Below are 56632 nucleotides of genomic sequence, written 5' to 3'. Positions count from 1 at the left end.
ATCCGCCACCATGCCCAGCCGGGCCGCGCCCAGGGCGCAGGCATGTTCGGCATTGCGCGGAATGACCAGGTCGCGGCCCAGGACCGTCGCCATGATGCGGGCCCATTCCGGACTGCGGGCACCGCCGCCGATCAGTGGGACAGGGCCGGAAATCGCCTGCTGGCACGCCAGAAGGTCCTGGCCCTGGCGCAGCGAGAACGCCACCCCTTCCAGCACCGCCCGGGCCAGGTCCACCGCATCGCACGATGCGTCGAGGCCGATGAAGGCGCCCCGGGCCAGGGCATCGTCGTGGGGCGTGCGTTCCCCGCGAAGATAGGGCTGGAACAGGATGCGGCTGGGGCCCGGTCCACGCGCCTCCACCCGCCGCAGCAGGGCGGGGAGATCGCTCTCGCGGCACAGCGCCGCCACCCAGGCCAGGCAGCTCGCGCCGTTCAGCATCGCGGCCATCTGGTACCAGCGGCGGGGAACGCAATGGGCGAACGTGTGCAGGCGCACCGCCTCGTCCGGCGCGTACGTGTCCTGAACGGTGACGTAGACCGCGCCCGTCCCCAGCGAGATATAGGACTGCCCCGCATCGACCCGGCCCAGCCCGACCGCCCCCACCGGCGTGTCCCCGCCGCCCGTGGCGACGGCTATGCCGGGGGGCAGGCCCAGATCCCGGGCCGTCGCCGTGCGCAGGCGTCCGGCGCAGTCGGTGCCGTCCCGCAGTTCGGGCAGGATAGCGGGGCCGAGCCCCAGATAGTCGCGGACCGGGGCGAACCAGGTGCGGTTTTGCTGGTCGAACAATTGCGACCCGGCGGCGTCCGACATATCCGTGGCCAGCGCGCCGGTCAGCCACAGGCGGACATAATCCTTGGCCCACAGCACGTGCCGCGTCGCCGCGAATGCCGCCGGATCGTTCTCCCTGATCCACAGCAGCTTCGCCGCGCTGAAGCTGGCCATGGGACGCACGCCCGTGGCCCGGCTGATGTCCGGCACGTCCTGAAGCAGGCGTTGCGCCTGCGCCTGGCCGCGCGTGTCGTTCCACAGCAGGGCGGGACGGACGGGGCGCAGCCCGGCGTCCAGCAGGGCGACCGAATGCATGTGCCCGGACAGGCCGATCGCGCGGACGGTGGCATAGGCCGGCCCCGCCTCGTCGCGCAGCCGGGCCAGCGCCAGGCGCACGCCGGCGATCCATGTATCGGGGTCCTGCTCGCTCAGGCCCGGGGCAGGCTGATCGATCCGCGACGCGACGGTGGCGGCGGCCAGGACCGATTGGCGGTCATCGACCAGGATCGCCTTGGTCGCGGTGGTTCCGATATCCAGTCCCAGATAGGTCATGGGACCGCATTACCATACCGTGAACCCGGCATCGACATTGATGATCGCCCCGGTCATCAGGCTGGCGGCGTCGGACGCCAGGAACTGGACGACCGACGCCACTTCGTCCGGCTGGCCGACGCGATGCATCGGCGTGCCTTCCAGCCAGGCATTGTACAGCCGGGGCTGTTCCATGCCGAAGCGGGTCAGCGTCGTTTCGATATAGGTCGGCGCCACCGCGTTGACGCGAATGCCGCGCGTGGCCCATTCCGCCGCCAGCGAGCGCGTATATTGATGCACCCCGGCCTTCGTGGCGTTATAGGCGGCCTGTTCCTGCGGCTTGTTGACGATCAGCCCCGACATGGACCCGATATTGACGATCGCGCCCCCGCCCTGTTCCAGCATGATACGGCCGAATGCACGGCAGCAGCGGAAGACGCCGTTCAGGTTGATGTCGACCTGCTTCAGCCATTGCGCATCCGTCATCTCCTCGGCCTTGACTTCCGAGATGCAGATGCCCGCATTGCAGACCAGGATGTCGATATGCGCCTCTTCCTTCTTCAGGCGCGCGGCGACGTCATCGACCTGTGCGGTGCTGGTGACGTCCAGCGTCGTGCCCGCCACGTCCAGCCCCAGGGCCGACAGTTCGGCGGCGGCGCTTTCCGCCAGCGGGCCGTCCAGGTCGGCGATGATGACGCGGGCGCCGAATTCCGCCAGCGCCGTGGCGCACGCCAGGCCGATATTCTGGGCGCCGCCGGTCACGATGGCGGTACGGCCGTCCAGGCGAAGTTTTTCCGTATACATAGGGTTCGAATTCCTCGGGGGAAAATGAAGGCAGTTTGACGATCGCGCTGCCGCTCAGTGCCCGACCGGCAGCGGGTGCGCGGATACCTGGTCCAGCGCCAGTCCATCGGCGTCGAACAGATGGCAATGCGCCGGATCGGGGGCGATGCTGACCGGGGTGTCCGGCATGTCCGTATTGTTTCCGCTGGTCTGCACGACCAGTTGCTTTCCGTCCGACAGGCGGACATGCAACAGGGTCGCCGCACCCAGGCGCTCGGCGATTTCCACCAGGCCGTGGGATGCCCCGGCGGCATTCAGCCCGATATGTTCGGGCCGGATTCCCAGCGTGACGGACGACCCGGCCTCCAGCATCCGGCCGGACGTCGGCACGGTGACGGTCAGGGGACCGGTGGTCACCGTCGTCTCCCGGTCGGTGGCCGATACGACGTGCGCGGGCAGGATGTTCATGGGCGGCGATCCGATGAACTGCGCCACGAACAGGTTGCGCGGGCGGTGATACAGTTCCAGGGGCGATCCGATCTGTTCCACGACGCCCTTGCGCAGCACCACGATCCGGTCGGCCATGGTCATCGCCTCGACCTGGTCATGGGTCACGTAGATGGTCGTCGCACCCAGCCGGCGGTGCAGGGTGGCCAGTTCCACGCGCATCTGCCCGCGCAGCGCGGCGTCCAGGTTCGACAGCGGTTCGTCGAACAGGAAGACCTTGGGATTGCGCACGATGGCGCGGCCGATGGCCACGCGCTGCCGCTGCCCGCCGGACAATTGCCCCGGCTTGTGGTCCAGGTAGGGTTCAAGCTGCAGGATGCGCGCGACATCGGCGATGCGGTGCCGCCGCTCGGCCTCCGGCATGCCGGCCAGGCGCAGCGAGAATTCCATGTTCCGGTAGACGTTCATGTGCGGGTACAGCGCGTATGACTGGAACACCATCGCCAGCCCGCGTTCCGCCGGTCCCATGTCGTTGACCCGGACGCCGTCGATCAGCAGGTCACCGGCGCTGATATCCTCCAGCCCCGCGATCATGCGCAGCAGCGTCGACTTGCCGCAGCCGGACGGTCCGACGAAGACGACGAATTCCCGGTCGTGAATGGTGAGTGAGACCCCCTTGATGATCTCCTCGTCCGAATAGGTCTTGCGGATGTTCCGCAGTTCCACTGTTGCCATGACACCCCCCAGATACGTTTCAGGCCCTGAATGATTCGCTTATTTGACCGCGCCGAAGGTCAGTCCGCGGACAAGCTGTTTCTGGCTTAGCCATCCGAAGACCAGGATGGGGGCGACCGCCAGCGTCGAGGCAGCGGACAGCTTGGCGAAGAACAGCCCCTCGGGCGATGAGAAGGAAGCGATGAAGGTCGGCAGCGGCGCGGCGTTGGACGATGTCAGGTTCAGGGACCAGAACGCCTCGTTCCAGCACAGGATCATCGACAGCAGCCCGGTCGAGGCGATGCCGGGCAGAGCCAGCGGCGCCAGGACCTGGGTGATTTCCTGCCAGCGCGTGGCGCCGTCCATGCGCCCCGCCTCCAGGATCGGGACCGGTACCTCGCGAAAGAAGGTGTACAGCATCCAGACCATGATCGGCAGGTTCGTCAGCGTATAGATCACGATCAGCCCGGTGCGGGTGTCCAGCAGGCCGCTGCTGCGGGCCAGCAGGTAGATCGGCACCAGCACGCCCACGGGCGGCAGCATGCGGGTGGACAGCATCCACAGCAGCGTGCCGCGCGTGCGTCGGCCGGGCAGGAAGGCCATGGCGTAGGCCGCCGGGATCGACAGCAGGATCGCGACAATGCTGGAAAAGAGCGAAATCGCGACGCTGTTCAGGGCGAAGTGCCAGTAATTCTCGCGCGCGAAGACCTCGCGATAGCTGGACAGCGTCGGGTGGAAGAACAGGTGCGGCGGCGTGGAAATGGCGTCGGGTTCGGTCTTGAAGCCGGTCAGCAGCATCCACAGGATGGGGAAGAACACCCACAGCGCGACGGCCCAGGCCAGGACGCCGATGCCGATGCGGTTCAGGCGCGCGCGGTTCCTGGTCATGATGTCAGGCCTCCAGGTTGCGGGCGACGGCGCGCAGCAGGAACGCCGCCACGATGTTGGCGATGACGATGGCGACCATGCCGCCCGCCGACGCGCCGCCGACATCGAACTGCAGCAGCGCGCGGGCATAGATCAGGAAGGCCAGGTTGGTGGACGCGACCCCGGGACCGCCCGCCGTGGTGACCGAGATTTCGGCGAAGATCGCCAGCAGGAAGATCGTCTCGATCATGATGACGACCGTGATCGCGCGCGACAGGTGCGGCAGGATGATGTAGCGGAACTGGGCGACGGGCCCGGCGCCGTCCATGCGCGCGGCTTCCTTCTGCTCGGAATCCAGCGACTGGATCGCCGTCAGCAGGATCAGGATCGCGAACGGCAGCCATTCCCACGACACGATCATGATCAGCGTCGCGAGCGGATAGCGCGACAGCCAGTCCACCGGCGTCAGCCCGACCGCCCGCATCATGGCGGAATACACGCCATAGATCGGGTGCAGCATCAGGTTCTTCCACAACAGGGCGGACACGGTGGGCATGATGAAGAACGGCGAAATGACCAGGACGCGGGCAACGCCCTGTCCCAGGAACGGCTGGTCGTACAGGACGGCCAGCAGCGTGCCCAGTCCGACGGTGATGACCAGCACGCCGCCGACCAGCAGGCCGGTATTGAGCAGCGCGGTCAGGAAGTCGGGGTCGGTCAGCAGGTAGCGGTAATTGCTGATGCCGGCGAATCCCTGCAACGTCGGATCGACCAGGTTGTAGTTGCGCAGCGAGTACCACAGCGTCATCGCCAGCGGGACCAGCGACCACACCAGCAGCAGGATCACCGCCGGGGATTGCAGCAGCATTCCTTCATGCCGCCGGGCGCGGGCCGCGCCCCCGGGCGGGACCACGCCGCCAGGGGGGACCACGGGGGGAGTCAGGTCGATCGTTCCGGTCATGCCACCCATGATCCGCTCCTTGCGCGTCGGGATCTAATGCAGCAGGCCTGCCTGCCGCATGGTGCGTGTCACCAACGCCTGGGCCGAGGCCTGGGTTTGCTCGACCGTCGTCTGGCCCGACAGGGCGGCGGCGACGCTCTGGCCGACCTGGGTGCCGATGGCCTGGAACTGCGGGATGGCGACGAACTGCGCGCCGCCATAGGGGCGCGGCTGCTTCGTCGGCCCGTTCGGATCGGCATGGTCGATGGCGTTATGGACGAACGCCGCGAACGGCGCTGCCTTCTGGTATTCCGGGGTGTTGTAGGTCGACAGGCGCGTGCCGGCGGGCACTGCGACCCAACCGCGGTTCTTCGCCACCAGTTGCACATAGGCCTTCGACGTCGCCCAGGTGATGAAGGTCTGGGCGTCGGCCACATGGGTGGACGATGCGGGAATGGCCAGGTTCCAGCTCCACAGCCAGGTCGGTCCCTTGCCGTATGGCCCCAGCGGCACGGAAGCGAAGCCTACCGTATTGGCCACGTGTGATTGCGCCGGATCGAACAGCAGGCCGCCGGCCACCGTGGAATCGATCCAGATGCCGCAATGGCCGCTGGCGAACAGCGCCAGGTTTTCATTGAATCCGTTCGATGTCGCCCCGGGCGGGCCATCGGCCTTCAGGGCCGACACGTACCAGGTCAGCGCCGCCTTCCATTCCGGACTGTTCAGCATGGGGTGCCAGGTCATGTCGAACCACTGGCCGCCGAACGTGTTCACCAGCGACGTGACATAGGCCATGTTCTCGCCCCAGCCCGGCTTGCCGCGCAGGCACAGGCCATAGGTCTGGCTGTCCTTGTCCGTGATCTTGTCGGCGAAGGTGCGGATCTGGTCATAGGTCGGGGCGTCGGGCATCGTCAGCCCGGCCTTGGCGAACAGGTCCTTGCGGTAATAGGTCATGACGCTTTCGGCATAGAACGGCAGGGCATACAGCTTGTCGTTCACCGTCAGGCCGGCACGTACCGCCGGCAGGATGTCGTCCGCATCATAGGCGGCATCGGGGTGCAGTTCTGCCAGCCATCCCTGCTTGGCCCAGATCGGCACCTCGTAATTGCCGATCGTCAGGATGTCGAACTGGCCGGAATGGGTCGCGATGTCGGTCGTCGCCCGCTGGCGCAGGACGTTTTCCTCCAGCGTCACCCAGTTCAGGTGGATGTCGGGATGCGCCGTCTCGAATTCGCCCGATAACTGTTTCATGACGACCATGTCGGCATTGTTGACCGTGGCGATCGTCAGCGTGCCGGCCGCATGGGCCGGCGACGCCGCGCCCATGCCGAGGCAGGATGCGGTGCCCAGGACCAGCATGCCGAGAATCTGCATCGAGGCACCGGACCAGCGCCGCGAAGTCGTGGAATGCGCCATATTGCAACCCTTTGTTCTTATTCCGCCCTTGTTTCGGGATGCCGCTTATGTCGCGGCGTTCAGGCAGGCGGTTTGAATTCAAGTGACTTTCGGACAGGGAAGGGGTCGATCAGGCCCCGCGTGTCATGATCCCCCGGTACCGCTTCTGGTCGTCATACATCGCACGGCAGACCTGCAGCTTGGCGTCATGGAACCCGCGCGTTTCCGGATCGGGCCGGATTTCGGCGCCGGTGCGGCTCATGGCCGCCATTCCGTCATGGATCGACGCATGCACGCCGCCCGCCACGGCGCCCAGGATGGCGCTGCCCAGCAGGACGGCGTCCGGTTCCTCCGGCAGCAGGATGCGGCAGCCGGTCGCATTGGCATGTTCGCGGACGAAAACCGGGTTCTTCGTCCCGCCGCCGGTCGCCAGGATCGTGTCGATGGCATAGCCCTGCCGGTTCAACGTGTCTATGATGTCGCGGGTCCCATAGGCCAGGCCCTGGATCGTCGCCAGATACAAACACGCCAGGTCGTCGTCGGTTGCCGACAGGCCCAGCCCGCCGATCATGCCGTGCGATGCCGGGTCCGCGTGCGGCGAGCGGTTGCCGTTGAAGTCGGGCATGACATGCAGGTCGCGCGTGATGCTGCCGGCGGGCATCCCGGATTCCAGCCCGGCCAGGATGTCGTTCAGCACCTGGTAGATCGTCCGCTCCTCCTGCTGCGCCTGCCGGCGCAGCGCGGGGGTGGCCGGATGACTGGCGATGATGAAGTCGATCAGGCTGCCGGTGGCGGATTGCCCGGCCTCGTTCAGCCACATGCCCGGCAGCATCGCGTCGAAATACGGTCCCCAGATGCCCGGCACGAAGCGCGGCGTGGGCGAGACGACCATGTGGCAGCTCGACGTGCCGCCGATCAGCGCCACGCGCCGGTCGAACGACGGATCGCCGCCCCCGGCCGCGCCGATCACCCCGATGCCGCCGGCATGGGCATCGATGGCCGACACCGCGACGGGTGTGCCGACGGGCAGGCCCAGCTCCTCCGCCGCCCGCGCGTCCAGTCCCGCGCCGACGCGGCCGCCCAGCGGGCGGATATCGGTGCCGATCCGGCGATAGCCCTCATCGACCAGCCGGCCCAGGCCGATGGCGCGGAAGTAACTGTCGTCCCACCGGTCCTCATGCGCCAGGTAGGTCCATTTGCACACCGTCGAACAGCGCGACCGGGATTCTGCGCCCGTGGCCCGCCAGGTCAGGAAATCCGGCAGGTCGAAGAAAAGGCCGGCCTGGTCGAAGACGTCCGGCAGCCGTTCCTTCAGCCACAGCAGCTTCGGCGTTTCCATTTCGGGCGAGATCGTCCCGCCGACATAGCGCAGGACGTCATAGGCCCCGTCATTGATCCGGGCGGCCTGATCCACGGCACGATGATCCATCCACAGGATCACGTCCTGCCCGGGCGCGCCGTCGCGATCGACCGAAAGCGGCGCGCCGTTCCTGTCCAGCACCACCAGCGAACAGGTGGCATCGAACCCCACCCCGCGAACATCCAGCAGGCCGCCGGCCCGCTCCGTCGCGAGCGCCATCGCATCGGACACGCTGGCGCAGACGGCATGCCAGATATCGGTGGAGGATTGCTGGGCGACATGCGGGCGCGGGTGCCACGTGCGGGTCGCCCGGCTGGCCGCGCCAAGCTTGCGGCCGTCGGTGGTGAACACCCCCGCCCGGGCGCTGCCCGTTCCCACATCAATTCCTAAAACGACGTCCATTGTCGGAGCGCTTCTTGTTATTTCGGCCAAGCCTATCCGTAGTCAGGGCCGCTCGCAACGGGGCCGGCCGTCACGGTAGAGTGATTTTCGGGGGCGTCGCTTCGGATCATGCGCTTTGCCTATGGACCTGGAAATTCTGGTATTCCCGCCGCACGATCGTCATCAGTTCCGGCACCGAGGTCGCGCGTGCGTCGTTTTCATACGTCACCTGGCCGTGCTGCATCAGCATGATGCGGTCCGCGATATCCAGCGTCTGGGCGTAATTATGCATGATCATGATGATCGACATGTCGCCTTCCGCCTTCAGCCGCAGGATCAGGTCGATGATCAGGGCCGCCTCGCGCGCGCCCATCGCCGCCAGGGGTTCGTCCAGCAGCAGGATGCGCGCCTTGCCCTGCACCGCGCGGGCGATCGCGATCGCCTGGCGCTGCCCGCCGGACAGCGAGCCGACCTCGGCCTCGACCGAGGGAACGGAGACGCCGATTTCCTCCAGGCACCGGACGGCCTCGCGCCGCATGGCGCGATTATTGAGAATATGCAGTCCGGGATAGAGTATTTCGCGATTCAGGAAGATGTTGTGGTAGATCGACAGCGAATTCGCCAGCGCCAGGTCCTGATAGACGCATTCGATACCCAGCGCGCGCGCATGATCGACCGAACGCAGCGTGGTCTCGACCCCGTCGACGAACAGTTTGCCCGATGTCTGGGGCTGGTAGCCGGTCAGGATCTTCATCAGCGTCGATTTGCCGGCGCCGTTGTCGCCCAGGATGCCCAGGATCTCGCCGCATCGCAGGCGCAGCGACACCCCGTTCAGCGCCGTGACGGGGCCGAACCTCTTGACGATGTTTTCGGCGCGCAGCATCTCGGCGCCGGCGGTCGGTGTGTCGGTCATGATACCGCGATCCCGCGCCGATACCGGCCTATGAGGATATTGCAGAGCATGGCCACCAGGATGGCCCCGCCCAGGATCAGGTCGAAGGTAAAGGCGTTGATCCCGATCAGGGTGAACCCGTCATTGAGGATGCCCAGCACCATGGCCCCGATCATCGCCCCCGCGATGGTGCCCGACCCGCCGGCCAGCGGCGTGCCCCCGATGACCGCCGCCGCCACGGCCAGGAACATGATATGCGTGCCCCCGGCCGTGGGATCGATCGACGAAATCCGGAAGGCTTCCAGAATCCCGGTCAGGCCGGCCAGCGCGCCGCACAGGACGAAGTTGACGATCTTCAGCGACCGGATGCGAATGCCGGCCTCGCTGGCCCCGATGGGGTTCGCCCCGGCCGCCACCGTATGCAGCCCCCAGCGCGTGTTGCGCAGCATGAAATGCATGACCAGCACGACCAGCACCGCCCAGAGGAATTCCGCATAGCCACCCCGTCCCATCAGGAAGGAGAGCGTGCGGCTGGCCTCGTTATCGACCGGCGTGCCGTTGGAAATCGTCAGCGTCAGCCCGTTCAGCAGGAACAGCGTGCCCAGCGTGGTGACGAAGGAGGGCACGCCCAGCATCACGGTCACGAAGCCGTTGACCGCGCCGATCGTGGCCGCGCCCAGCAGCGCGCCCCCGATGGCCAGCGGATAGGGCAGGCCGGCCCGGGCCAGGAAATACATCACGAAGGGGGCCAGGGCGTAGACCATGCCGGCCGAAAGATCGATCTCGCCCCCGATCATCAGCATCACCTCGCCGCAGGCAATGATGGCGACCGGGGCGATGAACTGCGACAGGTTCTGCAGGCTGGCGTTGGAAAACAGGAAGTTGGCGTTGGCGATCTGGAAATAGACCGCCAGGACGACAGCCACGACAATGACGCTCAGTTCACGCCATCTCAGCATGCCGGTGATGGTTCTCGTCATGAGACCGCATCCTTGCTGTATTCTATCCTAGGACTGGATCGGGCCGGAGCGCGGGATGAACTGCGCCTCGCTCGAACTGCCCTCGTAGCGGCTCTTGGTCGCCAGGTATGGCGCCACATCCCCTTTGGTCACGAATTTCAGGCCGGTATTGATTTCCGCCGGTCCCACCAGGCCCCCGGACATCAGGTAGGTGTACATTTCCATGACCGTGTAGTAGCCCTGCAGATAGGGTTGCTGGTCGATGGTGAAATCCAGGTGCCCGTCATTGATCAGGCGCAGCGTGCGCGGCAGCAGGTCGAAGCCGCCGCCCCGCACGCCCTTGGCGGCCAGGCCGTACTGCGCCATCGTGTCGGCGACGGACTGCGTGGTGCCGCCATCGACGGCGAACATTCCCTTCACGTCCGAATGGCCCAGGTAATAGGCCTTCACCTTGGACAGTTCCTCGTTCACCGTGGCGCCCGTCGCGACGATGTCGATCTGGTACGACCGGCCGCTCTTGCGCAGCATGTCCTGCGCGCCGTCGATACGCGGCTGGATGTTCAACTGCCCGGGTGTCGCGATCATCAGCGCCACGCGCCCGCCGGGCACCAGGTCGAGAATCCGCTGGCCCATCATTTGCCCGGCCTTGAACAGATCCTGCCCGATATAGGCCAGGCGCTTGTTGCCCGACCCCGCCGGCGCGTCCGCGTTATAGGCGAAGACCGGGATTCCGGCGGCCAGCGCGCGTTCGACCGGATCGTTGAAGGCATGCGGATCGACCAGGCAGACGGCGATCGCGCTGGCCTTGGCGGCGATGGCGGCATTGATCGCGGTGATCATCTCGGCCGCGATGCTGTTTTCCGACCCCGTCCACTGGGTATCCGCCCCGACCAGGGCCGCCGCGTCGCGCAGTCCATACTGTGTCGCCGTGAAAAACGGATTGGTCGTGACATGGTTGACGAAAACCAGACGGAATCGGGGATGGCTGACGGTTTTAGCGGCGGCGCGCCGGATGCCGCCCAGCGCCGCCATCGAGGCGCCAAGGGCGGCGGTCTGCATGATTCCGCGCCGGCCGACGCCGGATTACGCCGCCGTGAAAGGCCTGTTCCACATCGTGTCCTCCAGGGTCGCCTTTTGCCGGCGATCTTGCTTTTCGGTATCCGGGGTCGACGAATCGTCCGGAAAGGATGCCCGGCCGGCTTCCCGCCTGATGCCGGACGATCGCCCTCCGCTAACGCCGGCCGGGGCGAAGAAACCAGGCGTTTCGATGGCGCCGGCCAATCAATAAAATGCGAGAGGCGCCGGGGACCGCAACTTGCCATCCGACGAACAGTTTCCGGTCCCGGACTCCCGACTCTCGGGCCTGCTCTTTGCGCCGCTTTTCCATCCGTCGAAATCACCTCGGTCGCGGCCGTCGGGCATACACGCGAAAATGAAACGCGGCCGATGACCGGTCATGTTCTAATAGCGTTCAGGTATGGCGAATACCTCAAAAAAGAAGAGCCGCCCCCCGGCTCAAAAAAATGGTGTGATAATGAACCCAGAAACGTCTCAGCCCAACGCGGCTGACCGCGCCGCGCCCGCGGAAGGTCATCATTCTGCCAGGCCTGTCCTGGAAATGTTCGGAATTTCCAAAAGTTTTCCAGGCGTCAAGGCGCTGCAGGGCGTGCAGCTCTCGGCCTATGCCGGTGAGGTCCTGGCCCTGATGGGCGAAAACGGCGCGGGGAAGTCCACGCTGATGAAGATCCTGTCCGGCGCCTATGTCGCCGATGCGGGGGGCGAGATCCGGATCGACGGGCAGCCGGTCAGGATCGGCACGCCGGCGGCGGCGCGCGCGGCCGGCATCGCCATCATCTATCAGGAACTGGCGCTGGCGCCGAACCTGACGGTGGCGGAAAACATCCATCTGGGTTCGGAACTCGGCCGGGCGGGCCTGATCGACCGCGCCGCGATGAACGAGGCCTGCCGGCCGCTGCTGGAACGGCTGGGCACCCCCTTCCGGCCCGAAACCCTGGTCGCCACCCTGTCGGTCGCCGAACAGCAGCTTGTCGAGATCGCGCGTGCGCTGCATCGCCACGCCCGCATCCTGGTGCTGGACGAACCCACGACCGCGCTGTCGGCCCGCGAGACCGACCGGCTGTTCGCGCTGATCCGCCAGTTGCGCGCCGAGGGCATCGCGCTGATCTATATCAGCCACCGCATGGCGGAAATCGACGAACTGGCCGATCGCGTGGCGGTGCTGCGGGACGGTACCTATGTCGGTACGCTGGAGCGGCAGGAGATCAGCTCGGCGTCCATCGTGCGGATGATGGTCGGCCGCGACCTGTCCGGCTTCTACGTCAAGCAGCGTGGGGTCCGGCATGAACCGGGTGCGCCGGTGCTGGAAGTCGACGGCCTGACGGACGGCAGCCGCGTGCACCCCAGCAGCTTCACCCTCCATCACGGCGAGGTGCTGGGCATCGCGGGGCTGGTGGGGGCCGGGCGCACCGAACTCGCGCGGCTGATCTTCGGTGCCGACCCGCATCTCAGCGGGCGGATCAGGCTGGATGGGCGGACGATCGAAATCCGCTCGCCGCGCGAGGCGCTGGATGCGGGCATCGCCTACCTGACCGAGGACCGCAAGGCGCTGGGCCTGTTCCTGGACATGTCCTGCGGCGGCAACCTCAATATCGGCGTCATCGGGCGCGACGCCCATGGCGGCGTGCTGGATGGAAAACGCGGGCGGTCGCGGGCGGCGAACGCGTTTTCGATGCTCAAGGTTCGCGCCGCCAGCACGCTGGTGTCGGTCGGCGGCCTGTCGGGGGGCAACCAGCAGAAGGTCCTGCTGGGCCGGCTGCTGGAAACGGGCCCCAAGGTGCTGATCCTGGACGAGCCGACGCGCGGCGTCGATATCGGCGCGAAATCGGAAATCTACCGCATCATCGGCGAACTCGCGGCCAAGGGGCTGGGCATCATCGTGATTTCCAGCGAGATGCCCGAAATCGTGGGCATCTGCGACCGCGTGCTGGTGATGCGCGAAGGCGTCATCACGGGCGAGGTCGGCGGCCCCGAAAGCCCCGACATCAGCCAGGAAGCCATCATGGCCTATGCCGCCGGCATAGCGGCCTGAGGAACCCCAGACATGCCCAACACACTCGTCCCCCCTGTCGGCCCCGCCGACATCTCGGCCGTCCGCGCGTCCGAACGGCTTCGCAGCGCCATGCAGGCGGCCGGCATGCTGCCGGTCCTGGTCCTGCTGGCCATCTGTTTCCACGTCTTTGGCGGCCACCGCTTCCTCAGCGGCCAGAACCTGTCGATCGTCGCCCAGCAGGCCGCGATCAATATCGTGCTGTCGGCCGGGATGACCTTCGTCATCCTGACGGGCGGCATCGACCTGTCCGTGGGCTCGACCCTGGCATTCTCGGCCATGGGCGGGCTGATGGTCTCGCTGGTGCCGGGCCTGGGCTGGCTGGCGATCCCGACCTGCCTTGCCGCCGGGTTGCTGGTCGGCCTGTTCAACGGGTCGCTGATCGCGGGGCTGAAGATTCCGCCCTTCATCGTCACCCTCGGCACCCTGACCGCCGTGCGCGGGCTGGCGCGGCTGATGGGGGCGGACCGCACCATCTTCAACCCGTCTCTGTCCTATGCCTGGATCGGCAATGACGGCATTCCCGTCACCTCCACGCTGGTCATTCCCTGGCTTGCCGTCATCGCACTGGTCGTCGTCGTCACCTGCTGGTTCGTGCTGCGGCGCACCGTGCTGGGCGTGCATATCTATGCGGTGGGCGGCAACCCCGCCGCCGCGCGCCTGGCGGGTATCAACGTGCCGGCCGTGCTGATGTTCGTCTATGCGCTGTCCGGCCTGCTGGCGGGGCTGGGCGGCGTCATGTCCTCGGCCCGCCTCTATGCCGCCAACGGGCTGCAACTGGGCCAGTCCTACGAACTGGACGCCATCGCGGCGGTAATCCTGGGCGGGACGTCCTTCGTCGGCGGCATCGGCTCGGTCTGGGGCACGCTGGTCGGCGGCCTGATGATCGCGGTGCTGTCCAACGGACTGATCCTGATCGGGGTGTCCGACATCTGGCAGTTCATCATCAAGGGCCTGGTCATCATCGTCGCCGTGGCGCTCGACCGCTTCCGCCAGCCCGCCGCGCGCACCTGATCGCGGCGTCCTCCCACTTTTCCTTCCCCCCCTCATCGGACCTGTCAACATGACGTTCAAATCCGTCCTTCTCGCCGGCCTGGCTGTACTCTCGCTGGCCGCGCCCTCTCTGGCTGTGACTGCGGCCCAGGCCAAGCCGATCACCGGCATCGGCGTTTCGCTGGGCACATTGGGCAACCCCTATTTCGTGGCGCTGGTCAAGGGCGTCACCGCCGAGGCGGCGAAGGTCGCGCCGAACGCGCGCATCACATCGGTTTCGGCCGACTACGATTTGAACAAGCAGTTCTCGCAGATCGATAATTTCATCGCATCGGGGGACAATCTCCTGCTGATCAACGCGGTCGATCCGCAGGCCATCCTGCCGGCCATCAAGCGCGCGCAGAAAGCGGGCGCCGTGGTGGTGGTGGTGGACGTGGGCGCGGCCGGCGCCGACGCGGTCGTCCAGACCGACAACGTGGCGGCGGGGCGCCTGTCCTGCGAATACCTGGCGCAGAAGATCGGCGGCAAGGGCAACGTCGCGATCCAGAACGGCCCGCAGGTGTCCTCGGTCCTCGACCGCGTCAAAGGCTGCAAGGAAGCACTGGCCAAGAGCCCCGGCATTACGATCGTGACCGACGACCAGAACGGCCAGGGCTCGCGCGATGCCGGATTCGCCGTCATGCAGGGCTATGTCGTGCGCTTTCCCGACCTGGCCGGCGTGTTCACCATCAACGACCCGCAGGCCATCGGCAGCGACCTCGCGGCCCGGCAGGCGCATCGGTCGGGCATCGTCATCACCTCGGTGGACGGCGCGCCGGATATCGTGACGGCGCTGAAGGACAAGACGTCGTCGGTCCTTGCATCGTCCAGCCAGGACCCGTACCAGATGGGCATCGATGCCGTCATTGCTGGGCAGGACCTGCTGGACGACAAGCTGAAACGCGGCACGGTCCAGTTGATCATGCCCAAGCTGATCACCCGCGATAACGTGGACAGCTATCAGGGCTGGACCAACCACTGATCCGATTGCTGGATTTCCGGGGGATGCGTTCCCCCGGAAATTGACGTCAGGTCGCCCAGTTTTCCTGAAAATCGCCATACAGCGTCAGGCCGCCATCGACGAAGAGGGTCTGCCCGGTGATGTAGGACGCCTGGCCGGACGCCAGGAACAGGATCGCATCCGCGATCTCGCCGGCCTGGCCTGGCCGGCGCATCGGGATATGGCGTGATACCGCATCATATTTGCCCGGATCGTTGATCCAGCTTCGGTTCATCGGTGTCTCGATCGCGCCGGGGGCCACCGCGTTCACGCGAATGCCCCGGCTGGCATATTCCAGGGCCCAGGTCCGCACCATGTTGCCGATGGCGCCCTTGCTGGCGGAATAGCCAAGGTAGCCGGGCTTGGGAATGATCTCGTGGACCGAACTGGTCACCACGATGGTCCCGCGTGTGCCGCTGCGCACCCAATGCCCCAGGGCCGCCCGGGCACACAGCATGACGCCGGTGACGTTGACCGCCATGACGGTCGCGAAATCGTCCAGGGTGACGGACTCCGACGGGCTCGGGATCTGGATGCCGGCATTGCAGACCATGACGTCCAGGCCGCCCATCTCCGCAATCGCGGTCTCGATCATCCGCGTCGCCGTGTCCTCGTGCGAGACGTCCCCCGGCCGTTCCAGATGCGGACCCGCCGCCACGGTGGGCAGGCCGGCCAGGGTTCGTCCCAACGGCTCGGCATGCAGGTCGTTCAGGGCCACCCGGGCGCCCTGGGTAGCGAATTTCATTGCCGTCGCGGCGCCGATGCCCTGGCCGGCCCCAGTGACGAACACGCGGCAGCCGGTGAAACCTTGCTGATCGGGGGGTGGCATGGCGTTTCCTTTTTCGGGATTTTCGACAGTCTATTTCAATATAACCCGATCCGGTCGGGATGAACGCACAAGTGATGCCAATCGGGGCGATGTGCGGGCCCGCCACGGGGCAGGGGAGGCGGATGTGGCAGGGCGGCAATGGAAACCTGCCGTGCGAATTATGCTGTATCCGGAATGATCGGGCGGCGCCTACACTGCCGGTCAGTCGCACAGGACCGGACGGAAAGGAAAACGACGGAATGCTGCCACCGACGACAAGCCTGCTTGCCTTTGCCCTCGTGGCGTTCGGGATGGCGCTGACGCCGGGTCCCAACATGATCTATCTGATTTCCCGATCGCTCTGCCAGGGACCGCGCGCCGGCCTGGTCTCGCTTGGCGGGGTGGCCGCCGGGTTCGTGTTTTACATGCTGTGCGCGGCGTTCGGGGTTACGGCGCTCGTCATGGCGGTGCCGTATGCGTACGATGGCCTGCGGATGGGCGGGGCGGCCTACCTGGTCTATCTGGCCTGGCAGGCCATCCGTCCGGGCGGCCGTTCGCCCTTTCAGGTGCGGAACCTGCCGCCCGATTCCCCCCGGCGTCTGCTGGCGATGGGCTTCGTGACGAACCTGCTCAACCCGAAGATCGCCGTGATGTACCTGTCGCTGCTTCCCCAGTTCGTCAATCCGGCGCAGGGGCACGTGCTGTCGCAGTCCCTCACGCTCGGCACGACGCAGATCGTCATCAGCGTCATGGTCAACACGGTCATCGCCCTGATGGCCGGTTCGATCGCGCTGTTCATGACGACCCGGCCGCGCTGGGCCCTGGTCCAGCGCTGGGTCATGGCCAGCGTGCTGGGCGGCCTGGCGGTCAGGATGGCGACCGAGGCGCGGCGCTGACAGGATGGTTCAGGACGGCCCTGTCGCAAAAGCGCGACAGGTGCCACGCCGGCGGGTCACGACCGGGTGATCGCGATGACGAGGGCTCTGGCGCACGGGATCGGGGCGTGGCGATCTCCAACATGGCCGGGTGTGCGGCAAGTAAGAACGTATAATAACCCGCGCCGGGACCAATATGCCTGATTCGGGAGAGGACATCATGTCCATTGAAGGAAAAGTCGCACTTGTCACGGGCGCGGCACAGGGGATCGGACGCGGCATCGCGCTGCGTCTGGCGAAGGACGGCGCCGACATCGCGCTGGTGGACATCAAGCGCGAGGCGCTGGCGGCCGTGGCCGCCGAGATCGAGGCGCTGGGCCGCAAGGTGACGACCTTCGTCGCCGATGTCGGGGACCGCGCACAGGTCCGCGCCGCCATCGACCACACCGAAAAGGCGCTGGGCGGCTTCGACATCATGATCAACAATGCCGGCATCGCGCAGGTCAAGCCGATCGCCTCGGTGGCGCCGGAGGATGTCGAGCGCATTTTCCGCATCAATGTCCAGGGCGTGCTCTGGGGTATCCAGGCCGCCGCCGACAGCTTCATGGCGCGCGAACAGAAGGGCAAGATCATCAATGCCTGCTCGATCGCGGGTCATGACGGCTTTGCGTTCCTCGGCGTCTATTCCGCCACGAAATTCGCGGTGCGGGCGCTGACCCAGGCCGCGGCGAAGGAATATGCCAGCAAGGGCATCACCGTGAACGCCTATTGCCCCGGTGTCGTGGGGACGGACATGTGGGTCGAGATCGACCATCTCTTCGCCCAGATCACCGGAGCGCCGGAAGGCGCGACATTCCGCAAATATGTCGAAGGCATCGCCCTGGGCCGCGCGGAAACCCCGGAAGATGTCGCTTCCCTGGTGTCCTACCTCTCCAGCCCGGATTCGGACTACATGACGGGCCAGTCCATCCTGATCGACGGCGGGTTGGTGTATCGCTGATCGTCCCGGATCCCGCACCGGACACTTGTGACGGGACGCCCGATCCGCGTCGGGATCGCGTCCCGTCCGCATGGGCTGTCCTCACGCAGACCGTAACGGGTCAGGATAGTCGTCCGTCCTGAAAATCGGGAGAGGAGGACCACCGAAATTCCAGAATATAAAATTAAACTATATTTTATTCCTGCCATCACAAGGTCATTACGACTATAAAAGGTCATTGACCTTTCCAGGGTGATATGACTGAATCGCAGATTGCTAATAATGGTAAACGTGAGCGAACGCTCGCAATAATTCTGCGTGATTTTGATGGCATCGAAAATAGAAACCTTCCCATCCTTCGTAAAGCGAATAAACCACCCTAAGTTCGCAACAAAGACTGACAGAAAAATATCTTTCCATTTCCTCGGAGGGGTCTTTTTATGATGGCATCGTCAAGCGCCCGGTCCCGCCCGTATTTGTCGACCAAAATCATCATGATATGCGGGCTGTCGTTTCTCGTTATCCAGATCGTCGCCGTAAGCTTGTCCGCCAGACTGATGAAGGCGCAGGTCGAGAAGAATATCTATTCCGAGGCGATTTCAAAAAGCCAGATCCTGGCGCAGCAGATCATCCAGGCGCTCGACGCGCAGAATACCGTCGTGCGCAGCCTGCGAGGCACCATTGAATCCGCCCATCGGTCCGGTGTGCTGACCAGGCAGTTCGTCATCGACAATCTGTCCGAAACCATGCGCCTCTTCCCCGATATTTACGGCATGGACGTCAAGGAAGCCGCGCATGGCGCCGAGGGCTCGCTCTTCCCCGGCGGGCCGGCCGGCAGTTCTCACGACGTATTCTTTCCCTACGCCGTGCGCGGCCCGGGCGGCAAGGTTGCCATCACCACGCCCGCGCTGCATTACAGTCCCGTCTTTTATAGTATTATAAATACCGGAAATCTCGAAGGTCTTGAACCGTATATCGACACGGATTCAGGGGTTCCGATGGTATCGCCCACCTATCCCATCACGTTCGATGGAAAGAGGATCGCCGTCATCGGCGCGGATATCCCGCTCGGGTGGCTGGCGCCGCTTCTGAAAACCGTCCATATCGCCCAGGGTTCGACGGTTTCCCTTCTGTCGGATCAGGGCTTCTGGATCGTCACCCCCAATTCCTCGCAGGTGATGAAGCATTATGATGCGTCGTCCGACGCGACTGTGCAAAAGGCCATAACACAGCATACACTGACCATCGCGCGGGATTTCAATGACGGCGCGGTGGACCGTATCATCGTTCCGATCAGAATTGACGATTTCGGCATCTACTGGACGCTTATCGTCGACGTGCCGTCCGACGCGATCACCAAACCCGTCTGGAATACCGTCTTTTCCCTGGTCGTTCCGGGGGTTACGCTGATTCTGCTGTCCATCGTGGTGATGTGGCTCACGTTCAACAGGATGTTGAGCACGCCCCTGCGCAACCTTTTGCGGTCGGTTTCGGAACTGGAACGCGGTGAATATAACGGCACGGTCTACGGGACACGGCGTTCCGACGAAATCGGCGCCATGGCCCGTGGGCTGGAGGGCTTCCGCGGGTCCCTGCTCAGGGCACAGCAGGCTGACGCCGAAGCCCGGCAGGCCCGCCAGCAGAACGAGGCGATGCAGGCCGCGCGCCGCCGGGAAGACGAACAGAGGCTCAAGGACGGCAACCGGGTCATCAAGACGATCGGCGCCGCGCTGGACGACCTGGCCAACGGGGACCTGTCGGCCCGTGTCCATGACGCGCTGCCCCGGGAGTTCGAGCCGCTGCGCGACAATTTCAACCGGTCGGTCCAGCAACTCGCCATCGCCATCGGGGGCATCTCCGAGGCCGTCAGCGTCATCAGGAAAGGCAGCCAGGTCGTCTCGGGCGGGGCGGAGGAACTCGCCGAACGGACGGAACAGCAGGCCGCCGCGCTGGAAGAAACGACGTCCGCGATAAATCAGATCGCCCGGAACGTTTCCCAATCGGAGGAGATCATCACCCAGACCCAGACCGTCGGTCTGAAAGCCTGCCGGTCCGCCGAATCGTCTTCGGACATCATGGGCAGGACCCGCAAGGCCATGCAGCGCATAGAAACGAGCTCGGCCGAAGTCGTCGCCATTATCGAGATCATCGAAGGCATCGCGTTCCAGACCAATATCCTTGCCCTCAATGCCAGCATCGAAGCCGCCAGCGCGGGCAACGCGGGAAAAGGCTTCGCCGTCGTGGCCAACGAAGTCCGCAGCCTGGCCCAACGCAGTGCCGAGGCCGCCAAGGGCATCAGTTCGCTGGTGAACAAGACGGTCGAGGAAATTCATGAAGGTGCGACCTGCGTGCGGGACACGGAACGGGCCCTGCAGGATATTTCCAGCCTTGTCTCGACAATGGGCGAGAAGCTGAACACGATCGTCCATAGCGCGCGTGAACAATCCTCCAGCCTGCGGGAGGTCACCACCGCTGTAAACGTCATGGACCAGACCACGCAGAAAAACGCATCCATCGCCGACAATTCGCGCTCGTCGTCACGCAGCCTGACAGAGGAAACGCAGAAGCTGACGGACCTGATCACGCACTTCAAACTGTCCGGGTCCGAAAACAGCGATATCCAGGCATGGCACGGTGAAGTCATTCACCTGGCCGAACGGGTTCATGAACGTTCGGGGTTCAATCGCTGATATCGTAGCTTACGGGCAGGTGCCTCTATCCACTGTCCCCAGTCCGAGAAACTTCGGATGCGGGGCGGTGGATCGAGCACAGACGGACCAATCACCACCTGGAATAATCCGCGCTTCAAGGCACAAGAGTAGCCCCAGGGTTACTCGGTCAATCCTGCCGCGCGCCTGCCTGCCATAGATCCGCCGCCGGTCACCGCGACGTGATGGGATCGTTTTTCATCCCGGATGCGTTCGAGGGGGGAACGATGCGCGGGTGGATCGGGCCGCCCTGGTCAGCAAGGTGGAACATGGCCGATGGCGGCGGTATTCACTCCACGAGCCAATGTCATCGTTACCGTGGTGATGCTGGGGATCGTGGGCGCCGTTGCCGGTGTGTGCCTGTGGTGGTTTGCCTGGCCACGGTCGGATTACGTTCGCCATGTCGGGTGGATAATCCAGCAGCCGGTCCCGTTCAGCCATCAGCATCATGTGGCGGGGCTGGGCATCGATTGCCGGTTCTGCCACAGCAGCGTGGAACGCAGCGCGCAGGCCAGCCTGCCGCCGACCTTCACCTGCATGACATGTCATTCCCAGATCTGGACCAACGCCGCCCTGCTGGCGCCGGTTCGCGACAGCCTGACGGAAAACAGGCCGATCGTCTGGGCGCGGGTCACGGACGTTCCGGACTACGTTTATTTCAATCACAGTATCCATGTCTCGAAAGGCGTGGGGTGCGAGAGCTGCCACGGCGACGTGGCCGGCATGCCCCTGACCTACAAGGCGAAGACCCTGACGATGCAGTTCTGCCTGGACTGCCACCGCAACCCGGGGCCGAACCTGCGCCCGCTTGCGAACGTCTATGACATGGGCTGGCACCCGGACCATGCGACACCACCGCCGACGGAACTGATGCGCGCCTACCATATCGGCGGCCGCAACCTGACGGAGTGCTCGATATGCCATCGCTAGACGGGCTGCCGGGCGACGAACGGGAGTGGATCGGGCGTTTTCCGCATCTGGAACAGGCCCTGGCGCATCCGCTGGACCGGCGGCGGACGCTGAAACTGATGGCCCTGGCGCTGGCCGGCGGCGGGCTTGCGGGATGCGATCCCGGAACGCCGGATCGCGGCTTCGTCTCTGCCGTGCGGGCGGCGCCGGGGGTGATTCCGGGGGTGCCCAACGTCTACGCCAGCGCCCATGTCCGCGACGGCTATGCCAACGGTATCCTGGTTACCCACCAGATGGGGCGGCCGACCAAGGTGGAAGGCAACCCCGGACACCCGTCCAGCCTGGGTGCCACCGATGTATTCGCCCAGGCCGCGATTCAGGATTTCTATGACCCCGACCGGGCCAGCGGGCCGCTGCATGACGGCATGCCCGCCGCGTGGCAGGAGGTCACGACCGCCCTGCAGGTCCTGCGCGCCGCGCCGAACGGCGGGGTGCCGCAAGGTGCGTCCGGCCTGCGCATCCTGACCGGAACCGTCACGTCGCCCACCCTGGGGGCGGCGATCGACGCGCTGCTGGCGGCCTATCCCGGCGCGATCTGGCATCGATGGGACGCCATCGGGCGGGATACGGTGCGGCAGGGCGCGGAACTGGCCTATGGCCGCCCGGCGATGGTGATCCCGGACCTGCGACAGGTCGATGTCGCCCTGGCCGTGGACAGCGACCTGCTGGACAGCGCGCCCGGCCATCTGCGCCATGCCCGGGCCTTCGCCGGCCGCCGCAATCCGGTGCAGGGGCCGATGAACCGCCTGTATGCCGTGGAGCCGACGCCCAGCCTGACAGGGGTAGCCGCCGACCACCGCTTCATCACGGCGCCCGCCGCCTGCGACGAGATCATCGGCCGCCTGGCCGCCGCCGTGTTGCGCAACGAGGCACCGTCGGGCGGCCCCGACTGGCTGGGCGCGGTGGTGGCCGACCTGCGCGCCCATCCCGGGCGGGCGCTGATCCATCTCGGCCCCGATCACGGGGCGCAGGCCCAGGCCGCCGTGCATGCGATGAACGAGGCGCTGGGCGGCCGGGGCAGGGCATTCGACGTCTTCGACGCACCCGATCATCGCCCGGCGCGGCCGACATCCACCCTGCCGGCCCTGATGGACGACATGGAAAACGGGCGCGTCCGCGCGCTGCTGATCCTGGACGTCAATCCGGTCTATCAGGTGCCGCGTTTCGCGGCGGCGCTGCCGCGCGTCCCCCTCAGCGTCGCGCTGGCCGACCGGCCGCATGAGACGGCGCAGGCGGCACGATGGCATGTGCCGCTGGCTCATGGGTTCGAGGAGTGGGGCGATGCCCGCGCCGACGACGGTACGGCGACGATCCTCCAGCCGCAGGCGATGCCGCTCTATGGCGGTGTCAGCGCCGCGACCATCCTGCATCTTTGCGCCGGCGACGTCGCGCGCCCCGCGCGGGACCTGGTGCGGCAGACCTGGCGGCAGCATCTGCCGTCGGAACGCGACTGGCGCGCGGCGCTCGCGGCGGGTGTCGTTCCCGGCACCGCCAGCGCGCGCCTCGATACGCCGCTCGCACCCGTCATGCCGCCCGCGCCCCCTCCCGCGCCGCCCGTGGACCTGACCCTTCTACTGCGGCCCGACCCGCATCTGTGGGATGGGCGCGAGGCGAACAATCCCTGGCTGCAGGAATTGCCGCGCCCGCTCAGCAAGATCGTCTGGGGCAACCCGCTGCTGATCCCGCCGGACCTGGCGCGGTCGATGGGCCTGCGCAATGGGGACGAGGTCGCGCTGTCGGTGGGTGCGCGCCGCGCCGTGCTGCCGATCTGGGTGCAGCCCGGGCAGGCATCGGGCTGCGTCGTCGGGCTGCTGGGATCGGGCCGGCGGCGCGCCGGGGAAACGGGTGACGGGGTCGGCACCGACCTGTATCCGCTGCGCGACGTGGCCGGGCCGGTGCGTATGGTCGCCACCGGCCGCGCGGTGGCCGTCGCCTGCACCGAACACCACGCCACCCTGGTGGCCGATACGCCGTCCGACATCGTGCGGCATGGCGTGCTGGCACGGTTCCGGCAGAACCCGAAATTTCTTGGAACCGCGCAGGACGATCCCGCCCCCGCTGCCGCCCTGTACCGTCGGAACCCCGGCGCCCCGGTGGCGTGGGGCATGGGCATCGACCTGAACGCCTGCATCGGCTGCAATGCCTGCATGACCGCCTGCCAGGCGGAAAACAACGTGCCGGTGGTGGGACGTGACGAAGTGCTGCGCCAGCGCGAGATGCACTGGCTGCGGATCGATCGCAGCTATGAAGGAACGCAGGACGCACCGGACACGTTCTTCCAGCCCATGCTCTGCATGCATTGCGAACAGGCGCCGTGCGAAACGGTCTGTCCCGTCGGCGCCACGACGCATGATTCGGAGGGCCTGAACGTGATGGTCTACAACCGATGCGTCGGCACGAAATTCTGTTCCAACAACTGTCCTTACAAGGTCAGGCGATTCAACTACTTCGCCTTCGCCGAACAGGAACGCCGGCCGCCGATCAGCCGCAATCCCGATGTCTCGGTCCGCGCGCGGGGCGTCATGGAAAAATGCACCTTCTGCGTCCAGCGGATCGCGCAGGCGCGCATCGCGGCCGACCGGGACGGGACGGTGGAACAGGTGGTGACGGCCTGCCAGGCCGCCTGTCCCACGCAGGCCATCACGTTCGGAGACATCAACGACCCCGATGCTGCTGTCAGCCATCGCAAGGCCAGTCCGCTGACCTATGTCGCGCTGCCCGAACAGGGCACGCATCCGCGCGTGACGTACGAGGCGCGCATCCGCAATCCCAACCCGGCGATCGAACTGTGAGCGCCCCCGCCGTCGTCGCACCGGGCGAGACCGCGCAGTCGCTGACCGAACGCATTTGCGCGGTGACGCTGCGCGAGGACGCGCGCCCCTGGACGCCGCTGTGGTGGTGGGGGGCGTTCGCGGTGTCGCTGGGGCTGCTGGGCATGGGCGTGGTCGCGGTCGCGTGGCTGTTTTATGCCGGCCTGGGCATCTGGGGCATCGACTGGCCGGTGGTCTGGGGGCTGGATATCCTCAATTACGTGTGGTGGATCGCCATCGCCTCGGGCGGCACGTTCATCTCGGCCCTGTTCTTCCTGCTGGGGGTGGAATGGCGTACGGCGCTGAACCGCCTGGCGGAAAGCCTGACCCTGTGCGCGGCCCTGTGCGCCGCGATCTTTCCCATCCTGCATCTGGGGCGGCCCTGGTTCTTCTACTGGCTGTTTCCCTATCCGAACACGATGGGACTATGGGCGCAGTTCCGCAGCCCGCTGGTGTGGGATTTCTTCGCGATCCTGACCTATGTTCTGGCGTCGATCCTGTTCTGGTATTTCGGCCTGCTGCCGGACCTGGCGACCTTGCGCGACCGCGCGCGGGGGCAGGGGCGGCGCATGTTCTACGGGGTGCTGGCCCTGGGTTTTCGCGGTTCGGGCACCCAGTGGCGGCATTATCGCGCGGTCTATGCCGTGATGGCCGCGCTGATGGCGCCGCTGGTGGTGTCGGTGCACAGCATCGTGGGCATGGATTTCGCGGGCAGTGCCGCCACCGGCTGGCATTCCACGCAGTTTCCGCCCTTCTTCGTCTTCGGTGCCGCCCTGTCGGGGTTCGCCGTGGTGCTGATGGCCATCCTGCCGCTGCGGTCGCTGCTGGGCCTGCAGCCCTATGTGACGGAGCGGCACATCGACGTGCTGGGCCGGCTGTTCCTGACCAGTTCCCTGTGCGTCGCCTATGCCTATCTGATGGACGCGTTCGCCACGTTCTACGGGCCCGACCAGGCGGACCGGACGATGTTCCTCATGCGCGCCTTCGGCCTGTACGCGCCGGTCTATTGGGGCACCATCGTCCTGAACATCGTGTTCCCGCAATTGCTGTGGTGGCGCGCGGTGCGGCTGACCCAGCCCCTGGTCTGGCTGATCGGGCTGGGCGTGCTGGTCGGCATGTGGCTGGAGCGGTTCCAGATCATCGTGACCAGCCTGGCGCGCACGCAATTGGCCTCCGCCTGGGGGCAGTACACGCCGACGATATGGGAATGGAGCCTGCTGTTCGGCACGATCGGGCTGTTCCTGACCACGTTCCTGCTGATCGTGCGGCTGATGCCGGTGGTCGCGATGGCCGAAATGCGGGCCATGCTGCGGGGGCCGGCATGATCGTCGCCGCCTTCGCCACCGAGGCCGGAATGCGGAAGGCCGCCGCCGAAATCCGGCGCGGCGATCCCGGATTCGTGGAAACCTACATGGCGATGGAACCGCGCGAGGCGGAAGACGACGGTGCCGGGGACGGGCATATGGCGGGCGGTTCCATCCTGCCGGCGGTCATGCTGTTCGGCGGGATCGTGGGCGGGCTGGGCGGCTTCCTGATGCAGGCCTATGCCACGACCATCAGCTATCCGCAGAATATCGGTGGCCGGCCGGACCTGTCCTGGCCGTCCTATGTGCCCACGACCTTCGAACTGGCGGTCCTGGGCGCGGTGGTCGCCGGCATGGCCGGATACCTGCTGCTGGCCCGGATGCCCCGCCTGTACGATCCGGTGGACGAGGCCGAGTGCATGCGCACCGCCATGCTGGGATTCTATGTCCTGGTCGCGCGCCCCACCGACAGCGCCCGCGCGCACCGGGTCCTGGCCCGCCACGCCCCGATCGGGATCGAGGAGGTAGCGGAATGAGAGGCTGTTTCAAAAGCCCCGCTGCTGGCGATCCGACGCGCGTTTTGAAACAGCCTCCGAGGCCGCGCCCCGCTTTCGTCCTGGCAATCGCGGCCGTGCTGCTGGTCGCCGGCTGTGACGACATGACGAAGCAGAGGAAGCAGAACCCGTATGCCAGCCGTGCGACCGCCCCGGGCGAAGTTCCGGGCGGCACCGTGCAGTACGGCGAAACCGCCAGTCCGGTGCCCCCGGTGACGATGGCGCTGCTGGAACGCGGGCGAACCGAATATCATGTTTTCTGCGCGCCCTGCCATGCCGAAACCGGTGACGGTCATGGCATGATCGTGCAGCGCGGCTTTCCCGCCCCGCCGCCGCTGGCCATGTCATCCCCGGCCGCGTCCAGGCCGCAGTTTCTGTACGACGTCGTAACCGGCGGCCGGGGCATGATGTACGGCTTTGCCCAGCGGATCGAGCCTGGCGACCGCTGGGCCGTCGTTGCCTATGTGCATGCGTTGCAGCGCAGCCAGCACATGGTGCTGGCCGACCTGACGCCGGAACAGCGGGCCGCGCCATGACCCGTACCCCGCCCCGGACCGAAGGCGTCGCATGGGCCATCGCCGGACTGGCGGGGCTGGCGGTGCTGGCCGGGCTGGTGTGGATGCCCCGCGCCGTCTATGGCCCGTGGCTGGCCGCATGTGCCGCCTGGCTGGGCTGGCCGCTGGGCAGCATGGCGCTGATCCTGGCCCACGCGCTGACGGGTGGGCGCTGGGGCGACATCCTGCGCCCCGCCCTGCGCGCCGGCGTGGCCACCTTGCCGCTGGGCCTGCCGGCGCTGGCCGTCCTGCTGGCGGGGGCAGGGGATCTCTATCCGTGGCTGCATGCCGGGGGTACCGCGCACGCCGCCAACCGGTTCTATTTGAATCCGTCCTTCGCGCTGCTGCGGATCGCGCTCTATGCGGGGGTCTGGGCCGTGCTTGCCGTGGCGTGCCTGCGGGGGGGCAGGCTGGCGCGCATCGCGCCGGCGGGGCTGATCCTGCTGGCCCTGACCTTCAGCTTCGCGTCCATCGACCTGACGGAATCGCTCGACCCGCACTTCAATTCCAGCGCCTACGGGCTGATCGCCGCCGCCGGGGCGGGCCTGCTGGCGCTGGCGCTGGCCATGCTGCTGGTCCTGCTGGCGGGTTCTGCCGACGGGGCCGCGACGCGCGACCTGGCGCGGCTGTTGCTCGGCCTGACGGTGCTGTGGGCCTACCTGGATTTCATGCAGTTCCTGATCATCTGGCAGTCGAACCTGCCGGTCGAGGCCGCCTGGTACGGCCGCCGCCTGCATGGCGGATGGGGCGCCGTGGCGGTGGGGATCGTGCTGCTGCATTTCCTGCTGCCCTTCGTGCTGCTGATGCTTGCCCCGCTGCAGGTCCGGCGCCCGGTCGTGCTGGGTGCGGCGGCCCTGCTGGTGACCATGGAGGTCGCGCGCAATCTGTGGCTGGTCCTGCCGGAACGCGCGTCGGTGTCGGTGATGCTGACGCTGGCGTCGCTTCTGCTGTTCGCGGGGGCGGGGGCGGCACTGTGCCTCCGCACGATGCAGCGCGAGGCCGCCCATGCCTGACGATCCCGCCCCCGCCGCGCCCCCGCATTTTTCCCGCCCCCGGCATGAAGTCCGGGATGTGGCCCTGCGCCCGGTCCTCGTGGTCGGAATCGGGGTGGGCGTGGCGGTGGTGATGCTGGCGGTGCTGGCCAACATGCTGTTTCCGCAGCACACGCTGGACACGGAACTGCGTGGCCCCCTGCCGCGGATGGCCGCGCCTGCCCTGCAAAGCGACCCGCCGGCCGACATGGCGGCCTTCCGCGCGGCGGACCTGGCACGGCTGAACGGGTTCGGCTGGGTGGATCGCGCGGGCGGGGTGGCCCACGTGCCGATCGACCAGGCGATGCGGCAGGTGGCGCGCGACGGTATTCCGGACTGGCCATCCGCCGGGGCGGACCGGCCATGACGCCCGGACCGACGATCGGGCGCGCCATGGTGGCGGCGCTGGCCCTGGCGGTATCCACGGCGGCGTGGGCAGGTCCGATGCAGGACCTGGCCTTCACCCAGCGCCAGGGGGCGATCGTGCCGCTCGATGCGCGCTTTACCGACACGGCGGGGCGCACCCTGCCGCTGGGCGCGTTCATGGACGGCCATCCGGCGATCCTGTCGATCGGCTATTACACCTGCCCCAATCTGTGCGCGCTGGAACGCGAGGACCTGCTGCACGCGCTGGATGCCGGCGGCCTGAAGACGCCCGACGATTACACGTTGATCGTCGTCAGCATCGACCCGGCCGAAACCGCCGCCATGGCGCGGCAGGCCCGGCAGGACGACCTGGCCAGCCACGCCACCCCGGGCGCCGACCGGGGCTGGCATTTCCTGGTCGGGCAGGCGGCGTCGATCGCGCGCCTGTCCCAGGCGGTGGGGTTCCACGCGCGGTACGATCCGGCATTGAAGCAGTATCTGCACCCGATGGGGCTGGTCTTCATGACGCCGGCCGGCATGGTCTCGGGCTACGTGCTGGGGGTCGGCTACCGCCCCGGCGATGTCCGGCAGGCCCTGGCGTGGGCGGCGGCGGGACAGCGGGCCGAGGCGTCGCCGGTCCTGCTGCTGTGCTTCCATTACGATGCCGCCACCGGGCGCTACACGCTGGCGGTCCGCAAGCTGCTGCGGCTGGGCGCGCTGATGACGGTACTGACCCTGGCCACCCTGCTGGGCATGGCCCATTGGCGGAGGGCGCGATGACCTGGCTGCCCGAAGCCTCGTCCCACGCCATGCGGATCGATATCCTGCTGGCCGGACTGGTGCTCATCAGCCTGGCGGTGCTGGGGCTGGTGTTCGGGCTGATGCTGCTGAACGTGCTGCGTTTCCGTGCCGGCCGCACGACGGATATCGTCCGGGCCATCGCGGAACATAAAAGCTGGTGGTTCGAGATTTCCTGGACCTCGGCGACGCTGGTGATCTTCTTCGGCCTGTTCCTGTGGGCCACGCAGCTTTACGTCGTGGCCTTCCGCCCCCCGGCCGGGGCGATCCAGGTCTATGTCACCGGCAAGCAATGGATGTGGAAGATCCAGTATCCGGGCGGCCAGCGCGAAATCAACGCGCTGCACGTGCCGGTGGGCCGGCCGGTGCAGTTGCTTTTGACATCGGAAGACGTGATCCACGATTTTTCGATCCCGGCGCTGCGGATCAAGCACGACGTGCTGCCCGGCCGGTATCAGAGCCTGTGGTTCACGGCAACGCAGACCGGATCGTTCCGCCTTTACTGCACCCAGTTCTGCGGCCTGGCCCATTCCCGCATGACCGGCACGGTGACGGTCCTGAGCGCCGCGGATTATGCCGGATGGCTGAACGGCACGCCGGCCAGCGGCAGCCTGGCGATGACGGGCGAGGCCCTGTTCATCCGCAGCGGCTGCAGCGGCTGCCATGCCTCCAGCCGCTATGCCCCGGATGCGGCGGATACCAGCCGGGCGCCGTCGATGGTCGGGCTGTACGGCAGCCGGGTGACGCTGGCGGACGGCCGCGCGATCATGGCCGATGCCGCGTTCCTGCATGATTCCATCCTTGATCCGCCGCGCAGGCAGGCTGCCGCCTTCGCGACCGAAATGCCGTCCTTTCGCGGCGTCCTGGCCGAGGACGACCTGGCCGCGCTGGTCGCCTACCTGCAGACCCTCTCGCCCGCCCTTCCTCCAGTTGCAGGGAATTGACGCGATGTCGGAAAGCTATCTCTGGCAGGACGGAACCCTGCGATCCTGGCTGCTGACGCGTGACCACAAGCGGATCGGCCTGCTCTATCTGGGCTCGATCACCGCCTTCTTCGTGCTGGGCAGCGTCGGGGCGGCGCTGGTGCGGCTGCAGTTGCTGGAACCGAACGGCACCATCCTGTCCGATGCGACCTATAACCGGATGTTCACCATGCATGGCGTGGTGATGGTCTGGCTGTTCCTGGTGCCGTCGATTCCGGTCACGCTGGGGAACTTCCTGGTCCCGCTGATGCTGGGCGCCCGCGACCTTGCGTTTCCGCGCCTCAACCTTATCAGTTGGTACCTGTTCGTCGCGTCGGGCCTGCTGGTGGTCTACGGGCTGTTCCGGGGCGGCCTGGAAACCGGCTGGACGTTCTATACCCCGCTTTCGTCGGATTATACCGAGGGCCGGGTACTGCCGGTCGTGCTGGGTATCTTCCTCAACGGGTTTTCCTCGATCGCGACGGGGGTGAACTTCATCGTCAGCATCCATCAGCTTCGCGCGCCGGGCATGACGTGGTACCGCCTGCCGCTGATGCTGTGGGCGCTGTATGCCACCAGCGTCATCTTCGTACTGGCGACACCGGTCCTGGGCATCACGCTGCTGCTGCTGGCGTTCGAACGCCTGTTCCACGTGGGCGTGTTCGACCCGACGCTGGGCGGCGATCCGCTGCTGTTCCAGCAGATGTTCTGGTTCTACTCCCACCCCGCCGTCTACATCATGATCCTGCCCGGCATGGGCGTGGTCAGCGAAATCGTCAGCACGTTCTGCCACAAGCCGGTGTTCGGCTACCGCTTCGTGGCATGGTCGTCGGTCTCGATCGCGGCGATCGGCTTCATCGTGTGGGGGCACCACATGTTCGTCGCCGGAACGTCGCTCTATTCCGCCATCGTCTTTTCGATGTTCAGCTTCTTCGTCTCGGTCCCGTCGGCCATCAAGGTCTTCAACTGGCTGGGCACGATGCATGGCGGTTCCATCCGCCTGGACGCCCCGATGCTGTATGCGATGGGCTTCATCGGCCTGTTCACCGTGGGCGGCCTGACCGGCCTGTTCCTGGCCTCGCTGGCCGCCGACGTGCATCTGACGCAGACCTATTTCGTGGTCGCGCATTTCCACTACATCATGGTCGGCGGCATGGTATCGGCCTATTTCGGCGGCCTGCATTACTGGTGGCCCAAGATCACGGGCCGGATGTACCCCGAAATGTGGGGACGCCTGGCGGCCGCCCTGATCTTCTTCGGCTTCAACCTGACCTTCTTCCCCCAGTTCATCCTGGGGTTCGAGGGCATGCCCCGCCGCTATGCCACCTATCCCGCGCAGTTCCAGGTCCTGAACGTGCTGTCCTCGGCCGGGGCGAGTATCCTGGCCGTCGCCTATGCGATGCCGCTGGTCTATTTCACCTGGTCGCTGTTTCGCGGCGCCCGCGCGCCCGACAACCCGTGGGGGGCGACGGGCCTGGAATGGCGGACGACATCGCCCCCGCCCACCGAGAATTTCGCCGTGACACCGGTCGTGACCACCGACGCGTACGATTACGCGGACCTGGATGCCCATGCCGGGCTGGCGGATACGGGGGTGCCGCATGTCTGACGGTTCGACGCTCGACCACCATTCCCCTTACGAGACGCCCCTGCATCGCGACGAAAGCGCGCTTGCCGGCATGTGGCTGTTCCTGGCCAGCGAGGCGCTGCTGTTCGGTGGCCTGTTCCTGGTCTGCCTGATCTATTCGCACACCCGGGCCGGCGGATGGGCCCTGGGCGTGCGCCACACGAACCTGGCGATCGGGGCGGTCAACACCCTGATCCTGATCACCAGCAGCGCCGTCTTTACGATGGCGGTCGAGGCGGCAAGGCGTGGCGACAACCGCCGCGTGGTCCGGGCCGGACTCGGCGCGGCGGCGCTGGGCCTGGCATTCCTGGCCCTGAAGGGGATCGAATGGGGACAGGAATTTGGTGAAAACCTGTTTCCCGGGCCGCATTTCGCCCTTCATGGCCCGGATTTCGGGGGCGCCGAACTGTTCTACAGCTTCTACTTCCTGGCGACCTTCCTGCACGGCATGCACATGGTGGTCGGAATCGGGCTGATCCTGTGGATCTGCCGCAAGGCCCATCGACAGGCGTTCAGTCCCGCATGGAACACGCCGGTCGACGTCGTGGGCCTGTACTGGAGCTTCGTCGACCTGATCTGGATGCTGCTGTTCCCGTTGCTCTATCTGATCGGGCGGGCATGATGACGCGCATCGCGATATATTGGGGAATGCTGGTCCTGCTGCTGGTGGCGGAACTGGCGGCCGCGCGGGCGGGAATCGGGATCGCCGTGTCCGTGCTGGCCATCCTGATGGTACTGGTCATCGTGCTGGGCTTCATGCAGATCCTGCATGCACCGAAGCTGGCGATCATCTTCGCGCTGGGCGGCCTGTTCTGGCTGACGATCCTGCTGGCCCTGGGCAGCCTGGACAGTTTTACCCGGACGACCGTACTGGTGCATGATGTTAACATTACGGGATAAAGACCTGATGGAGAGCCGGATGGAAAAGACACTCTACGCCACCATGCGCGCGCTGCCGGGGCAGGAGGACGCCGTCGCGGCCCTGCTGCGCGACCTGGCGGGACAGGTCCGGGCCGAGCCCGGCTGCCTGCGCTTCGTCGTCTATCGGCTGGAAAACGATCCTGCCGCCTTTCATGTCGAGGAGACCTATCGCGACCAGGCGGCGTTCGAGGCGCATATCGGCATGGAGCACGGGCGGCGTTTCAACGCGGCCATTACGACCATGGTCGAAGGCGGGGCATCGACCGTCGTGTTCCTGGACCGGGTTGCCTGACGCCACCGCCGCTGCCCCCAGGCGGCCGTAGCGGCCTTTACGCCCGGCGCGTCAGGCGAAAGGCGGGGGCGTAGCTGGGCCGCGTCGACAGCACGCCGACCGGCAGGACGGGAGCGTGGTCCACCAGGGCCAGCGAGACATCCTGCACCACGCGCGCCAGCACCAGCACCGCTTCGGTCATTGCCAGTTGCGCGCCGATGCACACATGCGGGCCGGCCCCGAACGGCAGGAACGCGAAGCGCGGCGGGTCCGGCCGGTCCAGGAAACGCGCGGGGTCGAAGCAGCCGGGGTTGTCCCACAGCGCGGGATTGCGATGCAGCATCCAGAAGGGCAGCAGGACCATCGCCCCCTTCGGCACCGTGTGACCGCACAGGTCGGCCTCGTCGACGCTTTCGCGGCCGCTCATGAACGCGGGCGGGTACAGGCGCAGCGTTTCGCGCACGACGGTGGTGGTGACATGCAGCGCGGGCAGCGTCGTGGCCGCGCCGGCGGGGGACAGGTCCATGTCGCGGACCTCTCGCGCCACTTCGTCCTGCCAGCGGGGCGACTGCGCCAGCAGCAGGCACGCCCAGAACAGGACCGAGGCCGTGGTCTCGTGCCCCGCGACGATCATGGTCGCGACTTCGTCGATCAGTTCGGACGTCGTGCCGCCTCCCTCCGCGCCGAAGGCGGCCTGCATCAGGTCGAACAGGTCGCGCGGGGCGTCGGTGGGGCCCAGGGCCTGGCGGGCCGCGATGATCTGCCCGATCAGGGCGACCCAGCGCCGGCGAAAGCGCCGCCGCCGCCAGCTCAGCAGCGTGGGCATGCCGGGCGGCAGCAGGAAATCGCCGGGGCGCGGCGTGCCGATGCCGGTCATGAAGCGGGTGACGGAATCGCGCAATGGACGGTCGAAGGACCCGATATCCAGCGAGAACATCGAGACCGCCGCCACGTCCAGCGCCAGGCGCCGCATGGTGGAAAACAGGTCGACCGGGCGGTCGGGCTCCAGCGCCCGGCAGGCGCGGTCGGCGCAGGCGGCGATATGCCCGGCCAGGACGGGCACGCCGCGCGGGGTGAAGGCCGGCGCCATGGCGCGGCGCTGCCGCCGCCAGGTCTCGCCCTCGCTGACCAGCAGGCCGCGCCCGACGATCGGGCTCAGTACCCGCTGGCCGACGCGCAGGCGCCGGTATCCCCCCGCCTGGGTCACCAGGATGTTCTGGACGGAATCAGGTCCCGCGGCCAGGACCAGCGGCCGGCCCAGGGCGCGCAGGCTGACCACCGGCTGGTCGAAGCAGCGGCGCGGAAAGGCGGAATAGCCGTTGCGCCGCAATGCCGCCAGCACGCCCAGGCCGCCGGCCCGGTCCGCAAGCATGGGCGGCATGGGCGGGATCAGAGGAGAGGATTCGAGCACGGTCGGGCCTTCGCTGGACAGAAGGGCAGGCTATCCAAACCGTTGGAAACTGGAAAGGACGGCAGCGGGAAGCAGGGGACCGGGAAACGGAGGGCCGGAGCCGACGAACAGGGCGCGGAGGCCCGGCGAAAGGCGATGGCCGAGATCGATTGAGGATCGTAATCAGTTCCGTGTTACCCGGTTAGAGTCACGTGGAACTTATGACGGGAAAAATCAATACTGTCTTTCCGATCAGAGAATCGGCCTGATCATGGGCCGGCGGTTGATCATGGACTGGGAATGCGTAATAACGTCAAAGTGGATGGGCGGGGTCGGTCATATCGTCCAGGAGTCTTGCACTATACTCGCGCGACGGCCTGTCGCCGCTATTGGGACAAAGGGTTGGCCGGAATGGAGGGGCTGTTTTCCGGCATGCGGCAGTGGACATCGCGACGGCCTGGCAGAACGGGAATTGCGCGCGCCTGTCCCGGTTTCCGAATCATCCTGCCTGCGATCCTGATCGTTTTCGGCTGCCAGGCATCATCGGCGGCACCGCTGAATTTCCTGGTCTGGGAATCGGGCGTCAGTCCCGAAGTGGTCAAGTCGTGGACCGACATGACCGGCATCGACATCAACCAGATCATCTTCGACAGTGGGGACCGGCGCGACCTGATGGTCGCGAACGTGAATGCGCCGATCGACCTGGCGGTAATCGACAGCGCCCACGTCCAGGCGTTCGGCGAACGCGGGCTCCTGCTCGACCAGTCCCGCTTCCCCCTGCCGCCGGAGGAGCAGAGCGAAGGGCGGTGGCGCGCGATGTGCGGCCGTTACGGCGTGCCCTATAGCTGGGGGAATACCGGCATCGTCTACCGCGCCGACCGGCTGAAGGTGCCGCCCAGTTCGTGGGGCGACCTGCTGAAGCCCGCCCCGGCGCTGGTGGGACATATCGCGATGCCCGATGATCAGGAGGAACTGCTGGCTGCCGCCCTGAATTATCTGGGGCGTCCGATGAACAGCGGCGATCCCCAGGACCTGCGCCGCGCGTTCGACCTGCTGCGCGCCCAGGCGCCGGCCGTCCTGATCTATGGATTGCCCGTCACCGCGCAGCAGGAACGCAGCGTGCATGACCTGATCGATATCGGACTGGGGGGAACGGGGGACGAGAAGACCCTGAACATGACGACGGACCAGACCCAGCCCTGGCGGTTCGTCACGCCGCGTGAAGGGGTGATGGTATGGGTCGACTGCCTGGCTGTGCTCAGCCGGACCTCCCGTCCCGACCTGGCGGAGAAGTTCATCCGCTTCCTGGTCAGGCCGGACAATGCGGTCCGGGATGCGATCTTCCTGCACCAGCCGACACCGAATCCGCGCGCCGAGGCGATGCTGCCCCGCGCGGTCCGCGATGATCCCCAGATCTATCCGCCCCAATCCTACCCCATCATCTATCGCAAGCCCGTGCCGACCGACAGCCTGGCGTTGCGGAGGCGGATTCTCGGCGCCCTGATTGCGATCCATGACGCTCAATAGACGCGCATTCGCGGTCCTGCTGCCGATCGTCCTGCTGGGCCACATCCTGGCCGGCGGGGCGGCGTTCCTGGGATACCGTACCGCACTGGTCCTGCTGCACAAGGCGCGCGTGCAGCAGGAACTGTTCCAGCTCAAGACGTCCTATTCCGATTATGTGTCGCTCGAAGCGCAGTTGCTGTACGTCATCCGCAACAGCAGCGCCTTCATGTCCTTCATCAACGAATCCGATCAGGCCTACCGGACCCGTGTCCTGGCCATCGGAATCCAGGACAGCCTGCAATCACTCGTTCCCAATGACGGGACGAAGGTGTCGTGCAGCGTCTTCCAGTCCGATGGGCGCGAGATCTTCTATTTCGACAACGGCCTGGACCCGTTCCAGACGCTGGGCGAGCATCAGGCGGCATTCGCGCACGCCGTCCTGACCGACAACGCGCTGTCGCGCACCGGCCTGGTGACGGAAAAGGACGGCACGACCTATCTGCTGGATGCGGCGGAAGTTCAGGCGCGGGGCAATCGCCCGGTTTCCTCCGGGATGCTGCCGGAACAGTCCGTCCTGTTGCAGATCGCTGTGAAGCCCAGCCGTTTCGAGACGATTCGCCACACCCTGGCGGTCGAGTACGGGGCACCGGTCGAATTGTCGGCCACACCGCCGGTGCCGGGCAGGGGGCTGTCCGCCAGCGTCCGACTGGCACCCGCGCTGTACGCCCGGGTAACCCCGGCCGGGTCCTATATGCGGGCGAAGCTGACGCGGGTCGCGATGGTGATCGGGATGTTCGTCGTGGTCCTCAGCGTGATGTCGGTCGGTGTGCTGATGCTGCTGGTGCGGCGCTATATCATCGCACCGATCGAGGAACTGGACCGGCAGGTGACGGCGATCATGGAAAAGCGCCGGATCGACATCGATGTGCCCGAACGGGGCGAGATCGGGCGGCTGGCGGCGAATGTGCGGATGCTGCACGGGCAACTGGCGCGGGCGCTGCGCAAGACCCGACGGCTGTACGAGACGGATTCGGTGACGGGCATCGGCAACCGGATCTATTTCAACGAAATGCTGGAACGGTTCTTTCTGGACAGCGCCGAAACCGGTCGCCCGCTGACCATGCTGTTCATCGACCTGGACAATTTCAAACAGGTCAATGACGAGCACGGCCATCGGACCGGTGATGCCCTGCTGGTGGCGGTGGCCAAGGCGCTGGTGGCCTCGGCCGCCGAGACGGCGGAGGCCTGCAACGAACCGCCGGGCATCGCTGCGCGCCTGTCGGGGGATGAATTCGCCTTCCTGATCCAGGCCGAGCCGCGCAGCGCCGCGGTGCAGATGCTGATTCAGTCGTTCCTGGTAAAGTTCCGCTGCGGGTTTGCTGTCGAGTCCGACTCATACCCGGTGACCGCCAGCGTCGGTGTGGCCGCCGTGCCGGGCGACGCCGATACGCCCACGCACCTGATGTCGTGCGCGGACCATGCGATGTACTACGCCAAGGCGGCGGGGCGGAACACGTTCGCGTTCTACAGCGACCTGCCGCCCTCGGCCCGTACGCCGGGTGTACGCGTCCCCTCGCTCAGGCGGTCGGTGCGGGAACAAGCAGCGCCGCCACCTGTTCCAGGACCAGCCGATCCTGCGGTGTGAAACGGTCCCTGATCGGGCTGTCGATATCCAGCACCCCGATCAGGCGGTCACCGTCCAGGATCGGAACGACGATTTCGGATTCGGACGCGGTGTCGCAGGCGATATGGCCGGGAAAGGCATGCACGTCGGGCACCACGATGGTGCTTCGCCGGGCCGCGGCGGTGCCGCAGACGCCCCGGCCCACTGCGATGCGGGTGCAGGCGACCCGCCCCTGGAACGGCCCCAGCACCAGTTCGCCGTCACGCAGGATATAGAACCCGGCCCAGTTGATGTCCGGCAGCGCCTCGAACAGCAGGGCGGAGATGTTCGCCATGTTGGCGATCAGGTCGCGTTCGCCCGTCAGAACGGATTCGACGGTGGACAGCAAATCCTCCAGCGTGACGCGGTGATCGGCAGGCAGGGTGGTCATTGACGGGCTCCGGGTGGCTTGGCCGGTGGGGTGGGTCGGCTGCGTATAGAATGCCACCGTCGAGGGCGGAACCAACCAGGACGCGAAATGCACGACAAAAGGTCGCTTTATCAGATCGCGGAAGCGCGCGGCCGTCCAGCGGCATTGCCAGAAAGGCATCCGCCGGGGAGGAGGGCCGTTCGGGGTGGTCCGGCACGCGCCGCTGCGGGGCGGGGCCGGACCGGCCCCTGATCAGACCGCCTTTTTCAGGTTGGGACTGGCCTTGAAACGGACGGTCTTGCCGGCCTTGACCTTCACCGGTTCGCCGGTGCGGGGGTTCAGCGCCTTGCGCGCCTTGGTCTTGTGCACGGTGAATGTGCCGAACGACGGCAGCGTGAAACCGCCTTCCTCCTGCAAGGTTGCCACGATGGCGGTAATCAGGTCGTCGGCGGCCTTGCCGGCGGCGACGCCTGTGCAGGCAAGAGAATCCTGAAGAACGGCGGCGATGAAAGCCTTGCTCATGGAGGAGCGTGTCCCAATAGTTATTGACCGTGGGGAACGGTAGCAGCGAGGCCGGAAAATTGTCTAATCCGATCGCGGCGCGCGGGCCCAGATTCGCATCCCTTACTGCGCGGTGTAGCCGCCGTCGATCACCAGTTCGCTGCCGGTCATGAATTTGGATTCGTCCGAGGCAAGGTAAAGAATGCCGTAGGCGATGTCGTCGGCCTCGCCCAGATGGCCGATCGGATGCAGCGCCACCAGCTTTTCGCGGGCGGCGGCCTGGTCGGCGGTCAGGCCCTGGACCATCGGTGTCCAGATATAGCCCGGATGGACGGAATTGACCCGGATCTTGTAGCCCGAGCGCGCGCAGTGCAGCGCCGCCGACTTGGTGAACAGCCGTACGCCGCCCTTGCTGGCATTGTACGCCGCCAGCGTCGGATCGCCGATCAGCCCTTCGATCGACGACAGGTTGATGATCGACCCGCCATGATCCTTCATCGCCGCGACGGCGAACTTGGTGCCCAGGAACACCCCGTCCAGGTTGATCGACTGCACGCGGCGCCATTCGGCCAGGTCCGTGCTTTCCACGGTGCCGGAAAACGCGATGCCGGCATTGTTGACGGCAATGTCCAGCCGGCCGAACCGGCCCGTCACCGCCGCCATGGCCTGGGTCCAGGCGTCCTCGCTGCTGACGTCCAGCGGCACGAACAGGGCCTCGCCGCCCGCCGCCCCGATCTCGGCGACGACCGCCTGGCCCTCGTCCTCCTTCAGGTCGGCGACGGCGACGCGCGCGCCCTCGCGGGCCAGCATCAGGGCGGTGGCCTTGCCGATCCCACGGGACGCCCCCGTGACGATCGCCACTTTTCCGGAAACGCGGGCCATGGTGGTCTCTCCTTGTCGAAAATCGGGGCCATGGTGCGCCATCCGTCGCGCCTGGCCAATGATTTGCCTCAACGCGTGCGGGTCACTCCTGGCCCGGGACCAGCCCGCGATGTCGCAGCATCGGGGTGATATCGGGGTCCTGGCCGTAGAAGGCGCGGAACATCGGGCCGTACGCCATCGTATGCCCGCGTGACAGGATCATGTCGCGGAAGCGCTGCCCGTTTTCGCGCGTCAGCCCGCCGTGGGCGCGGAACCAGGAAAACGCCGCGTCGTCCAGCATCTCGGTCCACAGATAGGCATAATAGCCGGCGGCATAGCCGTTGGCCCAGATGTGCAGGAAATAGCTGGACCGGTAGCGGGGCGGAACGTCCGTGGTATCCAGTCCGGATCGGGCCAGCGAGTCCGCTTCGAACCGGTCGACGTCCTGGCGCGGGGCGCCGGCGGGCAGCATGTGCCAGTCCATGTCCAGCTTGGCGGCGGCGATGACCTCGCCCAGCGCGTAGCCCTGGTCGAAGCGCGCGGCCTTCCTGATCTTGTCGACCAGGGGCTGCGGCATCGCGGCGCCGGTCTGGTACTGTCTGGCGTAATGGGCGAAGACGATCGGGTCCAGCGCCCAATGTTCGTTGAACTGGGACGGGAATTCGACGAAATCGCGGGCCACGGCGGTGCCGGACAGGGTGGGATAGGTCTGGTCGGCGAACATGCCGTGCAGCGCATGGCCGAATTCGTGGAACATCGTGGTGACGTCGTCGAAACTGATCAGGGCGGGTTGCCCCGGCGCCGGCTTGGTGAAGTTCGCGACGTTATAGACCACCGGCTTCGTGCCCAGCAGGTGCGACTGCCCCACGAAATTCGACATCCAGGCGCCGCCGTTCTTGTTGTCGCGCTTGAAGTAATCGAAATAGATCAGCGCCAGCGGCGACCCGTCCTTGTCGGTGACCTGGAACACCCGTACGTCGGGGTTGTAGACGGGGATGTCCTTGCGTTCGGTGAATGTAAGCCCGTACAGCCGGTTGGCGGCGAAGAACACGCCGTCGCGCAGCACCCTGTCCAGTTCGAAATAGGGTTTGACCTGGTTCTGGTCCAGGTCGTAGCGCGCCTTGCGCACCTGTTCGGCGTAATGGGTCCAGTCCCACGGCTGGGGCTGGAAGGTCTGGCCGTCCACATGGATGGCGGCGCGGATATCCGCGATTTCGCGCTTCTGTTCGGCCAGCGTCGCGGGCACGAGCTGCGCGATGAAACGCTGCACCTTCGCAGGGGTATCGGCCATCTGGTCATACAGCACGTATGACGCGTAATCGGGATAGCCCAGCAGTGCTGCCTTGCGCGCGCGCAACTGCGCCAGTTCGGCGATGACGGCGCGCGTGTCCCCGCTGTCGCCGTGTTCGGCGCGCAGCCAGCTATCGGCGAACAGCGCCTGGCGCGTGGCGCGATCGGTCAGGGATTGCAGGTCCGGCTGCTGCGTCGTGTTCTGCAGCGGCAGCGCCCATGCGTCCGTCAGCCCGCGCCCCCTGGCGGCTTCGGCGGCGGCATCCAGTGCGGCCCGGTCCAGCCCGTGCAGGGCGGCGGGGCGCCAGACGACCAGCGCGCCCTGCCGGGTCGCTGTCAGCAAGGTCTGCTGGAAGCGGGTTTCCAGTTGCGACAGGTGCGTGTTCAATCCGCGCAGCGTCGCCTGGTCCGCGGCGGACAATTGCGCGCCGGCATGGATGAATTGCTGATAATAGACCGTCAGGAGCTGCGCCTGCTCTTCCGTCAGGTGCAGCGTGGCGCGCGCGTCGTACAGCGTGCGGACCCGGGCGAACAGTCCGGGATTCAGGTAGATCGCATCCTGATGCTGGGCCAGTTTCGGCGCGATGGCCGTTTGCACGGCATCCAGCGCCGGATTGGTGTTGGCCTGGTACACCCCGTCGAAGGTCTCGGACACCCGGTCCAGCACGCGGCCAGAACGTTCCATTGCCGCGATGGTGTTGTCGAAGGTCGGGGGCGCGGGATAATCCGCGATTGCCTGGATTTCGGCCATCTGCTGCGCCATGCCCTGCTCGAACGCGGGCTGGTAGTCGCCGTCATGGATCAGGTCGAAGCGCGGGGCCTGGAACGGCAGCGTGCTGGCGGTCAGGAACGGATTGTCGGCGGCATGGGCCGGGCCGGACAGGGCCGCCCAGCCACCCAGGCACGCGGCGACGGTACGAAGCCAGACGGTACGATTCATGCGTTTCCAGACCTTCTGCGGTGGCATGGCGCGCAGGATGGGCCAACGGGGCATGAAAATCCACCCGACCCGAAACGATCCGGCAGGCCGCTTAAGGCCGTGGATGGCGTGGTGGATTTGAAAAATAACATAATCTTTTCGTTATAACTATTGACAATGACGATATATGACGTATGATCTGGTAAATCCTGCGATTTGTCGGGATTTCGGGATCGGGGCACGATGGCGATGCGAATGTGGAACTGGCACCGATGTAGCGCGCGGCGCTGCGGCCAGCGCGGCGGGCCGAACGCCACGCCTTGACGGACCGGCATGCCGCCGGCCGCCGAATATACCGACGGACGGATATCCATGCTGAATTCCACGATTATCGAAGTCGACGGCATCTTCCTGGGCGCGGCCATCGTGCTGGATGGTCTCGGCGGCCGGCGCTTCTACGCCACGCACGACAGCGTGCGTTCCCTGCATAACCAGACATTGCCGGACCTGGTCGTGCTGACGCACCGGGTGGCGCAGCAATTCCGTCGTGCCCGCTTATGCCAGGGGGCGTTATGAACACGCGCTGCGGCTGTCCGGGGACCATTCCGGCGCGCGGGCGGGACCGCATGCCGTCCGCGGCCCAGTGGGCGGAATGGGGCGGCAGGGCGGCCGTGCTGCTAGCCGTCGCCTGGGCGGCCTGCATGGTGTGGAACGGCGGCGCGGGCCTTCATGCGCTGTCCCAGGCGACGGCGGCGTTTTTCGCAGCCTGATCCCGATCCGCGCTATGCCACCGCGCCGCCGCCCATTTCCGGCAGGGCGCGCGTCATGGCGTGTACCGGAGAGATAGGGGATATGTCGTGTTCGGCATGGTCCAGCATCGCCCGGGCAATTTCGCGTTCGCCCATGATGACGACGTCCGCGCCCAGATGGTGCAGGTGATCGACCGCGCTGTCGAAATGCGCGCGGGCGATGATGGTGATGGACGGATTGGCGGCGCGGCCCTGCGCGACCACCTGTCCGGCCTCGAACGCCTCGGGGATTGCCACGACCAGCAGCCGGGCCTCGGGAATGTTCGCGGCGGCCAGGACCGCGGGATCGGCGGCATTGCCCAGAATGGTCTCGATCCCGCGATCGCGCAGGGGCTGCATCGCCATGTCCCCGGTTTCGATCACCAGCAGCGGCCAGCCCTGGTGCAGCAGCCCGTCCACCACCAGCGCGCCCACCCGGCCATAGCCCACGACCACGGCGTGCCCGCGCAGGGTGCTGGGATGGGCTACCGTCGCGGCTTCGCCGGGTGGTCCCGCGCGCAGGGCGTCGATCCTCTCCGCCCACGGGGCCAGCAGGGTGACCGCCAGGAAGGCCAGGGGATTGAGCAGGATCGACAGGATCGAGACGGCCAGGATCAGGCTGCGCGCCGATTCGTCCAGCAATCCCAGATCGACCCCCAGCGTCGCCAGGATGAATGAGAATTCCCCGATCTGCGACAATCCGGCGGCGATGGTCAGCGCGGTGCGCAGGCTCTGGCGCAGAACGCAGAGGGTGACGAACACGATGGCCGGCGTCACGATGAAGACGACGGCCAGGGGGGCCAGCAGGCTGGCGGGGTGACGCAGCAGGGTCGTGGGTTCGAACAGCATGCCCACGGAAATGAAGAACAGCACGGCGAAGGCGTCGCGCAGCGGCAGGGTTTCCTCCGCCGCGTGCTGGCTGAGCGCGGATTCGCTCAGCACCATGCCCGCGACGAAGGCCCCCAGCGCGAAGGAGACGCCGAACAGTTCCGACGCCATGAAGGCGACGCCCAGCGCCACGGCCAGCAGCGCCAGGCGGAACAGTTCGCGCGATCCGATCCGCGCCACGTAATGCAGCGCCGCCGGAATGACGCGGCGCCCGACCAGCAGCATCAGCGCGATGAACGCCGCGACCTTGCCCAGGGTCAGCGCCAGGGTCAGTGCCAGTGCCGACAGGGCGGGCGCATGGGCGGTCCCGTCCTTCAGCACCGGGGCCAGCGCGGGCAGCATGACCAGCACCAGCACGGTCACCAGGTCCTGGATCACCAGCCACCCGATGGCCAGGTGCCCACGCTCGGTTTCCATCAGCCGCTGTTCGTCCAGCGCGCGCATCAGCACGACCGTGCTGGCGACGCTCAACGCCAGGCCGAAGACCAGCCCTGCCCGTACCGTCCAGCCCATCAGTAGCGCCAGTCCCATGCCGGCCAGGCTGGACAGCGCCACCTGCAGCAGGGTGCCGGGCAGGGCGATGGCGCGCACGGCCAGCAGGTCCTTGACCGAAAAATGCAGCCCGACCCCGAACATCAGCAGGATGACGCCGATATCGGCCAGTTGCAGGGCCAGTTCCTGGTCCGCGACGAAACCGGGCGTGAACGGCCCCACCGCGACACCGGCCAGCAGGTAGCCGACCAGAACCGAAATCTTCAGCCGGTTGGCCAGCATTCCCAGCACGAAGGCCAATGTCAGGCCGACGACCAGGATGGTGATCAGGGGGCTGGCGTGGGACATGGCCGGTACTCCTGGCGGTACCGGAACAACGGCGGAACGTCGGCCGGGGTTGTGGGGCGGGACCGTTATTTACTGTACAACCGGCATGATGCATGCGAAAAGCCGGGCTGGTTCAAGGCGCAATGCCGGTGTTTGGGGAAATGGTCCGATCATGATCCTTCGGGGAAACCTCGTCCTGCCGGACCGGGTGGCGGCGGGGCGCATCACCTTCGACGGGACGATCCGCGCCATCGCGCCGGACGAGGTGAGCGGCGGGGATGGACCGGCCGAGGCACGCTATATCCTGCCGGGCTTCATCGACGCGCATGTGCATGGCGGTGACGGCGCCGACACGATGGACGGCGCGGCGGCGATCCGGCGCATGGCGCGGTTTCACCTGGCCCATGGCACGACGACGATCCTGCCGACCACCATTACGCGGCCATGGCCGGACGTGATGGACGCGCTGCATGCGGTGGCCGAGGTGAAGCAGGCCGGGATGGCGGACGGCCCGGTCATCCATGGCGCGCATCTGGAAGGTCCGTTCGTCAGTCCGCATCGGCTGGGGGCGCAGCCGCCCTTCGCCATCGCCCCGGACCCCCATCATGTCCGTGCGGCGCTGCAGACCGGGGTGGTGCGCGTCGTGACGCTGGCGCCGGAACTGGAGCATGCGGACAGCGCCATTGCCGCCTTCGCCGCCGCCGGCGTGCGCGTCAGCATCGGCCACACCGTCGCCGGCTTCGAACAGGCCGAACAGGCGATCTGCCGGATCTGCGCCGCCGGCGGGACGGCGGGCGGCACCCATCTGTTCAACGCCATGGGCGGGATCGAGGGCCGCCGGCCCGGCCCGGCGACGGCGCTGCTATGCAGCGATGCCGGTCATGCCGAACTGATCTTCGACACCCATCATGTCCATCCTGCCAGCTTCCGCCTGGCGCACCGGCTGCTGGGCGACCGCCTGCTGTTCGTGACCGACGCCATGCGCGGCGCGGGGCAGGGTGACGGGATCAGCCAGCTCGGTGGGCAGGAGGTGACGATCCGCGACGGAATTGCGCGCCTGCCTGACGGCACGCTGGCCGGCAGCGTACTGACGCTGGATGGGGCGCTGCGCAACGCGATCGCGGCCGGCACCGATCTGGTCGATGCCGCGAAGCTGGTCAGCCGGAATGCCGCGCACTATCTGGGCCTGCGGGATCGCGGCGCGCTGCTGCCCGGCCTGCGGGCCGATTTCGTGGTGATGGACCGCGAATTCATGGTGCGCGAGGTCTGGGTCGGCGGCGAACGCCGCTTCTGAAATTTTCCTATCGGGCCTGTGGCGCGGTACTGCCGCGTTCGACCAGCCGGGCGGGAACGGTGCGGGTCCGCCCTTTCGCCGCTGTCGCTGGGTCGGCCAGGGCGGAGGTCAGCAGGTCCAGTGCCGCTTCCGCCATGCGGTCCACCTGCTGGTCGAACGATGTCAGGTCGTACCCGTGCCATGCGGCCTGGGGAATGTTGTCGTACCCGACCACCCGCACGTCGCCGGGCACCGTCAGGCCGTGGGCGCGCAGTGCGTCGATCGCGCCGCATGCCATCATGTCGTTGCTGCAGAAGAACGCTTCCGGCGGCCGGTGCCCCCGCAACAGGTCGCGCACCGCCGCATATCCATCGTGATAGGTATCCTGCCCCTCGATGACGACGGGCGCGGGCAGGGCGCGGGCGGCCAATCCATCCAGGAAGCCGCGTGCCCGCGCGCGGGTCGCGGCGCTGTCGCGCGGGCCGGCGAGCCATGCGGTGCGGCGCGCCCCGCGATCGGCCAGCAGGTGGGCCGCAGCCTGTCCCGCCGCGCGGTTGTCCGACCGGACGGTGGAAATCCACGGCGCTGTCAGCCGGGAATTGAAACAGACGATCGGTATCCGCAGGTCCGACAGCGCCGTCGCGGCCTGCCGCGTGCCCACGGCCAGCGCGGTCACGACCGCATCGACCCGGTAGCCCGCCAACTGGTCCAGCGCCCCGTCCAGCGCCAGGGCATCGGGCACCTGCACCAGCAGGACCTGCAGCCCCACGGCGCGCAGGACGACCGCGAAATGATCCAGGACGGCGGCGTAGAAGGGATTGTCCAGCCCCCCGACCACCACGCCGATCATCCGCGACCGGCCGGACAGCATGATGCGGGGGATCAGGTTCGGCCGGTATCCCAGCACGGCGGCCGCCGCCAGAACCTTCTCGCGCATCGCGGGGGATACGCTGCCGCCGGGGGAAAAACTGCGTGAAACCGCCGATTGCGATACTCCGGCCAGCCGTGCGACGTCGATGGAGGAAATGGGGGAGCGGGGCGTGCGCTCGCGCGGCATAATGGTATCATTTCCGATAGTGCAGGCGGTGTACAAGTTCTGGCCGGCCAACATAGTCTTTCATCACGCAATGCGACAAGCAGGAGCACGATCATGCTGGAAGACGGTGCGTGAAGCAGTCGGCGCGGCTGATCCTGGTCCTGTTGCTGGCGCTGTCATGCTGCGCGCCGGCCACGCCGCCGGCCTGCGGGCCCGTGGGAACGCTGTCCGGGGCAACGGTGCCGGTCTATCTGGTCGACCGGGGCTGGCATACCGAAATCGGGATTCCGGCGGCGGCGTTGACGGGGCCGCTGGGTTTCTATCGCCAGGTCTTTCCGGGCGCGCGGACCATCCTGTTCGGCTACGGCAAGAAGACGTTCTTCACCGCGCCCGCGACCAGCCTGGAGGATTACCTGATCGGTCCGTTTCCCGGCTCCGCCGTCATCCAGGTCGTTGCGCTGACCGTCGCGCCGGACCAGGCCTATGGCACCGGACCCGTGGTCATCCTGACGCTGAAGCCGGCGCAGGTGGAGCGTCTGTCGGCCTTCATCTGGGGGGATCTGGCCTCCGGACGGGACGGTGCGCCGCGCCTGGTGGCGGTCGGGCACGATCCGGACAGCCTGTTCTATGCGGCGCGCAGCCGCTACACGCTGTTCCACACCTGCAACGGATGGGTGGCGCAGGCGCTGGGCCGGGCCGGGCTGCCGGTATCGGACCGCATGGCTGTGTTCGCCGGCCAGGTCATGGCGCGTGGCGCACGCGCGGCAAGGGCCCTGTGTCCTGTCCCGTCCGCGGCCCCGTAGATACGGGACCGGTCTCAGGGGCAGGGGGGATGGGTGCCGTCGGGGCAGACCACGTCGGTGCCGCGGGGGACGACGATGACATTGCGGTCGTGGGGCGGGTGATGGTCGCCCTCGCCGCTGGCGGAACTGCATGCGGCCAGGGGCAGCATGCCCAGGCACAGGAGGGCGGACAGGAGCGCGCGCGGTGACGGGGCGGCCGACATGTCGGGGACTTTCATGGCAGGGCGGATCGGGGAGGCCATCGCATGATCAAGCGCCCGACACCCACCCCAAGTTGCAGGCCCGCCGCGTTTTTTTCCGTTACCGGCCCAGCAGCCGGCACAGCGCCAGCGAGGCGTCGGCCCGGTTGAGGGTGTAGATATGGAAATGATCGACCCCCTCCTCGCGCAGGCGCCGGCACAGTTCGGTCGCGACCGTCGTCGTCACGATGGCACGGGCGCCGGGCTGGTCGTCCAGCCCGTCGAACAGGCGCCGCATCCAGTCCGGAACGCGTGCGCCGCACATGTCGGCAAAGCGATAGGCCTGGGCGATATTTCCCACGGGCAGGATGCCGGGCACGATTTCGGCCGTGATCCCGGCGGAAGCGGCATGGTCGCGGAAGCGCAGGAACGTTTCGGACTCGAAGAAGAATTGCGTGATCGCCCGCGTGGCGCCGGCATCGATCTTGGCCTTCAGATTGTCCAGGTCGGCGGCGGCGCTGACGGCGGCGGGATGGGTTTCGGGATAGGCGGCGACCGAAATCTCGAACGGCGCGATGCGGTGCAGGCCGGCGACCAGCGCCGCCGCGTTCGCATATCCGTCGGGATGCGGTACGTACGCGGCACCCGCCTCGGCCGGGTCGCCCCGCAGGGCCACGATATGCCGCACGCCCGCGTCCCAATAAGCGCGCGCCACCGCATCGACCTGATCGCGCGAGGCGTCGACGCAGGTCAGGTGTCCAGCCACCGGCACGGTGGTTTCGCGAACCAGCGACGCGACGATGTCCAGCGTGCGGTCGCGCGTCGATCCCCCGGCGCCATAGGTGACCGACATGAAACGCGGTGCAAGGGGCACCAGGCTGGCCACGGTCTGGCGCAGCGTCTCCGCCATCCTGTCAGTCCTGGGCGGGAAGAATTCGAACGACATTCCCAAGGGGGACGGTGTGTCGGCGGACGGATTCAGGGACATTCAACCGCTTTCATGACGCAGGGTGGTGGATCGGGGCAGCGGGTGCCGAAAGGCGGCGGCCCAGCCATAATTTGACGGTCAGTTCGCCATCCAGGTGAACCGGGGGCGCGCAGGACAGGCCGGCGGCGGCGAACCAGTCGGACATCTGCCGGTCGGTGAAGCCCAGGCGGACATGCGCGTCGCGCTCGCGCAGGTCCTCGCGGTCATGCGGGGCGAAATCCACGATCAGCAGCCGCCCGCCCGGGGCCAGCAGCCGCGCGGCCTCGGCGATCGCGGCGGCGGGGTGCTGCGCGTAATGCAGGACCTGATGCATGATCGCGACATCGGCCGATGCCGCGGGCAGCGGCAGGGCATACATGTCGCCCTGCCGCAGTTCGGCGTGCTCCAGCCCCGGTTCGGTCGTCGCCGCCTGGGCCAGCTTGGTGCGGGCCAGGCGCAGCATCGCCGGACTGCGGTCGAAGCCGACGGCGCTGTCGGCCTGGCGGCCCAGCACCTCCAGCATCCGCCCGGTGCCGGTGCCGATATCGACCAGGCGCCCGATCGGATCGGGCGCCAGCACGCGCAGGATCGCGGCCTCGACATCGCCTTCCGCCACGTGCAGCGAGCGCAGCGCGTCCCAGTTCGCGGCATGGGTTTCGAAATAATCCTCGGCCGCACTGGCGCGGACCGCTCGCACGGCTTTCAGCCGGGCGATATCGGCCTGCTGCTCGGCATCGTCCGCAGGCGTCCAGCGGTCGATCGCGGCCAGCAGCGGGGCCAGGTCGTCGGGCGGCCCCAGGGTCAGGAACACCCAGCTTCCTTCCTTGCGGCGCTCGGCCAGGCCGGCATTCACCAGGATCTTCACATGCCGCGACACGCGCGGCTGGCTTTGCCCCAGCACCTGGGCGATTTCGCCGATGGACAGTTCCATCGTGCGCAGCAGCGCCAGGATGCGCAGGCGTGTCGGGTCGGCCAGGGCCTGGAAGATGACGAGCGGGCGGGTCATGGAAGAATGAATATAACAACATCCTTATATGTGCAAATTCCAATTGACTCCTGTCGGCGTCGCGCGCCTTAATCCGCCCCGTCATGGTTCCGTGCCCCCCGTTCCGGGGCACGGCTAAGAGGGAAGCCGGTGCGACGCCGGCGCTGCCCCCGCAACTGTAGGCGGCGAGCATCGGTCCATTCGCGTCACTGGGGCGTCATGCCCCGGGAAGGCCGGACCCATTGCGCGGACCCGCGAGCCAGGAGACCTGCCATGGCCGCAAGAATCCTCCGGCGGGGTGTCCGGACGGGTCGTGACGGCACCGTGCCCGGGATGATCCGGCGCGGCTGGTGACGCGTGCCTGTTCCCCGGTCCCGCCCAACCTGACGAGGCTGTCATGACCGTTACCGTCGCCAAGATTGAAGTCGCCACCCTGGGCTTTCCCCGCATCGGCCCCCGGCGTGAACTGAAGGCGGAGCTGGAAAACCACTGGGCCGGCCGCACCGATGCCGCGTCGCTTCACGCCGCCGCAGCCCGGCTGCGTGCCGCCAACTGGGCGTGGCAGCGCGACCGGGGCGCGGATGTGATCCCGTCCAACGATTTTTCGCTCTACGACCATGTGCTGGATACGACCGTGATGGTCGGGGCGATTCCGCCGGCCTATGGCTGGACCGGCGGCACGGTCGACAGCGCGACCTATTTCGCCCTGGCGCGCGGCACCCAGGCGACGCCGGACGGGCAGGCGGACACATGCGCCCACGGCCATGCGCATGCCCACGGCGCGGGCGTGCCCGCTTCCGAAATGACCAAATGGTTCGACACCAACTACCATTACCTGGTGCCCGAATTCTCGGCCGACCAGGTGTTCCGCCTGTCCTCGACCAAGCCGGTCGATGAGTATCGCGAGGCCCGCGCCCAGGGAATCGAGACCCGGCCCGTCCTGCTGGGGCCGGTCAGCTACCTGCTGCTGGGCAAGGCGCGCGGCGGCGGCTTCGATCCACTGACGCTGCTGCCGCGCCTGCTGCCGGTCTATGTCGCGATCCTGCGGGCGCTGGCCGATGCCGGGGCGGAATGGGTGCAGATCGACGAACCCTGCCTGGTGCTGGATCTGGACGACGCGGCGCGGGCGGCCTTCGTCCAGGCCTATGCGCAGCTCGGCGCGGGGGCGGGCGAGGTGCGGCTGATGCTTGCGACCTATTTCGGGGCGCTGGGCGACAATCTGGCGACGGCGCTGTCGCTGCCGGTTCACGGTCTGCATGTCGATCTGGTCCGCGCGCCGGAACAACTGGACGCGGTTCTGGCGGGCGCGCGGCCGGACCTGGTGCTGTCGCTGGGCGTGATCGACGGGCGCAATGTCTGGCGGGCCGACCTGAACGCCATCCTGGCGCGGATCGCCCCGGCGGTGCGTGCGGGACGGACGCTCCAGCTTGCGCCGTCCTGTTCGCTGTTGCATGCGCCGCTGGACCTGGACCGCGAGACGGCGCTGGAGACGGATGTCCGGTCCTGGCTGGCCTTCGCGGTGCAGAAGATCGCCGAACTGGCCGTGCTGGCGCGCGCGTTGAACGAGGGCGAGGCCACCGTGCGCGAGGCGCTGGATGCGTCATCCGCCGCCGTCGCGTCGCGCCGGACCTCGCCGCGTATCAACGATCCTGTCGTCCAGGCGCGGCTGGCCGCGGAAGGGCCGACCGCGGCCCATCGTGCATCGGCCTTTCCCGTCCGCCGGGCGGCGCAGCGCGCGCGGCTGAAGCTGCCCGCCTATCCCACCACCACGATCGGGTCCTTCCCGCAGACCCCGGAAATCCGCCAGGCCCGCGCCGCCCATGCCAGGGGCGAGATGCCGCGCGCGGACTACGAGGCCTTCCTGCATGCCGAGATCGCCCGCGCCGTCGCCTGGCAGGAGGAGGCCGGACTGGACGTGCTGGTCCATGGCGAATTCGAACGCAACGACATGGTGCAGTATTTCGGCGAACGGCTGTCGGGCTTCGCCTTCACCCGTCATGCCTGGGTCCAGTCCTATGGATCGCGCTATGTCCGGCCGCCGATCATCTATGGGGACGTGTCGCGGCCCGAGGCGATGACCGTGGCATGGTGGCGCCATGCCCAGTCGCTGACCGCCCGCCCGATGAAGGGCATGCTGACCGGTCCGGTCACGATCCTGAACTGGTCCTTCGTCCGCGACGACCAGCCGCGCGAGACCACGTGCCGCCAGATCGCCTACGCCATCCGGGACGAGGTCGTGGACCTGGAACGGGCGGGCGCCGCCATCATCCAGATCGACGAGGCCGCGCTGCGCGAGGGGCTGCCGTTGCGGCGGGGGGAATGGCAGGCCTATCTGGACTGGGCGGTGGCTTGCTTCCGCATCGCCGCGTCCGGGGTGGCGGATGTGACGCAGATCCATACCCACATGTGCTATTCCGAGTTCAATGACATCATCGCCGCCATCGGGGCGATGGATGCCGATGTCATCTCGATCGAGACGGCACGCTCGAAGATGGAACTGCTCGATGCCTTCGTCGGGCATCGCTATCCGGCCGAAATCGGACCCGGCGTCTACGACATCCATTCCCCGCGCGTACCCACGGTGGCCGAAATGACGGCGCTGCTGGCGGCGGCGGCCGCGCGGATCGATGCCGACCAGATCTGGGTGAATCCCGATTGCGGTCTCAAGACCCGGAAATGGCCCGAGGTCCGCGCGGCGATCGCCGGGATGGTGGAGGCCGCGCGCCGGATGCGGGCGGGCGACGCGACCGGCTGACCCCGGCCTGTTGCGTCCGGACGCGGAACGATGTTGGTTGGGCAAATCCGCGTGCGATTCGCACCCACCCCCGCCCGACTGCCGGAGAAGCCCAGACGTGTCACCCCACCTGAATCGCGCCCTTGGCCCCTGGCAACTGATGTTCACGGGGCTGAGCGCCATGATCGGGTCGGGCTGGCTGTTCGGGGCCCAGCGCGCGGCCGCGACGGCGGGGCCGGCGGCCAGCCTGGCCTGGCTGCTGGGCGCGGTCATCGCGCTGGCGATCGCGGGCGTGGCCACCGAACTGGGGGGCATGTTCCCGGTGGCGGGCGGCATGGTGCGCTACGCCAACCTGACCCACGGTCCGCTGGTCGGCTTCATGGCCGCCAGCGCGAACTGGCTGTCGATCGTCAGCGTCGTACCGGTCGAGGCCGAGGCGTCGGTGCAGTATATGAGTTCCTGGTCCTTTCCCTGGGCGCGGGGGCTGTATCATGACGGCGTGCTGACGCCGCCGGGCCTGATGGCGGCGGCGGTGCTGGTGGTGGTCTATTTCCTGCTGAATTTCTGGAGCGTGCGGTTCTTCGCGCGCTTCAACGCCATGATCACGGTCTTCAAGCTGGTGGTGCCGGCCGCCACCGCGCTGGCGCTGATGGCCAGCAGCTTCCGTGCCGGCAACCTGGTGGGCGATGGTGCCGGCGGGTTCATGCCCTATGGCCTGTCGGGCATCCTGACGGCGGTTTCGACCTCGGGCATCGTCTTCGCCTTCAACGGGTTCCAGAGCCCGCTGAACCTGGCGGGGGAGGCGCGCAATCCCGCGCGCAGCATCCCCTTCGCCGTGCTGGGCTCGGTCGTGCTGGCGACCGTGATCTACCTGCTGCTGCAATGCGCCTACCTGGGCGCCGTGCGGCCGGGGGCGGGGGGATGGGCCGGCCTGTCCTTTTCCTCGCCCTTCGCGCAGCTTGCCATCGCCTTCAACCTCAACTGGCTGGCGATGCTGCTGTATTTCGATGCCTTCCTCGCCCCCAGCGGCGCCGGGGCGACCCATCTGGCCAGCAGCACGCGCATGACGCTGGGCATGCAGCGCAACGGCACGATGCCCGACCTGCTGGGGCGCATCCATCCGCTGTACGGCGTGCCGCGCCCGGCGCTGTGGTTCAACCTGGGCGTGGCGTTCATCTTCCTGTTCTGCTTTCGCGGGTGGGGTATCCTGGCCTCGGTCATTTCGGTCTGTACCGTGATTTCCTACATGATGCTGCCGATCGCGGCCCTGGCGCTGCGGCGGACGCTGCCGGATCGTCTCCGGCCGGTGCGGGTGCCGGCCATGCGGGTGGTGGGCGCGCTGGCCTTCATGTTTTCCTCGCTGCTGCTCTATTGGGCGCGATGGCCGCTCAGCGGCGACATCATCCTGCTGATGCTGATGTTCCTGCCGCTCTATGCCTGGTTCCGCCGGCATGAAGGGTGGGCGCGGCACCGTGCGGCCTTCCGCCATGCGGTCTGGTTCATGGCCTACCTGCCGACCATCGCGGCGCTGTCCTATGGCGGCAGTACGGCGTTCGGCGGGCGGGGCTGGATTCCCTATGGCTGGGACCTTGCGGTGGTGGCGGTCGTTTCTCTGCTGTTCTGCGAATGGGGGGTGCGCAGCGCCGTGCCCGTCCCAGACGTCTCGGTAATGGACGCGCAGGACGACGTGCCGTCCATGGAAGGGCACTGAGAAACGTATTTCGTTCCCTCAAACTATTGTGCGAGACAGGCGCTGCGCGCCCCCTTGTTCCGTCTTGTGGGCCCACCAACTCAGGTCTCGTTCATCAGCGAACGGAGGACGTCATGTCAAACGTTACAACGGACAAGATCAGCGAGACGCACGAGCTTATCTCCTCGGACAAGGTGGAGGGCACGGCGGTCTATTCCCGGGGCGGCGACCGGCTGGGCACCGTCAATCATTTCATGGTGGACAAGCGCACCGGTCATGTCGCCTACGCCGTGATGAGCTTTGGCGGATTCCTCGGGATCGGGAACAGCTACCACCCGCTGCCGTGGAAGACCCTGACCTACGATCCCGACCTCAGCGGCTATGTGGTCGACCTGACGCGGGAACAGCTCCAGGGCGCGCCGGCCTATACCGACGACACGATGCCGAACTGGGGGGACGAGATGTATGGCCACCAGATCGACGAGTATTACGATCGGTCGCTGGGCCGCTGAGCCGCATCATCATATATCGCGTCGTCATATGAAGACAGCCTGAGAATAAAAATGCCGGAATGGGGGATCGGGCCTGCCTGGTCGCCCATTTCGGTCCCCGGCATTGGGCGACAGCCCGCCGGATAGACAGATGACCCGGATCGCCGTTAGTATCGGGGCCATGCTCATCCTCTCCATTTTTACAATATGTTTCGCCGGCGGTCCGCTTCCGGTCGATCTACAATCGTATTACTTCGCGTCACTGGCCCTGCTTGTGGCGCTATGCGGCGGGACCGCGATCGTCGCCAGGGTTGCGTCGCACCTTCGATGAGGACGATCTTCGGCTGCATCATCGCTGAACACAGCCTGTCCCTGGTGATCGCCGCCGGGCTGCTCTGCGGCCTGGGGTCCTGGGTGACGGCGCGGCTGTTCTTCCGCACGCTCGATACGACCGGGCTGCAGAAATATGGCTGGCACTTCCTGACGGCCCTGACCGCGGCGGTGTCGATCTGGTGTACCCACTTCATCGCCATGCTTGGATTTCATCCTGGCGTTCCCGTGGGGTTCGATCCGGTCCTGACCATCGTATCCCTGCTGATCGCGGTCATCGGCAGCACGGCCGGCTTCGTCCTGGCCGGAAACCGCGGGACGGGGCTGGCGCCCGCATTGGGCGGTGGGATCGTCGGCCTGTCGATTGCCGCCATGCACTATACCGGGATGACGGCCTATCGCGTGCAGGGCGTCATGTCGTGGGACAGGCGTCTTCTCGTCGTATCCATCGTGCTTGCCGTCGGCCTGTCGGCGGTGGCACTGCAGGTCGCCGCGCGGCGGGGCCGGCAGGCCCGCAACCTGATGGCCGGCCTGCTGGTGCTGGCGACCATCGGGCTGCATTTCACCGGCATGGCCGCGCTGCGCATCACGCCCGCGCCCATCGACGGGTCGTTCGCCAATCCCGAGGCATTGCATGCCCTGGCATTGGCGATCACCGCTACGGCGCTGGTCATCGTCGGCGCCGGGCTGGCGAGTTACCTGATCGACGACAGCGTCCGGGCCGAAACCGTGGAGCGACTGCATCATATAGCGATGAACGACACGCTGACCGGCCTTCCGAACCGCGCCAGCTTCAACGACCGTCTCGATTCCGAGATCGCGTTGGCACGGGAGAATAAGGGCACGTTCGCCTTTATCGGCATCGATCTCAATCGCTTCAAGGAAATCAACGATCTGCGCGGTCATGCGGCGGGGGACGAGGTGCTGCGTATCCTCGGCCGGCGCCTCAAGGGATTGCTGCGCGACGGCGAGTTCGTCGCCCGGACCGGCGGTGACGAGTTCGCGGCCCTGTATCGCATGGGGGACAGGCGGGACCTTTCCGACTTTCTCGGACGCCTGGAACGCGCCCTGTTCAAGCCCCTGCGGCTCGATGGATTCGAGGTCCAGTCAGGCGGCAGCCTGGGCGTGGCCATCTGGCCCGACGACACCGCCGACAAGGAACTGCTGGCGAACAACGCCGACCTGGCCATGTATCGCGCCAAGGCCGATCCGATCCGGAAGATCTGCTTCTACAAGCCCGAGATGGACGAGGCCCTTCGCGCCCGTCGCATCCTCGCCGCCGACCTGCGCGACGCGCTGGCGCGCGACCAGCTCTCGCTGCACTACCAGGTCCAGACGTCGATCGCGACCGGCCGGATTCGCGGCTACGAGGCCCTGCTGCGCTGGGAGCATCCGCAGATCGGTTCGATCTCGCCGGCCGAGTTCATCCCCCTTGCGGAAGAAAACGGCCTGATCCTTCCGATCGGCGAATGGGTCCTGCGAACCGCCTGCCGGGAAGCCGCGTCGTGGGAGCCGCCCTACAAGATCGCGGTGAATCTCTCGGCGGTGCAGTTCGTGCATGCCGATCTGGCGAAGCTGGTCCGGACCGTGCTGGCCGAAACGGGGCTGTCGCCCGAACGGCTGGAACTGGAACTGACCGAAACGACGATCTTCGCGGACCGGAAGCGTGCGTTGCACGTGCTGCGCGAAATCAAGGCGCTGGGGGTCACCATCGCGCTCGACGATTTCGGAACGGGGTATTCCTCGCTCGATACCCTTCGTGCCTTTCCCTTCGACCGGATCAAGATCGACCGTTCGTTCTGCTGCGCGGCGGCGGCCAATCCGCAGACGCTGGCCATCATCCGGGCCGTGCTCGGCCTCGGCAAATCCTTCGGCATTCCCGTGCTCGCCGAGGGAATCGAGACGTATGACCAGCTTTCCATGCTGAACAGCGAAGGGTGCGACGAGGCCCAGGGCTTCCTGCTTGGCCGGCCGGCCCCGCTCGGGCAGATCGTCGGAAGCGGGCATATCACGCTGACCCGCGAAAGCCGAACCCTCCGCGACGGGAACGGGGCGTCCGCCCGTGCCGAATTCGCCCGCTGACGCCACCACCGACCAAGCCATGCCCATGAGCGGCGGCGTGAGGACCTGATGAATCCGAAATCGATCTGCGCCGGAATTGCGACGTTCCTGTCGGTGCGCACCGGTAACCCCGAACTGCTGAAGGCGCAATTCGCGGCGCTCTCGCGCCTTATCCCGCTGATGTATTTCATCCTGGTGGCCGATGCCTGGGTCCTGGCCGGGACCTTCATCCATCGGGCGCCGCTGTGGCTGACCCTGTATGCGTCCCTGCTGCTGACCGCCATATGCCTGTCGCGCCTGGTCGTGTGGTGGAAGAAGAGAAACGTCGCGTTGACGGTGGAAACGGCCTTCGCGG

52 protein-coding genes and 1 riboswitch (2 of these 53 cut by a window edge) are annotated in these 56632 nt (G+C 66.9%); of the genes, 30 read left to right on the top strand and 22 right to left on the bottom strand.

The features are described 5' to 3' along the window. The 10 genes from xylB to GDIA_RS04155 form a co-directional block, all read right to left on the bottom strand. Positions 1–1320 carry the 5' portion of a xylulokinase gene (gene xylB / locus GDIA_RS04200; protein WP_012553388.1) on the bottom strand. Its footprint begins 159 nt before the window's first position, so the window shows 1320 of its 1479 coding nt (coding positions 1–1320); its start codon is at positions 1318–1320; its stop codon lies beyond the left edge, outside the window. A 9-nt stretch (positions 1321–1329) separates the two neighbouring features. Next, positions 1330–2103 (bottom strand): SDR family NAD(P)-dependent oxidoreductase, encoded by a 774-nt coding sequence (locus tag GDIA_RS04195; protein ID WP_012553387.1) that lies wholly within the window; start codon positions 2101–2103, stop codon positions 1330–1332. Between the two features lie 54 nt (positions 2104–2157). Next, positions 2158–3264 (bottom strand): ABC transporter ATP-binding protein, encoded by a 1107-nt coding sequence (locus GDIA_RS04190; protein ID WP_012226687.1) that lies wholly within the window; start codon positions 3262–3264, stop codon positions 2158–2160. A 39-nt stretch (positions 3265–3303) separates the two neighbouring features. Continuing rightward, positions 3304–4131 carry a carbohydrate ABC transporter permease gene (locus tag GDIA_RS04185; protein ID WP_012226685.1) on the bottom strand — a complete coding sequence of 276 codons (828 nt, stop codon included), beginning with the start codon at positions 4129–4131 and terminating at the stop codon, positions 3304–3306. 4 nt (positions 4132–4135) lie between these two features. Then, complete coding sequence (locus GDIA_RS04180) at positions 4136–5071, bottom strand: carbohydrate ABC transporter permease (RefSeq protein WP_173363379.1); 936 nt, start codon at positions 5069–5071, stop codon at positions 4136–4138. 33 nt (positions 5072–5104) lie between these two features. Then, positions 5105–6466 (bottom strand): ABC transporter substrate-binding protein, encoded by a 1362-nt coding sequence (locus GDIA_RS04175; RefSeq protein WP_012226681.1) that lies wholly within the window; start codon positions 6464–6466, stop codon positions 5105–5107. A 109-nt stretch (positions 6467–6575) separates the two neighbouring features. After that, the gene (locus GDIA_RS04170) at positions 6576–8207 is read right to left on the bottom strand and encodes an FGGY-family carbohydrate kinase (protein WP_012553386.1); all 1632 of its coding nucleotides are present in this window, start codon (positions 8205–8207) and stop codon (positions 6576–6578) included. A gap of 106 nt (positions 8208–8313) precedes the next feature. After that, positions 8314–9099: an ATP-binding cassette domain-containing protein gene (locus tag GDIA_RS04165; protein ID WP_012226677.1), complete on the bottom strand. Its 786-nt coding sequence runs from the start codon at positions 9097–9099 to the stop codon at positions 8314–8316. Then, complete coding sequence (locus GDIA_RS04160) at positions 9096–10058, bottom strand: ABC transporter permease (protein WP_012553385.1); 963 nt, start codon at positions 10056–10058, stop codon at positions 9096–9098. Before GDIA_RS04160 ends, GDIA_RS04165 begins: the two co-directional genes overlap by 4 nt. Before the next feature lie 27 nt (positions 10059–10085). Beyond that, a complete protein-coding gene (locus GDIA_RS04155) occupies positions 10086–11096 on the bottom strand; it encodes a sugar ABC transporter substrate-binding protein (RefSeq protein WP_012553384.1) in 1011 nt (336 codons plus the stop codon). A gap of 559 nt (positions 11097–11655) precedes the next feature. Between GDIA_RS04155 and GDIA_RS04150 the strand changes: the two genes are divergently transcribed. Genes GDIA_RS04150 through GDIA_RS04140 form a run of 3 tightly spaced genes read left to right on the top strand, consistent with a single transcriptional unit; the run spans position 11656 to position 15178 of the window. Then, on the top strand, positions 11656–13146 hold the full coding sequence (locus GDIA_RS04150) for a sugar ABC transporter ATP-binding protein (protein ID WP_012553383.1): 1491 nt from the start codon (positions 11656–11658) through the stop codon (positions 13144–13146). Between the two features lie 12 nt (positions 13147–13158). Next, the gene (locus GDIA_RS04145) at positions 13159–14178 is read left to right on the top strand and encodes an ABC transporter permease subunit (protein WP_012226667.1); all 1020 of its coding nucleotides are present in this window, start codon (positions 13159–13161) and stop codon (positions 14176–14178) included. 49 nt (positions 14179–14227) lie between these two features. Beyond that, positions 14228–15178 carry an ABC transporter substrate-binding protein gene (locus GDIA_RS04140; RefSeq protein WP_012226665.1) on the top strand — a complete coding sequence of 317 codons (951 nt, stop codon included), beginning with the start codon at positions 14228–14230 and terminating at the stop codon, positions 15176–15178. Between the two features lie 46 nt (positions 15179–15224). Here the strand turns inward: GDIA_RS04140 and GDIA_RS04135 are convergent, their stop codons facing one another. Then, positions 15225–16025 (bottom strand): SDR family NAD(P)-dependent oxidoreductase, encoded by an 801-nt coding sequence (locus GDIA_RS04135; RefSeq protein WP_012226663.1) that lies wholly within the window; start codon positions 16023–16025, stop codon positions 15225–15227. A 239-nt stretch (positions 16026–16264) separates the two neighbouring features. Here GDIA_RS04135 and GDIA_RS04130 point away from each other — a divergent pair, with 239 nt between their 5' ends. The 16 genes from GDIA_RS04130 (at position 16265) to GDIA_RS04055 (ending at position 32754) form a co-directional block, all read left to right on the top strand. Further along, entirely contained in the window at positions 16265–16900 is a 636-nt protein-coding gene (locus tag GDIA_RS04130) for a LysE family translocator (RefSeq protein ID WP_012226660.1), read from the top strand. A 199-nt stretch (positions 16901–17099) separates the two neighbouring features. Next, complete coding sequence (locus GDIA_RS04125) at positions 17100–17879, top strand: acetoin reductase (protein ID WP_012226658.1); 780 nt, start codon at positions 17100–17102, stop codon at positions 17877–17879. A gap of 521 nt (positions 17880–18400) precedes the next feature. After that, on the top strand, positions 18401–20548 hold the full coding sequence (locus tag GDIA_RS04120; RefSeq protein ID WP_231854117.1) for a methyl-accepting chemotaxis protein: 2148 nt from the start codon (positions 18401–18403) through the stop codon (positions 20546–20548). Positions 20549–20842: 294 nt separating this feature from the next. Beyond that, positions 20843–21496: a cytochrome c3 family protein gene (locus GDIA_RS04115; protein WP_012226654.1), complete on the top strand. Its 654-nt coding sequence runs from the start codon at positions 20843–20845 to the stop codon at positions 21494–21496. Further along, the gene (locus GDIA_RS04110) at positions 21484–24327 is read left to right on the top strand and encodes a 4Fe-4S dicluster domain-containing protein (protein ID WP_012226652.1); all 2844 of its coding nucleotides are present in this window, start codon (positions 21484–21486) and stop codon (positions 24325–24327) included. The genes GDIA_RS04115 and GDIA_RS04110 overlap by 13 nt, the downstream gene beginning before the upstream one ends. Beyond that, a complete protein-coding gene (gene nrfD, locus GDIA_RS04105; protein WP_012226649.1) occupies positions 24324–25670 on the top strand; it encodes an NrfD/PsrC family molybdoenzyme membrane anchor subunit in 1347 nt (448 codons plus the stop codon). The genes GDIA_RS04110 and nrfD overlap by 4 nt, the downstream gene beginning before the upstream one ends. Next, a complete protein-coding gene (locus GDIA_RS04100) occupies positions 25667–26185 on the top strand; it encodes a DUF3341 domain-containing protein (protein WP_012226647.1) in 519 nt (172 codons plus the stop codon). The genes nrfD and GDIA_RS04100 overlap by 4 nt, the downstream gene beginning before the upstream one ends. A gap of 122 nt (positions 26186–26307) precedes the next feature. Beyond that, positions 26308–26739 (top strand): c-type cytochrome, encoded by a 432-nt coding sequence (locus tag GDIA_RS04095; RefSeq protein WP_244455100.1) that lies wholly within the window; start codon positions 26308–26310, stop codon positions 26737–26739. Next, the gene (locus tag GDIA_RS04090; RefSeq protein WP_012553381.1) at positions 26736–27770 is read left to right on the top strand and encodes a hypothetical protein; all 1035 of its coding nucleotides are present in this window, start codon (positions 26736–26738) and stop codon (positions 27768–27770) included. Before GDIA_RS04095 ends, GDIA_RS04090 begins: the two co-directional genes overlap by 4 nt. Continuing rightward, entirely contained in the window at positions 27763–28155 is a 393-nt protein-coding gene (locus GDIA_RS04085) for a hypothetical protein (RefSeq protein ID WP_012553380.1), read from the top strand. The genes GDIA_RS04090 and GDIA_RS04085 overlap by 8 nt, the downstream gene beginning before the upstream one ends. Beyond that, positions 28152–28934 carry an SCO family protein gene (locus GDIA_RS04080; RefSeq protein ID WP_012553379.1) on the top strand — a complete coding sequence of 261 codons (783 nt, stop codon included), beginning with the start codon at positions 28152–28154 and terminating at the stop codon, positions 28932–28934. The genes GDIA_RS04085 and GDIA_RS04080 overlap by 4 nt, the downstream gene beginning before the upstream one ends. Then, complete coding sequence (gene coxB, locus GDIA_RS04075; RefSeq protein WP_012553378.1) at positions 28931–29896, top strand: cytochrome c oxidase subunit II; 966 nt, start codon at positions 28931–28933, stop codon at positions 29894–29896. The genes GDIA_RS04080 and coxB overlap by 4 nt, the downstream gene beginning before the upstream one ends. A gap of 4 nt (positions 29897–29900) precedes the next feature. Further along, positions 29901–31523 carry a cytochrome c oxidase subunit I gene (locus tag GDIA_RS04070; protein WP_012553377.1) on the top strand — a complete coding sequence of 541 codons (1623 nt, stop codon included), beginning with the start codon at positions 29901–29903 and terminating at the stop codon, positions 31521–31523. Continuing rightward, a complete protein-coding gene (locus GDIA_RS04065) occupies positions 31516–32163 on the top strand; it encodes a cytochrome c oxidase subunit 3 (RefSeq protein ID WP_012553376.1) in 648 nt (215 codons plus the stop codon). Before GDIA_RS04070 ends, GDIA_RS04065 begins: the two co-directional genes overlap by 8 nt. Then, the gene (locus GDIA_RS04060) at positions 32160–32441 is read left to right on the top strand and encodes a hypothetical protein (RefSeq protein ID WP_244455099.1); all 282 of its coding nucleotides are present in this window, start codon (positions 32160–32162) and stop codon (positions 32439–32441) included. Before GDIA_RS04065 ends, GDIA_RS04060 begins: the two co-directional genes overlap by 4 nt. Before the next feature lie 19 nt (positions 32442–32460). Further along, positions 32461–32754, top strand: coding sequence for a putative quinol monooxygenase (locus GDIA_RS04055; RefSeq protein WP_012226610.1), 294 nt, complete (start codon positions 32461–32463; stop codon positions 32752–32754). A 37-nt stretch (positions 32755–32791) separates the two neighbouring features. Here the strand turns inward: GDIA_RS04055 and GDIA_RS04050 are convergent, their stop codons facing one another. After that, entirely contained in the window at positions 32792–34114 is a 1323-nt protein-coding gene (locus GDIA_RS04050; protein ID WP_244455098.1) for a cytochrome P450, read from the bottom strand. A 420-nt stretch (positions 34115–34534) separates the two neighbouring features. Here GDIA_RS04050 and GDIA_RS04045 point away from each other — a divergent pair, with 420 nt between their 5' ends. Next, positions 34535–35650, top strand: coding sequence for a polyamine ABC transporter substrate-binding protein (locus tag GDIA_RS04045; protein ID WP_012553373.1), 1116 nt, complete (start codon positions 34535–34537; stop codon positions 35648–35650). Continuing rightward, positions 35637–37274, top strand: a complete 1638-nt coding sequence (locus GDIA_RS04040; RefSeq protein WP_012553372.1) for a GGDEF domain-containing protein — start codon at positions 35637–35639, stop codon at positions 37272–37274. The genes GDIA_RS04045 and GDIA_RS04040 overlap by 14 nt, the downstream gene beginning before the upstream one ends. Here the strand turns inward: GDIA_RS04040 and GDIA_RS04035 are convergent. From GDIA_RS04035 to GDIA_RS19355, 5 genes are all read right to left on the bottom strand, one after another. Then, positions 37207–37683, bottom strand: a complete 477-nt coding sequence (locus tag GDIA_RS04035; protein ID WP_012226606.1) for a free L-methionine (R)-S-oxide reductase MsrC — start codon at positions 37681–37683, stop codon at positions 37207–37209. The genes GDIA_RS04040 and GDIA_RS04035 overlap by 68 nt on opposite strands. A 231-nt stretch (positions 37684–37914) precedes the next feature. Beyond that, positions 37915–38184: an HU family DNA-binding protein gene (locus tag GDIA_RS04030; protein WP_012226605.1), complete on the bottom strand. Its 270-nt coding sequence runs from the start codon at positions 38182–38184 to the stop codon at positions 37915–37917. 102 nt (positions 38185–38286) lie between these two features. After that, a complete protein-coding gene (locus GDIA_RS04025; protein WP_012553371.1) occupies positions 38287–39045 on the bottom strand; it encodes a glucose 1-dehydrogenase in 759 nt (252 codons plus the stop codon). An 82-nt stretch (positions 39046–39127) separates the two neighbouring features. Continuing rightward, positions 39128–41254, bottom strand: coding sequence for a M3 family metallopeptidase (locus tag GDIA_RS04020; protein ID WP_049762994.1), 2127 nt, complete (start codon positions 41252–41254; stop codon positions 39128–39130). Next, the gene (locus GDIA_RS19355; RefSeq protein ID WP_162013722.1) at positions 41251–41607 is read right to left on the bottom strand and encodes a hypothetical protein; all 357 of its coding nucleotides are present in this window, start codon (positions 41605–41607) and stop codon (positions 41251–41253) included. Before GDIA_RS19355 ends, GDIA_RS04020 begins: the two co-directional genes overlap by 4 nt. On the opposite strand from GDIA_RS19355, the gene GDIA_RS04015 reads away from it, so the two are divergent. Both GDIA_RS04015 and GDIA_RS04010 read left to right on the top strand, forming a co-directional pair. Beyond that, positions 41567–41809, top strand: a complete 243-nt coding sequence (locus GDIA_RS04015; protein ID WP_012553369.1) for a hypothetical protein — start codon at positions 41567–41569, stop codon at positions 41807–41809. The genes GDIA_RS19355 and GDIA_RS04015 overlap by 41 nt on opposite strands. 50 nt (positions 41810–41859) lie before the next feature. Continuing rightward, complete coding sequence (locus GDIA_RS04010) at positions 41860–42003, top strand: hypothetical protein (protein ID WP_244455097.1); 144 nt, start codon at positions 41860–41862, stop codon at positions 42001–42003. Between the two features lie 12 nt (positions 42004–42015). Here GDIA_RS04010 and ybaL read toward each other — a convergent pair whose 3' ends face one another. After that, positions 42016–43749: a cation:proton antiporter domain-containing protein gene (gene ybaL / locus GDIA_RS04005; protein WP_012553368.1), complete on the bottom strand. Its 1734-nt coding sequence runs from the start codon at positions 43747–43749 to the stop codon at positions 42016–42018. 151 nt (positions 43750–43900) lie between these two features. On the opposite strand from ybaL, the gene nagA reads away from it, so the two are divergent. Beyond that, positions 43901–45022, top strand: a complete 1122-nt coding sequence (gene nagA, locus GDIA_RS04000) for an N-acetylglucosamine-6-phosphate deacetylase (protein WP_012553367.1) — start codon at positions 43901–43903, stop codon at positions 45020–45022. A 7-nt stretch (positions 45023–45029) separates the two neighbouring features. On the opposite strand, the gene GDIA_RS03995 is transcribed toward nagA, so the two are convergent. Beyond that, complete coding sequence (locus tag GDIA_RS03995) at positions 45030–46058, bottom strand: LacI family DNA-binding transcriptional regulator (protein WP_012553366.1); 1029 nt, start codon at positions 46056–46058, stop codon at positions 45030–45032. A gap of 110 nt (positions 46059–46168) precedes the next feature. On the opposite strand from GDIA_RS03995, the gene GDIA_RS03990 reads away from it, so the two are divergent. Next, positions 46169–46840, top strand: a complete 672-nt coding sequence (locus tag GDIA_RS03990) for a DUF2459 domain-containing protein (RefSeq protein ID WP_012553365.1) — start codon at positions 46169–46171, stop codon at positions 46838–46840. A gap of 14 nt (positions 46841–46854) precedes the next feature. Here GDIA_RS03990 and GDIA_RS03985 read toward each other — a convergent pair whose 3' ends face one another. The 3 genes from GDIA_RS03985 to GDIA_RS03975 are packed head-to-tail and all read right to left on the bottom strand — an operon-like array spanning position 46855 to position 48992. Beyond that, positions 46855–47082: a hypothetical protein gene (locus GDIA_RS03985; protein WP_012226596.1), complete on the bottom strand. Its 228-nt coding sequence runs from the start codon at positions 47080–47082 to the stop codon at positions 46855–46857. A 58-nt stretch (positions 47083–47140) separates the two neighbouring features. Continuing rightward, positions 47141–48007: a methylenetetrahydrofolate reductase [NAD(P)H] gene (gene metF, locus GDIA_RS03980; RefSeq protein WP_012553364.1), complete on the bottom strand. Its 867-nt coding sequence runs from the start codon at positions 48005–48007 to the stop codon at positions 47141–47143. 10 nt (positions 48008–48017) lie between these two features. Further along, positions 48018–48992 carry an ArsR/SmtB family transcription factor gene (locus tag GDIA_RS03975; RefSeq protein WP_012226594.1) on the bottom strand — a complete coding sequence of 325 codons (975 nt, stop codon included), beginning with the start codon at positions 48990–48992 and terminating at the stop codon, positions 48018–48020. A 67-nt stretch (positions 48993–49059) separates the two neighbouring features. Further along, positions 49060–49261: riboswitch (cobalamin riboswitch) on the top strand. A gap of 128 nt (positions 49262–49389) precedes the next feature. Here GDIA_RS03975 and metE point away from each other — a divergent pair. The 5 genes from metE to GDIA_RS03945 all read left to right on the top strand — a co-directional run. After that, positions 49390–51726 carry a 5-methyltetrahydropteroyltriglutamate--homocysteine S-methyltransferase gene (gene metE / locus GDIA_RS03970; RefSeq protein ID WP_197535956.1) on the top strand — a complete coding sequence of 779 codons (2337 nt, stop codon included), beginning with the start codon at positions 49390–49392 and terminating at the stop codon, positions 51724–51726. Positions 51727–51823: 97 nt separating this feature from the next. Continuing rightward, complete coding sequence (locus GDIA_RS03965; protein ID WP_012553363.1) at positions 51824–53416, top strand: APC family permease; 1593 nt, start codon at positions 51824–51826, stop codon at positions 53414–53416. A 113-nt stretch (positions 53417–53529) separates the two neighbouring features. Further along, positions 53530–53907 carry a PRC-barrel domain-containing protein gene (locus GDIA_RS03960; RefSeq protein ID WP_012553362.1) on the top strand — a complete coding sequence of 126 codons (378 nt, stop codon included), beginning with the start codon at positions 53530–53532 and terminating at the stop codon, positions 53905–53907. Positions 53908–54213: 306 nt separating this feature from the next. Continuing rightward, on the top strand, positions 54214–56298 hold the full coding sequence (locus GDIA_RS03950) for a putative bifunctional diguanylate cyclase/phosphodiesterase (protein WP_012553361.1): 2085 nt from the start codon (positions 54214–54216) through the stop codon (positions 56296–56298). Positions 56299–56346: 48 nt separating this feature from the next. Next, a protein-coding gene (locus GDIA_RS03945) for a putative bifunctional diguanylate cyclase/phosphodiesterase (protein WP_012553360.1) crosses the window boundary here: on the top strand, positions 56347–56632 show its 5' end (the start). 2033 nt of this gene lie beyond the right edge of the window; only the first 286 of its 2319 coding nucleotides appear in the window; it begins with the start codon at positions 56347–56349; its stop codon lies off the right edge, out of view.

The organism is Gluconacetobacter diazotrophicus PA1 5, from assembly GCF_000021325.1.
Classification (GTDB): domain Bacteria; phylum Pseudomonadota; class Alphaproteobacteria; order Acetobacterales; family Acetobacteraceae; genus Gluconacetobacter; species Gluconacetobacter diazotrophicus.
This window is presented reverse-complemented; position numbering and strand designations above follow the sequence as displayed.

Coding starts and splice junctions, on each gene's coding strand:
- GDIA_RS04060 (WP_244455099.1), top strand. CDS start 32,160: ATGATGACGCGCATCGCGATATATTGGGGAATGCTGGTCCTGCTGCTG.
- GDIA_RS04170 (WP_012553386.1), bottom strand. CDS start 8,207: ATGGACGTCGTTTTAGGAATTGATGTGGGAACGGGCAGCGCCCGGGCG.
- GDIA_RS04135 (WP_012226663.1), bottom strand. CDS start 16,025: ATGCCACCCCCCGATCAGCAAGGTTTCACCGGCTGCCGCGTGTTCGTC.
- GDIA_RS04140 (WP_012226665.1), top strand. CDS start 14,228: ATGACGTTCAAATCCGTCCTTCTCGCCGGCCTGGCTGTACTCTCGCTG.
- GDIA_RS04165 (WP_012226677.1), bottom strand. CDS start 9,099: ATGACCGACACACCGACCGCCGGCGCCGAGATGCTGCGCGCCGAAAAC.
- GDIA_RS04115 (WP_012226654.1), top strand. CDS start 20,843: ATGGCGGCGGTATTCACTCCACGAGCCAATGTCATCGTTACCGTGGTG.
- GDIA_RS04190 (WP_012226687.1), bottom strand. CDS start 3,264: ATGGCAACAGTGGAACTGCGGAACATCCGCAAGACCTATTCGGACGAG.
- GDIA_RS04025 (WP_012553371.1), bottom strand. CDS start 39,045: ATGGCCCGCGTTTCCGGAAAAGTGGCGATCGTCACGGGGGCGTCCCGT.
- GDIA_RS04055 (WP_012226610.1), top strand. CDS start 32,461: ATGGAAAAGACACTCTACGCCACCATGCGCGCGCTGCCGGGGCAGGAG.
- GDIA_RS04030 (WP_012226605.1), bottom strand. CDS start 38,184: ATGAGCAAGGCTTTCATCGCCGCCGTTCTTCAGGATTCTCTTGCCTGC.
- GDIA_RS19355 (WP_162013722.1), bottom strand. CDS start 41,607: ATGGATATCCGTCCGTCGGTATATTCGGCGGCCGGCGGCATGCCGGTC.
- GDIA_RS04010 (WP_244455097.1), top strand. CDS start 41,860: ATGCCGTCCGCGGCCCAGTGGGCGGAATGGGGCGGCAGGGCGGCCGTG.
- GDIA_RS04130 (WP_012226660.1), top strand. CDS start 16,265: ATGCTGCCACCGACGACAAGCCTGCTTGCCTTTGCCCTCGTGGCGTTC.
- GDIA_RS04085 (WP_012553380.1), top strand. CDS start 27,763: ATGCCTGACGATCCCGCCCCCGCCGCGCCCCCGCATTTTTCCCGCCCC.
- GDIA_RS04035 (WP_012226606.1), bottom strand. CDS start 37,683: ATGACCACCCTGCCTGCCGATCACCGCGTCACGCTGGAGGATTTGCTG.
- ybaL (WP_012553368.1), bottom strand. CDS start 43,749: ATGTCCCACGCCAGCCCCCTGATCACCATCCTGGTCGTCGGCCTGACA.
- GDIA_RS04155 (WP_012553384.1), bottom strand. CDS start 11,096: ATGCAGACCGCCGCCCTTGGCGCCTCGATGGCGGCGCTGGGCGGCATC.
- GDIA_RS04145 (WP_012226667.1), top strand. CDS start 13,159: ATGCCCAACACACTCGTCCCCCCTGTCGGCCCCGCCGACATCTCGGCC.
- GDIA_RS04110 (WP_012226652.1), top strand. CDS start 21,484: ATGCCATCGCTAGACGGGCTGCCGGGCGACGAACGGGAGTGGATCGGG.
- metF (WP_012553364.1), bottom strand. CDS start 48,007: ATGTCCCTGAATCCGTCCGCCGACACACCGTCCCCCTTGGGAATGTCG.
- GDIA_RS04065 (WP_012553376.1), top strand. CDS start 31,516: ATGTCTGACGGTTCGACGCTCGACCACCATTCCCCTTACGAGACGCCC.
- GDIA_RS04090 (WP_012553381.1), top strand. CDS start 26,736: ATGACCCGTACCCCGCCCCGGACCGAAGGCGTCGCATGGGCCATCGCC.
- GDIA_RS04015 (WP_012553369.1), top strand. CDS start 41,567: ATGCCGCCGGCCGCCGAATATACCGACGGACGGATATCCATGCTGAAT.
- GDIA_RS04050 (WP_244455098.1), bottom strand. CDS start 34,114: ATGCCGCCCATGCTTGCGGACCGGGCCGGCGGCCTGGGCGTGCTGGCG.
- GDIA_RS04040 (WP_012553372.1), top strand. CDS start 35,637: ATGACGCTCAATAGACGCGCATTCGCGGTCCTGCTGCCGATCGTCCTG.
- GDIA_RS04160 (WP_012553385.1), bottom strand. CDS start 10,058: ATGACGAGAACCATCACCGGCATGCTGAGATGGCGTGAACTGAGCGTC.
- nagA (WP_012553367.1), top strand. CDS start 43,901: ATGATCCTTCGGGGAAACCTCGTCCTGCCGGACCGGGTGGCGGCGGGG.
- GDIA_RS04020 (WP_049762994.1), bottom strand. CDS start 41,254: ATGAATCGTACCGTCTGGCTTCGTACCGTCGCCGCGTGCCTGGGTGGC.
- GDIA_RS03985 (WP_012226596.1), bottom strand. CDS start 47,082: ATGGCCTCCCCGATCCGCCCTGCCATGAAAGTCCCCGACATGTCGGCC.
- GDIA_RS04070 (WP_012553377.1), top strand. CDS start 29,901: ATGTCGGAAAGCTATCTCTGGCAGGACGGAACCCTGCGATCCTGGCTG.
- GDIA_RS04185 (WP_012226685.1), bottom strand. CDS start 4,131: ATGACCAGGAACCGCGCGCGCCTGAACCGCATCGGCATCGGCGTCCTG.
- GDIA_RS04095 (WP_244455100.1), top strand. CDS start 26,308: ATGACGAAGCAGAGGAAGCAGAACCCGTATGCCAGCCGTGCGACCGCC.
- GDIA_RS04080 (WP_012553379.1), top strand. CDS start 28,152: ATGACGCCCGGACCGACGATCGGGCGCGCCATGGTGGCGGCGCTGGCC.
- GDIA_RS04125 (WP_012226658.1), top strand. CDS start 17,100: ATGTCCATTGAAGGAAAAGTCGCACTTGTCACGGGCGCGGCACAGGGG.
- GDIA_RS03960 (WP_012553362.1), top strand. CDS start 53,530: ATGTCAAACGTTACAACGGACAAGATCAGCGAGACGCACGAGCTTATC.
- GDIA_RS04195 (WP_012553387.1), bottom strand. CDS start 2,103: ATGTATACGGAAAAACTTCGCCTGGACGGCCGTACCGCCATCGTGACC.
- GDIA_RS03975 (WP_012226594.1), bottom strand. CDS start 48,992: ATGACCCGCCCGCTCGTCATCTTCCAGGCCCTGGCCGACCCGACACGC.
- GDIA_RS04150 (WP_012553383.1), top strand. CDS start 11,656: ATGTTCGGAATTTCCAAAAGTTTTCCAGGCGTCAAGGCGCTGCAGGGC.
- GDIA_RS04100 (WP_012226647.1), top strand. CDS start 25,667: ATGATCGTCGCCGCCTTCGCCACCGAGGCCGGAATGCGGAAGGCCGCC.
- GDIA_RS04180 (WP_173363379.1), bottom strand. CDS start 5,071: ATGACCGGAACGATCGACCTGACTCCCCCCGTGGTCCCCCCTGGCGGC.
- coxB (WP_012553378.1), top strand. CDS start 28,931: ATGACCTGGCTGCCCGAAGCCTCGTCCCACGCCATGCGGATCGATATC.
- GDIA_RS04175 (WP_012226681.1), bottom strand. CDS start 6,466: ATGGCGCATTCCACGACTTCGCGGCGCTGGTCCGGTGCCTCGATGCAG.
- GDIA_RS03995 (WP_012553366.1), bottom strand. CDS start 46,058: ATGCCGCGCGAGCGCACGCCCCGCTCCCCCATTTCCTCCATCGACGTC.
- GDIA_RS03950 (WP_012553361.1), top strand. CDS start 54,214: ATGAGGACGATCTTCGGCTGCATCATCGCTGAACACAGCCTGTCCCTG.
- GDIA_RS04045 (WP_012553373.1), top strand. CDS start 34,535: ATGGAGGGGCTGTTTTCCGGCATGCGGCAGTGGACATCGCGACGGCCT.